The sequence below is a fragment of the Mycobacterium sp. NGS63 genome, from assembly GCF_059812295.1.
In genome coordinates this window covers 57,133-113,302 of sequence record NZ_JCALCJ010000010.1, presented here as the reverse complement: position 1 = coordinate 113,302, position 56,170 = coordinate 57,133, and the positions used below count along the sequence as shown (strand labels likewise).

The following is a 56,170-nucleotide window of genomic DNA, read 5'->3' as shown; positions in this document are numbered from 1 at the left end:
GCGGCTGTGCTTGAGCACGGCACCTCCGGCGACCACGCCCAGCCGCTCGCCGCCCAGGCCGAACCGCTCCACCAGCCCGTCCAGGGCCGCGGTGAGCATGTCCTGGTTGGACGCGTCGGCATAGGCGCCGTCGGACCTCGCGAACGGGATGCGATTGCCACCCAGCACGGCGACGCGCCGGCGGGTCTCTGAACTTGCAGGGGCCACTGTCTTCTCCGGGGGTATCAGTTTTGGGCAGGCCGTTACAGGCCATACTACTCACGGTTCTTACTCCGAAGTAAGTTCGTCCCCGATACGGTTGCGTTATCACCCGGAAAAGACAACGGAAGGCAGTCCAGTGGCCCCCAAGCGCTCGTCCGACCTGTTCTCACAGGTCGTCAACTCCGGCCCCGGATCGTTTCTGGCCAAACAACTTGGCATTCCCCAACCCGAGCCGCTGCGCCGCTACTCTCCCGGCGAACCCCCACTGACCGGCTCCCTGTTGATCGGGGGTGAGGGCAGGGTGGTCGAGCCGCTGCGCGCGGCGCTGGACAAGGACTACGACGTGGTGGGCGCCAACCTCGGCGGCCGCTGGGCCGACCGGTTCGGCGGCCTGGTGTTCGACGCCACCGGCATCACCGCGCCGCCCGGGCTCAAGGACCTGCACGAGTTCTTCACGCCGGTGATGCGCAACCTGGGCCACAACGCGCGCGTCGTGGTCGTCGGCACCACCCCCGACGCCGCCGCCGGCAGCGACGAGCGGATCGCGCAGCGCGCGCTGGAGGGCTTCACCCGCTCGCTGGGCAAGGAACTGCGCAACGGCTCCACCGTGCAGCTGGTGTACCTGTCGCCGGACGCCAAACCCGCCGCGACGGGTCTGGAATCCACGCTGCGGTTCATCCTGTCGGCCAAGTCGGCCTACGTCGACGGCCAGGTCTTCTACGTCGGGGAGGCCGACTCCACGCCCCCGGCCGACTGGGACCGGCCACTGGACGGCAAGGTCGCCATCGTGACCGGCGCCGCCCGCGGCATCGGCGCGACCATCGCCGAGGTGTTCGCCCGCGACGGCGCCCGCGTCGTCGCGATCGACGTGGAGTCGGCCGCCGAGGCCCTGGCCGAAACCGCCAGCCGGGTCGGGGGCACCGCATTGTGGCTGGACGTCACCGCCCAAGACGCCGTCGACAAGATCACCGAACACCTCGGCGACCACTACGCCGGGCACGCCGACGTGTTGGTCAACAACGCCGGCATCACCCGCGACAAGCTGTTGGCCAACATGGACGACGCCCGCTGGGACGCCGTGCTGGCGGTCAATCTGCTTGCGCCGCAACGGCTTACCGAAGGGCTGATCGGCAACGGCAGCATCGGCGAAGGGGGCCGGGTGATCGGCCTGTCGTCGATGGCCGGCATCGCGGGCAACCGCGGGCAGACCAACTACGCCACCACCAAGGCCGGGATGATCGGCCTCACCCAGGCTTTGGCGCCCAAGCTCTACGACAAGGGCATCACCATCAACGCCGTGGCACCGGGATTCATCGAAACCCAGATGACCGCCGCCATCCCGCTGGCCACCCGCGAGGTGGGCCGCCGGATGAACTCGCTGCTGCAGGGCGGCCAGCCGGTCGACGTCGCCGAGGCCATCGCCTACTTCGCCAGCCCGGCCTCGAACGCGGTGACGGGCAACGTCATTCGCGTGTGCGGCCAGGCCATGCTGGGGGCGTGACGACCATGAACCAGCCAAGCGGCCTCAAGAACATGCTGCGCGCGGCGGCCGGGGCGCTGCCGCTGGTGCCGCGCTCCGACCAGCTGCCCAGCCGCGCGGTGACCGTCGAGGAACTGCCCATCGACCAGGCGAACGTCGCCGAGTACGCCGGGGTCACCGGCCTGCGCTACGGCAACCATGTGCCGCTCACCTATCCGTTCGCGCTGACCTTTCCCGCGATGATGTCGCTGGTGACCGGCTTCGACTTCCCGTTCGCCGCAATGGGATCGGTGCACATCGAGAACCGCATCACGCAGTACCGCCCGATCGCGGTGACCGACACCGTGGGCGTCCGGGTGCACGCCGAGAACCTTCGCGAACACCGCAAGGGGCTGCTGGTGGACCTCGTGACCGACGTCACCGTCGGCAGTGACACCGCATGGCACCAGGTCACCACCTTCTTACACCAGCAACGCACCAGCCTGTCCGACGAGCCCAAACCGCCGCCGCAAAAGCAGCCAAAGCTGCCGCCGCCCAGCACCGTGCTGCGGGTCAGCGCCGGCCGGATCCGCCGCTACGCCGTCGTCGGCGGCGACCACAACCCGATCCACACCAACCCGGTCGCGGCCAAGCTGTTCGGCTTCCCGACGGTCATCGCGCACGGAATGTTCAGCGCGGCAGCGGTATTGGCGAACATCGAGGCCCGCCTGCCCGACCAGGTGCAGTACGCGGTGCGGTTCGCCAAGCCGCTGGTGCTGCCCGCCACCGCGGGCCTGTACATCGACGAGGGTGACGACGGCGGCTGGGATCTCGCGTTGCGCCACATCGCCAAGGGCTATCCGCATCTGACCGCCACCGTGCGGGCACTCTAGCTCTCGTGGGTCGGGCCGGGAGGCCTGCGGCCCAGCGCCAGCACCTTCAATCCGTATGCGCCGCAGGCGGTCAGCAGGAAGACGAGAAACAGCCACAGCGGCGGATGGGCGAGCTCCCAGACGAAGATCGCGGCCCAGATCGGTGAGCCCTGGGTGACCGCGAGCACCCCGGCGGCCCCGGCCAGCGACACCGCCGGGGTGTGCAGGTGTGTCCCGGTCGCCCAGTTGATCGCCAGCACCAGCGCCGTACCGGCCGCCGCGCCGGTGGCCAGCGACGGGGTCAGCATTCCGCCCGCCCCGCCGGCGCGCAGGAACAGGGCCGTCAACAGCGGCTTCAGCAGCAGGATCGCGACGGCCGCGGACAGCGTCATGCCGCTGGCCAGGCTGACGGTCAGGATGCTGCGCCCGTTGCCGGGCAGCTCCGGCCACCAATGCGAGCAGACGCCCATCACCAGGCCCGCGGCGGCCAGCGCCGGGATCAGCACCCAGGTCCGCCGCACCGGGGCCGGCCGCGCCGCCGCCATGAGCCGGTTGAACGCCAATCCGACCGCCAGGGCCACCGGTGCCAGCATCAGCCCGTGCGCGGTCACCAGATACGACGACTCGGCGCTGGGCCATGCCAGGTTCGGCTGGTCGTGCGTGACGGTCGAGCAGATCGCCACGGCCAGGCTGGACGTGAGCAGCGCCGCCCCCACCGCGCGCGGCCGCCACGTGTTCAGCAGGATCCGCGCGGAGAACAGCGCCCCGGCCAGCGGAACGGCGTAGACGGCGCCCAGGCCGGCCCCCGCCGCGCACGCCAGCAGGACCCGGCGGTCGTCGCCGGACAGGCGCCTCAACCAGGCGGTGCCGAAATCGCCCAGGGCAGCGGCGAATTGGCGCGGTGCGCCCTCCCGGCCGAGCGACGCGCCGGAGCCGACCAGCAGCACCTGCAACACGGCGTCGACGCTCCACGCCAGCCGAGGGATCCGATCACGACGCTCGATGGTCCGCGCCAGCGGCGGCACGTCGCCCCGGCGCCGCAACAGCCACCAGCCCAACCCCGCCAGCGCGCCGCCGACGACGGGCCCCAGGACGCGGCGGACCGGGCTGGTGGCGGTGATCCCGGAGAGCAACGTGCCGAAACCGTAGTGGTAGGTGGCGTGTTCGACGAAGCGCAGGACCGCCGTCGTCGCCAAGCCGGCGAACCCGGCCAGCAGCCCGACGATGACTACGGCGCAGAAGAACTCGACGTTGCGGCTTGGCGGCCGGCCGGTGTTAACCGGCGACCGCGCTGGGTCCACCGGCCTCGGGCAGCGACGCGGCGGCCTCGCGGTCCTCCGGGGTGCCCTTGAGGCCGTGCCAGAACAGGTCGATCATCAGCTCGGCCGCCTCGTCGACGTCGATGTCGCCGGTGGTCAGCCGGGTGGCCATCGCCTCGCCCGCGCCCACCAGCGCCACGGCCATCATCTCGTACTCGGAGTCGGTCCGCGGGGTCCGGCTGCCGGCCCGCATCAGCCCGGCGACCAGTTCGATGATCTGCTCGCGTCCCTCCCGCACCGTCTGGGCGAACGTCTGAGAGCTGGTGGCCTGGGTGTACATCACGATCCACGACGCGCGGTTGGCGTCGATGTAGCGCATGAACGACCCGATGGCGTTGCGCAGCAGGTCGTTGGCGCCCTGGTTGAAGTCGATGTCGGCGCGCACATTGTCGATGAACCGGCTCAGCTCGCGGTTCAGGCAGGCGCCGAACAGGTCCTCCTTGGAGCCGTAGTACAGGTAGAGCATCGGCTTGGAGATCTGCGCCTCGGCGGCGATGGCGTCCATCGAGGTCTCGTGGTAGCCGTTGACCGAGAACATCTGCACGGCGGCGTCCAGCATCTGCTGTTCGCGGACAGCACGCGGTAGCCGCTTGGTGCCACCCGCCATCGTCTTGCCTCTCTAGCTCGTCTATCTGACTACAGGGTAACGATGATGCGCGGCCTTAGTGGCCACATGCGCGATTGACACCCTTCATCGTCGCCACCCGCACGACCGACTCGTCGACCGCGGCCATCGTCAGGTCCCCGCCCGTGACCGCTTTCTCCAGGCGGTCCAGGACGGCGGGCACCTCGTCGGTGGTGACCCACAGCGCGACGTCGGTGCCGGCCTGCAAGGTGCGCAGCACCGCCTCCGGCACGCCGTAGCGATCCGAGATCGCCGCCATGCTGGACACGTCGTCGCTGAATACCGGGCCGTTGAAGGGCGGGGCGCCGTAGCCGGTGCCGGTCCGCAGCAGCTGGACCGCGGCCCGGCTCAGGCTGGCCGGGTCGCCGCCGGTCAGTCCGGGAACCTGCAGGTGACCCACCATCACCGCGACCGGCGCCGCGGTGACCAGCGTCCGGTACGGGACCAGGTCGACCTTCTGCAGGTCGCTCAGCGGCGGGGTGACCACGCCGCCGGTGTGCGAGTCGCCGGAGCCGTGCCCGTGGCCGGGGAAATGCTTGAGGACCGGCAGCAGGCCGGCGTCGCGCAGGCCCTGCGCATACGCGCCGGCGTAGGCGGTGACGGTGGCGGGATCGGCGCCGAACGACCGGTCCCCGATCACGCTGTCGTCGGGGGCGTCGGTGACGTCGACGACGGGCGCGAAGTCGATGGTGATGCCCAGGTCGCGCATCTTCTTGCCGCGGTCGGCCGCCATGTCGCGCACCTGTTGGGGCGTCTGCTGCTGCGCCAGCCGCCGGGCCGAGGGGGCCGTCCCGATCAGCGACTTGAGCCGCGACACCCGGCCGCCTTCCTCGTCGACGCTGACGGCCAGCGGCAGCGGGCCCGCGCTGCGCTCGAGGTCGGCCAGCGGGCCTTTGAAGATCGACAGGTCCGTCCAGCCGCCGATGAAGATGCCGCCGACGTGATCGCGGTCGACGACGGCGCGGGCGTCGTCGGCGTCTTTGACCCCGACCATCAGCAGCTGGGCCAGCTTGTCGCGGGTGGACAGCTTGGCCGGGACGCCCGCCGGGTCGGCGCACACCGGCGGCGCGGCCGCCGGCTTGCCGGACGTGGCCGGCGAGGCGCCGGGCCGCGCGGCGTGGTGGCCGCAGCCGGCAACCAGCGCCGAGACGGCGGCGAGGACGGCCAGGGCGCGCGGGAAAGCCATCGGGACATGTTGTCACGGCGGGCGTTTCGTCCCGGGCTCCAGGGGGCATCAGCCAACGATGGCGGGGATCTCGTGGGCCGCCGTGGCGGGCGTCGCGGTGGGAATGTCGATCGGTGCCGCGGCGGTCGGCGTCACGGTGGCGGTCGAGGGTGAGCCCGCTGCGCCGGCGCACCGCCCGCCGGCCCCGCGCACCCTGCCGGCGCCGTACCTGGTGAACTACGGCGACCGGTGTTTCCACGGGCATTGCCTGCCTTGGTAGGGCCGACTGCTAGGTTGGCGCTAGGTCGAAAGGAGCCCCCGATGAACCGGATCATTGCGCCCGCCGCCGCGAGCGTGGTGGTTGGTCTGCTGCTGGGCGCTGCCGCGATCTTCGGGATCACCTTGATGGTGCAGCAGGACACGAAGCCGCCACTTCCCGGGGGCGATCCGCAGTCGTCAGTGCTCAACCGGGTCGAGTACGGCAACCGTAGCTAGCCGGGCGGGCTTCCGGGCCGACGCGCCGGCCTGCTCGCCTGCAGCGCCACTGTCACGCCGGTGGTTGTGGGTGGTCGGCGCCGCCGCGCTGGCGCTGGCCTTCGCGCAGTCCCCCGGCCAGGTCTCCCCCGACACCAAACTCGACCTCACCGCCAACCCGCTGCGCTTTTTGGCCCGCGCGACGAACCTGTGGAACAGCGAACTGCCGTTCGGGCAGGCGCAGAACCAGGCCTACGGCTACCTGTTTCCGCACGGCACCTTCTTCCTGGTCGGGCACGCGCTGGGCGTGCCGGGGTGGATCACCCAGCGGCTGTGGTGGGCGCTGCTGCTCGCCGTGGGCTTCTGGGGGTTGCTGCGGGTGGCCGAAACGCTGGGGATCGGCAGCCCGGCGTCCCGGGTGATCGGCGCGTCGGCGTTCGCGCTGTCGCCGCGGGTGCTGACCACGCTCGGGTCGATCTCGTCGGAGACGCTGCCGATGATGTTGGCGCCGTGGGTGTTGCTGCCGACGATCCTGGCGTTACGGGGGGCTTCGGGCAGGAGCGTGCGCGCCCTGGCCGCCCGGGCCGGTCTCGCCGTGGCGCTGATGGGCGCGGTCAACGCCATTGCGACGCTGGCCGGCTGCCTGCCCGCGGTGATCTGGTGGGCGTGCCACCGGCCCAACCGGTTGTGGTGGCGCTACACGGCGTGGTGGCTGTTGTCCCTGGTGTTGGCCACGCTGTGGTGGGTGGTGGCGCTGGTGTGCCTGCGCCACGTCAGCCCGCCCTTCTTGGACTTCATCGAATCCTCCGGCGTGACGACGCAGTGGTCGTCGCTGACCGAGATCCTGCGCGGCACCGACGCGTGGACCCCCTATGTGGCGCCGACGGCCACCGCCGGCGCGCCGCTGGTGACCGGGCCGGCGGCCATCCTGGGCACCTGCCTGGTCGCGGCGGCCGGGCTGGCCGGGCTGGCCGGCTCGGGGATGCCGGCGCGCGGGCGGCTGGTGACGATGCTGCTGGTCGGCGTGGTGTTGATGGCCGCGGGCTACAGCGGCGGCCTCGGCTCGCCGGTGGCGCATGCGGTCCAGGCGTTCCTGGACGCCGCCGGCGCGCCGGTGCGCAACGTGCACAAGCTGGGCTCGGTGATCCGGATACCGCTGGCGCTGGGCATCGCGGCGCTGCTGGGCCGCGTGCCGATGACGCTTCGTGCGGTCGCCCACCTGGAGCGCGACAGGCGGGTCGCGGTGACGGTCGTGGTCCTGGCGGCGCTGGCGGTCAGCACGTCGCTGGCGTGGACCGGCCGGCTCGCCCCGCCGGGCGCGTTCGGCGCGATCCCGGGGTACTGGCACGAAACCGCCGACTGGCTCACCGAGCACAACACCGGAACGCCCACGGCCGGAAGGGTTCTCGTGGTCCCGGGCGCCCCGTTCGCCACCCAGGTGTGGGGCACCAGCCACGACGAGCCGCTGCAGGTGCTGGGCAGCAGCCCGTGGGGGGTGCGCGACTCGATCCCGTTGACCCCGCCGCAGACCATCCGTGCGCTCGACTCGGTGCAGCGCCTGTTCGCCGCCGGCCAGCCGTCGGTCGGGATGGCCGATACCCTTGCCCGCCAAGGCGTCTCGTATGTCGTGCTGCGCAACGACCTGGACCCCGAAACGTCGCGCTCCGCGCGCCCGATCCTGGTGCACCGCGCGATCGAGGGCTCGCCGCGGCTGCAGAAGGTGGCGCAGTTCGGTGCGCCGGTGGGACCCGGCACACTGGCGGGTTTCGTCGCCGACGGCGGGCTGCGGCCGCGGTATCCCGCGGTGGAGATCTACCGGGTCGCGTCTTCCGGCGATCCCGGCGCGCCGTACTTCGTCGACGCCGACCGGCTCGCCCGGGTCGACGGCGGGCCGGAGGTGCTGCTGCGGCTCGACGAGCGGCGGCGGCTGCTGGGCCAGGCGCCGCTGGGGCCGGTGCTGATGACGGCCGATGCGCGCGGCGCCGGGCTGGCGGCCCCGCTCGTCACCGTCACCGACACCCCGGTGGCCCGCGAGACCGACTACGGCCGCGTCGACCAGCATTCGTCGGCCATCCGCGCCGCCGGCGACGCCCGGCATACCTACAACCGGGTGCCCGACTACCCGGTCCCGGGCGCCGACACGGTGTTCGGCGGCTGGAACGGGGGCCGGATCACGGTGTCGAGCTCCTCGTCGGACTCCACCGCGATGCCCGACGTCGCACCGGCGGCGTCTCCGGCCGCCGCGATCGACGGCGACTCGGGGACCGCGTGGGTGTCCAACGCGCTGCAGGCCGCCGTCGGTCAGTGGCTGCGCGTGGATTTCGATCATCCGATCAGCAACGGCTCCCTCACCATCACGCCCAGCGCGACCACCGTCGGCGCCCAGGTGCGCCGCATCCTGATCGAGACCGCCAACGGCAGCACCACCCTGCGCTTCGACGAGCCGGGCAAGCCGCTCGCGGTGGCGCTGCCCTACGGCGAAACCCCGTGGGTGCGCATCACCGCCGCCGGCACCGACGACGGGTCCCCCGGGGTGCAGTTCGGCGTCACCGACCTGTCGATCACCCAGTACGACGCGTCCGGGTTCGCCCACCCCGTCAACCTGCGGCACACCGCGCACGTGCCCGGGCCGCCGCCCGGCTCGGCGGTCGCGGCCTGGGATCTCGGCTCGGAACTGCTGGGCCGGCCGGGCTGCGCGCCCGGGCCCGACACCGTGCGGTGCGCGGGGTCGATGGCGCTGGCGCCCGAGGAACCGGTCAACTTCAGCCGCACCCTGACCGTGCCGTCCCCGGTGTCGGTGACGCCGACGGTATGGGTGCGCCCCCGGCAGGGGCCCAAGCTGGCCGACCTGGTCGCCGAGCCGAATACCACCCGGGCCCACGGTGATTCCGACGTCGTCGACATCCTCGGCTCGGCGTACGCGGCCACCGACGGCGACCCGGCCACCGCCTGGACGGCGCCGCAGCACGTCGTGCAGCACAAGTCCCCGCCGACGCTGACCCTGACGCTGCCGCGGGCCACCGAGGTCACCGGGGTGCGCGTGGTGCCCAGTCGGTGGGCGTTGCCGGCGCACCCGACGGTGGTGGCCGTCAACCTGGGCGACGGCCCGCAGGTGCGGGCGGTGAAAAAGGGTGAGCCGCAGACGCTTTCACTCAAACCGCGGGTCACCGACACCGTCAGCATCAGCCTGCTCGACTGGGAAGACATCATCGACCGCAACGCCCTGGGTTTCGACCAGCTCAAGCCGCCGGGGCTGGCCGAGGTCGCGGCGCTCGGCGCCGACGGCAACCCGATCGCGTCCGCCGACGCCGGCCGCAACCGATCGCGGGAGATCACCGTCGGTTGCGACGGTGATGTGCGCGGACCGGTCATCGCGGTCGCGGGCCGGTTCGTGCACACCTCCATCCGCACCACCGTGGGCGCGCTGCTGGACGGCGAACCCGTCGCCGCGCTGCCGTGCGAGCGCGACCCGATCGCGTTGCCGGCGGGCAGCCAGGAGCTCTTGATCAGCCCGGGCGGGCAGTTCATCGTCGACGGGGCCCAGCTGTCGACCCCGGCCGGCGCCCAGGTCCCCAACGCCGATCCCGTTGCCGCCCAGACCGGGGCGTGGGGTCCGAGCCGCCGCGAGGTGCGGGCGCCCGCGTCGTCGACCCCCCGGGTGCTGGTCATCCCCGAGAGCATTAACCCCGGGTGGGTGGCCCGCACCGGCACCGGGGCCCGTTTGACGCCGGTGGCCGTCAACGGGTGGCAGCAGGGCTGGGTCGTGCCGGCGGGCGATCCGGGGACCATCATCCTGACCTTCGCCGACAACTCCCTGTACCGCGCGGGCTTGGCGGTGGGGCTGGCGTTGCTGCCGCTGCTGGCGTTGCTTGCGTTGTGGCGCACGCGGCGCGGGGGTGGCGACGACGTACCGGCCCGACCGTGGGCGCCGGGCCGCTGGGCCGCGGTCGGCGTGCTGGCGGCCGGGGCGGTCGTCGCCGGCGCGACGGGCGTCGTCGTCGTCGGCGCCGCCCTGGGAATGCGGTATGCGCTGCGTCGTCGCGGGCGGGGCGACGCACTGCTCGTCGCGCTGAGTGCGGGCGGGCTGATCCTGGCCGGGGCAGTGCTGTCCCGGCACCCGTGGCGGTCGGTCGACGGTTACGCCGGGCATTCGGCGACCGTGCAGCTGCTGTCGCTGATTTCGCTTGCGGTGCTTGCTTCTTCGGTGGTGATGGCGGCGCGTCCGCGCGACGAATGACGGCCGGGGTGTTGGCTGGCGGGTTTCCTGCTGGTTGACTGGAGACACGGCTCGGTGCCCGAGGAGTTGCGGCCATGGGATGGTTTTCGGCACCCGAATACTGGCTGAGCAGGCTGGTGTTGGAGCGCGGCGTCGCGGCGATCTATGTGTTCGCGTTCGTCGCGGCCGCTCTGCAGTTCCGGGCACTCATCGGCGAGCACGGGATCCTGCCGATACCGCAATACCTGGCCAGGCAGTCGTTTTGGCGGGCGCCGAGCCTGTTTCACCTGCGCTACTCCGATCGGCTGTTCACCGGGGTGTCCTGGCTCGGTGCGGCCCTGTCGGCCGCCATAGTCGCCGGGGCCGCGGACCTGGTGCCGCTATGGGCTTCGATGCCGATCTGGCTGACGCTGTGGGTGCTCTACCTGTCGATCGTCAACGTCGGGCAGACCTGGTACGGGTTCGGCTGGGAATCGCTGCTGCTGGAGGCGGGCTTCCTGATGGTCTTTCTCGGCAACGACGACGTGGCGCCGCCGGTGCTGACGCTGTGGATGGCGCGGTTGCTGCTGTTCCGGGTGGAGTTCGGCGCCGGGCTGATCAAACTGCGCGGCGACCCGTGCTGGCGCGACCTGACGTGCCTGTATTACCACCACGAGACCCAGCCCATGCCGGGGCCGTTCAGCTGGTTCTTCCATCACCTGCCCAAGCCGCTGCACCGCGTCGAGGTGGCGGGCAACCATTTCGCCCAGCTGATCGTGCCGTTCGGGTTGTTCGCCCCGCAGCCGGTGGCCAGCGTGGCGGCGGCGATCGTCGTGGTCACCCAGCTGTGGCTGGTGGCCTCGGGCAATTTCGCCTGGCTCAACTGGGTGACGATCGTGCTGGCGTTCAGCGCTATCGACGATTCCACGCTGCTTTTCGTGCCGTCACATCCGGTGTGGTCGGCGCCGCCGGTGTGGTTCGCGGGGCTGGTGATCGCTTTCGCCGCTTGCGTGTTGGTCATGACCTACTGGCCGGTGCGCAACATGCTCTCGTCGCGCCAGCGAATGAACATGTCGTTCAACCCATTTCATCTGGTGAACACCTACGGTGCGTTCGGCAGCATCGGCCGAGTGCGCCGCGAGGTGGTGATCGAGGGCACCGACGAGATGCGCATCACCCGCGAAACGGTCTGGAAGGAATACGAATTCAAGGGCAAGCCCGGGGGGTTGCGTCGATTGCCGCGACAGTGGGCGCCCTACCACCTGCGCCTGGATTGGCTGATGTGGTTCGCGGCCATCTCGCCCGGCTACGCGCAACCGTGGCTTCGGCCGTTCATGCAGCGGTTGCTGCGCAACGACCGGGCGACCCTGCGACTATTGCGGCACAACCCCTTTCCGGTTTCGCCGCCGCGGTACGTGCGCGCGCAACTCTACGAGTACCGGTTCACCACCCTTGCCGAGTTACGGCGCGACCGCGCCTGGTGGCATCGCGAGCTGGTGGGCGGGTACGTGTTCCCCATGTGGCAGAGCGACGTCCCGGCGGCGGGGGGGTTGCTGTGAGCCGCGCAGCCTAGAACGGCGGCGGCTCGTCGTCGTCGTCGGTGCCGGGTGGGACGGGGTCAAAGTAGCTGGGCCATGCGACCCGGCGGGCTTGGCGGGCTTGGCGGTTGTGGTTGCGTTCGGTGGCCACCCGGGTGGCGCGGTCTTGGGCGCGGGTGCGCCGCCGGCGCGGCATCATCGCGGTGCGCTCGGCGCAATAGTCCTGCGGCGGCAGGTCGACTTCGGGGGCGGGCATCCCACCGGCGGCGCGGCACAGGCTGGGGAACAGCAGCGCACTGCCCGGGGTGGTGACGTAGGTGTGCCCGGACGGGGCGGTCACGATCAACGTCCCATCGGCCAGCTGCTTTTCGGTCCAGCCCAGGAACGTCTTGATCAAGTGGTGCAGCGGGCAGTAGCACTTGAGGTTGGCGGCATGGGTGGGCCCGCCCTGGGCGTAGGGGATCGTGTGGTCGAGCTCGCAGTCGACGGCGGGGCGGTCGCAGCCGGGAAAGCGGCACGTCAAATCCCGGCACCGCACGAAATCGGCCAACGCCTTCGAGGGCACGTAGCCCTTCTCCGGCGGGGCGTCGCACGGGTGAAACAACGGCATCAGCTTGGCCGACTTGGCCAGCTCGGCCACCACCTCGGGCGGGATCAACCCATCAGCACCCCACTCCGAACCCGGGGTGTCGCCGCTGCCCTCGACGGTGGCCGGATCGGCGATCACGTGGATGGCCACCGGGCTGGCCGCGCGGCGGGTGCCGGCGGCGCAATCGGTGCGCCCGCAGCGACATCCCAGCCGATCCGCCCCGGCCGCCAACGCGCCCAGCGCATCAGCGCGGCGCTGCTCACGGCTGCGCGGGTCATGCGCGCACACCGTGGCGGCCAAGGCGTCCAGGCGCTGGTCCAAGGCGTGGGCATCCACGCTGAACAGGCTGCCCGAAATGTCGGCCAGACCATCGCCGACATCGCCGATCCACACCTGGCGATCAACCTGGCGCTCAGCGCGGCGGCGCACCGCATCGCGGTCGGCCTTGGCCACGATCTTGTCTACCTGCCCGGCCAGCCGGCCCTGCGTCATCGACGGCCAGCGCGCCACATTGGCCGCCAACTGCGCATCGACCTTGGCCAGCACGTCGGGGTCGACGATCAGATCGGTGCGATATACCAGGGTTTGAAACATCCGGTAGTCGATGTCGCCGGCCCGAAACACATCGGCGGCCTTCGGCAGGCGCTCGCGCATCGCCCGCGCATAATGCAACCGGCTGCCCGCCAGCCCCTGACTGATCCGCAACGCCGCGGCCACCTCGGCGGCCACCGCCGCCATCGTGTCGATCGCCCAACTCTCGTCCTCGCCACAGCGCGAAAGCCGATACCCGAACAACTCCCCGATCGCCGCCAACTGCGCAGCAGCCTCCCGGTTCTCCGCCCGCGCCGCCGCCGCGATCCGATTGACCAACGCCGACGACTCCGCCGTCGTCGACGGATAACGGCGCTCGATCATCTCGTCCATCCGCGCGATCGCCTCAGCGCGCGACTCCGAACCCGACGTATCGAACATACGTTCGAGTATAGCAGGCGCCGGCGACCCATGGGCCCGCAGGCAGGTTCGTCAGCTGTAGAGGCCCGATTGGCCCGTGCCCTTGTGGAAGCCGCCGGAGTTGGAGGAGCCCTGGTTGTAGATGCCCGAGTCCTGGAATCCCGAGTTGTTGAAGCCGACGCTGCTGCCGTCGCCGGTGGCGTTGCCGCCGGAGTTTCCGAAGCCGGTGTTCTGGAAGCCGTAGTTGAGGTAACCGACGTTGCCCATGCCGGTGTTCGCGATGCCCACGTTGCCGGTCTTGCCGCTGGTGTTGTAGAAGCCGGCGGTGGTCCCCTTACCCACGCCACCACCGCCGCCTCCTCCGCCACCCCCACCTCCGCCGCCGCCGCTCAGGTTGTTGAACGCGCCGGAGGTGTGGCCGCCGTTGCTGGCGTTGAAGAAGCCCGAGCTGCTCGAGCCGGTGTTGCCGTAGCCGGAGTTGACGGCGTTGACGTTGGTGGCGCTGCCGAAGCCGGTGTTGACGTTGCCCGCGTTGAGGCCGCCGGTGTTGGTGTCGCCGGCGTTGCCGAAGCCCGTATTCACGTTGCCGGAGTTGAAGAACCCGGTGTTGCCGCCGAACCCGGCGCCGGAGTTGTAGCTGCCGAAGTTGAGGCCGGCACCGGAGTTGAAGGCACCGACGTTCTGCCCGGCTCCGGAATTGAAGCTGCCCGCGTTGTGGCCGAGGCCCGAGTTGAATAACCCGAAGTTGCTGCCGGCGCCGGAGTTGAACATGCCCATGTTGAGGGTGCTGGAGTTGCCGAGGCCGGTGTTGATGTTTCCGGCGTTGAAGGCGCCGGTGTTGGTATTGCCGGAGTTTCCGAAGCCGAAGTTGCCGACGCCGGAATTGCCGAAGCCGGTGTTGTGGCTCCCGGAGTTGAAGAACCCGATGTTGTTGGTGCCTGAGTTCCCGAAGCCGATGTTGCCGCTGCCCGAGTTCAGCCCGCCCCAGTGGAACTGGCCGGTCGTCCGGTCGAAGTAGAGGTTCCCGACGCCCACCTTGTTGTCGCCGGTGAGACCGAAGCCGACGTCGCCGTTGCCGGTGTTGCCCGCACCGACGTTCGCGTTGCCGACGTTGCCGCTGCCGAAGTTGCCGCTGCCGATGTTGCCGTTGCCGAAGTTGCCGGCGCCGGTGTTTCCCGAACCGACGTTGGAGTCGCCTCTGTTGCCGCCGCCGAAGTTCATGTTGCCGGCGTTGCCGGAACCCAGGTTGAGGTTGCCGGTGTTGCCCGACCCCAGGTTTTGGTTGCCGGTGTTGCCCGAGCCCAGGTTTTGGCTGCCGGTGTTGCCCGAGCCCAAGTTCGTCGCACCGGTATTGCCGCTACCGAGGTTGGTGTCGCCGTGATTCCCCGACCCGACGTTGTTGTTGCCCGTGTTGCCCATGCCCGCATTGCCGTCGCCGTGGTTACCGGAGCCGAGGTTGAGGCTGCCGTTGTTGCCGACACCGAGGTTGATGCCCAGCGCCTGGGCCGCCGCGGCCGGCAGTTGCTGCCACGACGACAGCTGTGCGGCCACCGCCGACGCCCCCGCGTGGTAGTCCACCATCGCCGACACGTCCTGAGCCCACATCGCCTCGTACTCGGACTCCGCGGTCGCGATCGCCGGCGCGTTCTGCCCGAAGAGATTCGACATCACCAGCGACACCAGCCGGGAACGGTTGGCCGACACCAGCATCGGGTGGACCGTCGCGGAAAACGCGGCCTCGTAGGTTGCCGTCATCGCGCGCGCCGACGCGGCCGCCGTCTCGGCGCGCGCCGCGGCGGCACCCAGCCACGCGGTGTACGGGGTGGCGGCGTTCGCCATCGCCGTGGCCGCCGCGCCTTGCCACCCCTGCCCGACGAGTCCCGAGGTCACCGAACCGAATGACGCTGCCGCCGAGCCCAATTCACCGGCCAGCCCGTCCCAGGCCACCGCCGCGGCCGCCATCGGCCCGGGGCCCGCGCCCGCGTGCATCAGGGCCGAATTGATCTCGGGGGCCCATACGAAAAAGCTCACTGACACGATCCTTCACATTTGGAGGCGGCCACGGTGGCCGCCTGGTGATCACCGCTCATCCGTCCAACTGCCCGGCATCATCGGCAGTTCGGGTCCCCCGCCGAACGCGCCGCCTGACATCGTGGCCAGCCCCGCCGGCCGCGTCCCACTCTCGCGCAGGGTCCCGGCGAAGCCCATTGCCCCCGCGCCGCTTTCGGATTCGTCATCGGCCTCGAGATACTCGTAGCGGTATCCCCGGTCGATGACCGTCTTTTGCCGCCGCGCGGCCCGCGTCTGCTCCCGGCGCGCCGCGGCCTCCGCGTCCGTCGCCGCCGCGGCCGTGTCCGGGGCCGGTTCCGCGGCACGGATGCGGGCCCCCAGCGTGGGCCCGAAGCCGGGCCCGGGACCACCCACGAGGTACGCGAATGCCTCGGCGCCTACCGGCGGCACTGTCACCGCGACCGGGGCGGCCGCGGCCGGGACGGCTGGGGCGGGCGCGGCCGCCGGCGTCGGCGCGGGGGCCGGCGCCAGGGCGGGCGCGGCCAGGAACGCGACCGGCGGCAACTGCGGCGACACCGCGGGGGCGGGAACCACCGGGGCGGGCGCGGCGGGCTGGCCCACCGCCGCCAGGGCCGAAAAACCGGCCAGGCCGCCCAGGTTGGCGACGGCGAGGTTGAGGACGGCCGGCAGCAGCAGCGGCGCGATCTGGACGATGAAGCGCAGCGTGCGCAGCGTCCAGTTGACGACCCGAAAGGTCTGCCAGGCAACGAAATACGAGAGCAGGGCGGGAAGCTGGTACGGATTGGTCAGGACTTGAGGCAGGCTGGTTTGCAGGTAGGCCGCAGCTTGCTCATTGCCGCTGATGAAGTTGGGCAGGTTCTGCAGGTATTCTAGGGCGCTCCAATTGGGTTGGCCCTGGCCGGGAAACCGCTCGCCGTCGGCGCCGAAGATCATCGCCCAGATCTCGGCCGGCGTCGGCAACTGGAATCCGCCGCCGCCACCACCTCCCCCTCCTCCGCCGCCACCGCCACCGCCACCGCCACCGGCCGCCGCGGTTTCGGTGGTGGCCTGGTAGATGCTCATCGTCGTGGCGGCCTGCGTCCACATCCGCGCGTAGTCGGCCTCGTTGACCGCGATCGGAATGGTGTTGACGCCAAAGAAGTTCGTGGCGACCAACACGGCATGGATCGCGTGGTTGGCGGCCAGCTCGGCCAGCGTCGGCATCGCCGCCAGCGCGGCCGAATACGCCCCAGCCACGACCTCGTGCCGCGCGGCCGCCTCGGTGCTGACGGCGCCGGCCAGCTCCAGCCACTGCAAATAGGGCCCATGGGCGGCGACGTAGACCGCCGCCGTGGGTCCCTCCCACACCTGTTGCGCCCCGGCCAGCACCGCCCCGAGTTCGGTTGCGGCGGAATGGTATTCGATGCTCAGCCCGGTCCACGTCTGCGCGGCCGCCAGCAGCGGGCCCGGCCCCGGGCCGGAGCTCAGCAGCGCCGAATGCACCTCCGGCGGGAACGCCATCCAGACCGGCGCGAGCATGATCAGCCGTCGGCGACGAGGTATGTCGAGGCGGCCGCCGCGTCGCCGACGGCGTAGCCGGCGCCGGCCTGTTCGACTCCCACGCGCGCCCGGCCCAGCACCTCGACGCCCCGGGCCGCCGCCGTCTCGTGTTGGCCGCCCTCCGCACTGAGCTGCAGCGCCGCCTGCACCGAGACCGGGTCGGCCCCGGGTGGGAGCACCGCCGAGATCACCGGGGCCGCAGCCGCATGCGCGGCGGCCAGTCGGGCGGTGATCGCCTGCACCGCGGCGCCGGTCGCGGCCAGGCCCTCGGGAACGACTCGCAAACTCATCGCCCGCACCCCTTGTCCGTCGCGCAGGCGATCGCCCAGCCCAGCAGTCCCGCGACCAGCCCGAAACCCAAGTGGAACAATGCTTTTTCGGTCATCCATGCGGAGAACAGGCTCTCGCCCGAGTCGAGCAGCGCGACGAGGTGAATCGGCGCGGCGGCGAGCACCACCAGCCACCGATGCGCCCGCGCCGCGGGCGTCGCGGCCACCGCGTGCAGCAAGACGGCGGCGGCCACGTAGCGCACGCTGCCGCCCGCGCCGGACAGGTGCAGCGCGAGGGTCGCCACCGTCGAGGCCGCGCCCACCGCAACCACCGTCGCGCGCCGGTGGGTGACCAAGGCGACCGCCACCAACAGGCTGAGCCAGATCAAGCCCCGGTGCCCGGGCAGGCTCATCGGGATGCGGACGTCCGCGTACGCCACGATCGCCACCGCCGCCAGCGCGGGAAAAACGACCTCACGAGGGAAAACGCGGTTGACCGGACGGGCGAGGACCGAAGGCATCACCTGCGGAACATTACCCGCATCGCCGCCTTGTATGAGGAGGTTTTCCCGCACTAATTTGTGTACATGCGGTCCAGAAACCACCGGTTGCTCGGCGCGGTTTTGGCCTCGGCGGTGGTCGGCGGCGGGGTCGCGTCGTGTGCGGGCCCGGCGACGGACGGCGCGGGGCCGCTCGTCGTGCGACAGGGCGGGCGTGTCCTCGGCCAATTCACGTTGCCGCAATTGCGTGACCTCCCTCAGGTGCAGATCGCCACACCGCAATCGCGCGGCGCCCAGGTGCAGCGGGGACCCACCGTGCGCTCGGTCCTGCAATCCGCACATGCCGGCGGAGTCGACCGGCTGCGCGTGGAGGGCCGCGACCCCGCGCAAACGCTGACGGCCGCCGAGCTCACCGACCAGGTCATCCTGAACGTGACCAAGCGAAACACGCTCAAGCTCACCGGAACCCAGCTCGGCACCGACCGCTGGGTGCGCGACGTCACGACGCTGGTCGTCAACCCATGACCGAAAAGCGGGCGCTGGACGGCGTGGACCTGCTGATCGGCATCGACGACACCGACGACCTGCGCAGCCCCGGCACGGGCCGCCGCGCGCGGGCGCTGCTGGTCGAGCTCGCCGAGGCCGGCCTGGGCGCCGCGGCCGGGGCCACCCGCCACCAGCTCCTCGTCGACGACCGAATCCCCTACACGTCACATAATTCCAGCGCGTGCCTGGCCTGGCGCAGCGCCGGCGGAGACCCGCGGGCCGTGCTCGACCAGGTCATCGAGCTGTGCGCGCGATACCTCGAGCGCGTCTGCCCGCCCGACGCCGACCCGGGCCTCGTCGTCGTTATCCCGGCTGACCTGGACGGCGCGACCCCGGCGCTGGTGGATTTCGGCCGTCGCGCCAAGCGAGAGGTGTTGCGCACCAACGAGGCCCGGGAGCTCGCGGCATCGCTCGGCGTGCACCTGTCCGGGCACGGCGGCACCCAGGACGGGGTGCTGGGCGCGCTGGCCGCGGTGGGGCTGCACCTGTCGGGCAACGACGGCCTGTTCATCACGCTGCCGGGCCTGTATGAGCTGCCGGGCGAGGCCACCCTCGACGAGCTACGCGGGCTCATCCCCCTCGATCACGCCCGCGATGGCGAGCACCGCCAGCCGGGACCCGGCGAGCGCATCGCGCTGGGCGAGTGGGTGCACCCCGTGTGGCTCGACGGTCAAACCGTCCTGCTGCTCGATCCGCCCATCGACGGCCCGGACGGTCGGCGCGTGTGGCGCACCGCGCCGCGCTCGATCGTCAAGCAGCACTGACGGGCGCGGCTACTTTTGGTAGGACACCGCTCCGGTGCCGGCGAGCTTTCCGCCCTCGACGATCAGGTACTCGGGGCGAATCGGCTTGCCGGCGAACCAGCATTCCAGGATTTCGCGGGTACCGGCGGCGTAGCGGGCTTGGGCCGAAAGCGTGGTGCCCGAAACATGCGGGGTCATCGCGTTACTGGGCATGGTGCGCCACGGGTGGTCGGCGGGAGGTGGTTGCGGATACCACACGTCGCCGGCGTAACCCGCGAGCTGGCCGCTGCGGAGCGCGGCCGCGATGGCCTCGGGGACGGTTTCTTCGGCGCGGGCAGTGTTGACGATGTAGGAGCCCCGCCGCATCGTGCTCAGCAGCCTCTCGTCGAACATCCGGCGGGTCGCGTCGTACAGCGGCGAGTGGACGGAGACCACGTCGACCGCGCGCACCAGTGACTCGACGTCGGGATGGAACCTGACGTTCAACTCCTTTTCGACGTCCGGCGACAGCCGACGCGTGTCCGTGTAGTGCAGGTTGACGTCGAACGGCGCCAGGCGGCGCAAGACGGCGCGGCCGATCCGGCCCGCGGCGATCACTCCGACGTCCATGCCCTCCAGGTCGTAGGCACGCTCCACGCAATCCGCGATGTTCCACCCGCCCTCGGCGGCCCACCGGTGTGACGGGACGAAATTGCGTACCAGCGTCAGGATCTGCATCACCGCGTGCTCGGCAACGCTGATGCTGTTGCTATAGGTCACCTCGGCGACAGTGATGCCGCGCTCTTTGGCCGCCTCGAGATCCACATGATCCGAGCCGATGCCCGCGGTCAGCGCCAGCTTGAGTTTGGGAGCCTTGGCGATGCGCTCCTTGGTCAGGTATGCCGGCCAAAACGGCTGGGAGATCACGATATCGGTGTCGGGAAGCTCGCGTTCGAACTCGGAGTCCGGGCCCTCCTTGTCCGACGTCACCACCAGTTCGTGTCCGCCGTCTGCGAAGAACTCACGCAATCCCAGCGCGCCCGAGACACAGCCGAGCAGCTCGCCTGGAGTGAAGTCGATCCCCGACGGGCTGGGGACGGTGCTTCCGTCGGGATAGTTGTGGATCGTCGGGACGCCATCACGGGCGTACTTCGGCGGGTACCCGTCGACGGGGTCGGGGTAGAGCACCATCACACACTTGGCCATCGGTTCCTCCTCGCTAGGCTCCTTCCAGTGTTGGCCGGCCGCGCGGGCGGCGTCCAAGATGCAGTTCCGACCGGGCGATAGGCCCGGCCGATCAGGCCTGGTCGAGGCGGTCAGCGGCCTCGTGCGCGGCCTGCACCAGCGCCCGGGCAATCACCGATCCCGGCTCCGCAGCGCTGGTGACGAGCGCCATCGGGGCGGTGACGGTCGGGTCGTGCAGCCGCAGCACGGCGACTCCGGCGGGCACCCCGAGGGCCCGAATCCACGTCTGGGGGACGATGCTGGCCCACCGTCCCGCCCCCACATGCGCTAAAAGCGTTGCAATGGAGTCGGTTTCAAGTTGGGGCTGCACGGTGAGACCCCGGGCGGTCAGCGCGTCGTCGATGATCCGGCGGCCGCGCATTCCCTCGGTCAGCAGACACAGCGGCAACTCCAGCGCCTCCGCCCAACTCATGGTGTCCGATTGGCCGGTGAGCAGCTCACCGCCGACGATGAGCGCCTGTTGTTCTTGATACAGGGGGATGACCAGCAGATCGCGGGTGTCCTGTCGATCCGGATAAAGTATCCCCGCATCCAGCTCGAATTGTCCGATGCGTTCGACGATCTCGGCCGATCGCAGGTTCGTCTCCAGCTGAACGCGCACCAACGGGTGCGCCGCGCAGAACGGATCCGTAAGCAGCGCAACGGTAGTGGCGGCGGCCGGCACCACCCCCAGCCGCAGCTCGCCGGTGAGGCCGGTCTGCAGCGCGGTGACTTCGTGGATGAGCGCGTCGTGGTCGGCCAGGATGCGCCGCGCCCAGTGCACCAGCCGCTCACCCTCGGGGGTCAGGCCCTCGAATTTCTTGCCGCGCCGCACCAGCGGCACCTTCAGCTCGTGTTCGAGCTTGCGGATGGCCTCCGACAACGCCGGCTGCGACACGTAACAGGCGCTGGCGGCGCGGGCGAAGTGACGCTCCCGGGCCAGCGCCACGAAGTACTCGAGCTGCCGGAACTGCACGGGTTTATTCGACCACGTCCGCGCCATGATGGATGAAACGACGTACGACGCACGAAGGAGGCGCAGGGTGCCGAAGCACTTCGAGGTCGGAGACCACGTCAGGTGGAATTCGGAAGCGGGTCACGTCAGCGGGGTCATCGTCAAGAAGCACACCAGTGACACCGAGTACAAAGGCCACAAGCGGCATTGCACGAAAGACGACCCGCAATACGAGATCAGGAGCGACAAGACCGACCACGTCGCGATGCACAAGGGCGACGCCCTGGAGAAGATCGACTGACGGGGCTACTCGCCGCCCCCGACCACCAGGCGGGGCCGTAGCCGCGGCGGCGCGATATCGACCCCGGCGGCGAGGTCGTCGATCAGCGCATCGGCGTACTCCACCAACCCGGCGGCGTCGATCGCGTGCGGTGCCGGCCGGTCGGCGTGGGCGAGATGGTCGCGAGCGCGGCGTAGCAGCGCCGTCGCACCCGTGGCGTTGCCCCGCTGGGCGTGGGTGATCCCTACCGCGAGCTGTGTCAGGCCTTGCCAGAGCGCCTTCTCGTCGGCCGGACCGTTCTTCCACGCGGCCTCGAGCACCTCGTGAGCGTTGAACGCGAGGCCTCGATCCAGCAAACGCTGGGCATAGGCGAGGGTTTCGGCCGGCGCCAGCACCAGGTCATCCGGAACCCGAGGAACCCCTGCGCTCCCCGCCGGCAGGGGCCGCCCCAGGGCGTCGCGCGGTCGGGCGCTCCGCGGCCGGCCCGATTCGTCGCGATCACGCTGCGTCATCTCGGAATTACAAGGTCTCGTCCAGCTCGCCGAGCCGATCGGTCAGCCGCAGGTTCTCCGAGTAGTCCACCGGGCAGCTGATCAGCGAGACGCCGTCGTCGTCGAGCGCGGCCTTCAGCGTGGGCAATAGCTCCTCGGCGCTGTTGATCCGATATCCCTTGGCGCCGAAGCTTTCCGCGTAGCCCACGATGTCTGGGTTGGAGAACTTCACGTAGTAGTGCTCGCCGAGTTCGAGGTCCATCTTCCACTCGATGAGGCCGTAGCCGCCGTCCTCCCAGATCAGCACCACCAGCGGGATCCGCTCCCGCACGGCGGTCTCGATTTCCTGGGAGTTCATCAGGAACGCGCCGTCGCCGACGACGGCCAGCACCCGGGCCTCGGGGCGCGCCAGCTTGACGCCGAGCGCCCCGGGTAGCGCAAAACTCATGGTGGACAAGCCGTTTGAGATCAGGCAGGTGTTGCGCTCGTAGGTCGGATACAGCCGGGCCATCCACATCTTGGTGGCCCCGGTGTCGACCAGGACGACGTCGCTGCGGCCCAGCGCCTCGCGGGTGTCGGCGACCACCCGCGCCGGGGCCAGCGGGAAACGCGAATCCTGTTGTCCCCGGGCGAATTCCTCGGCCAGCAGGCCGCAGCCGGGAACCTCCGGCTCGGCCGCGAAGGCCTGGCCCTCGAGCGCGTCGGTGAGCGCGTCGAGCGAGGCGCTGATGTCGCCGACGATGCCGACGTCGACCGAGTAGTGCGCGTCGACCTCGGCGGGGAACCGGTGGATGTGAATGATCTTCTTGTCGGCCTGCGGGTTGATCCGGATGGGGTCGAACTCCTGCAACTCGTAGCCGACCGCGATCACCACGTCGGCGTGGTCGAACCCGAAGTTGACGTAGTCGTGCCGCATGAACCCCAGCGTGCCGATGCTGTTGGCGTGGTCGTCCGGCATGACGCCCTTGCCGTGGAACGTGTTGGCCACCGGGATGCCGAACTCGTCGGAGAACCGCACCAGCGCCGCCGTCGCGTCGCCGCGGGCGGCGCCGTGGCCGGCCAGCACCACCGGCCGCCGCGCGTCGCGCAGGATATCCACGGCCCGCGCGACCTGGCGGGCCGCGGGCGCCTCGGCGCGGACGACGTTGCGCGGCAACGGCGCAAGGTCGTAGTCGGTGTCATCTGCATCTATGTGTTCCGGCACCGCCAGATAGACCGCGGCCGGGCGTTCGCTCTCGGCGAGCTTGAACGCCTTGCGGAACATCTCGGGGATGGCGCGCGGGGTGGGGACGCCGGCGGCCCACCGCGTGATCGGGGCGAACATCGACACCAGGTCGACGTACTGGTGCGATTCCTTGTATTCGCGGTCCTGCCCCACCTGCGCGGAGATCGCGACCATCGGGGTGCTGTTGGTGGTGGCGTCGGCGACGCCGAGCTGCATGTTGATGGCGCCGGGGCCCAGGGTGGCCGACACCACCGCCGCCCGGCCCGTGACGCGCCCGTACATCTCGGCCATGAACGCCGCCGCCTGCTCGTGGCGGGTGAGCACGTAGCGGATGTCGGAGGAGGCCAGCGCCTGCACGAAGCGGATGTTCTCCTCGCCGGGCAACCCGAAGACCACGGCAACGCCCTCGTTTTCCAGGCACTTGACCATCAGCTCGGCGGCTTTGCTCATCCTCGCACCTCCTTCTCGCCACAGTAGTGGCAGGCTGGACAGCGGACGTTCCACAACAAACCGAAGGATTCACCGTGCCCATCGCCACGATCAACCCGGCCACCGGCGAGACAGTCAAGACCTTCACCCCCGCCACCGACGACGAGGTCCAGGCGGCGATCGCCCGCGCCTACGAGCGCTTCCTCGACTACCGCCACTCCACCACCTACGCCCAGCGCGCGCAGTGGGCCAACGCGACGGCCGACCTGCTCGAGGCCGAGGCGGAGGAGACCGCCGCCCTGATGACCCTGGAGATGGGCAAGACGCTGGCCTCGGCCAAGGCCGAGGCGATCAAGTGCGCCAAGGGTTTTCGCTACTACGCCGAGAACGCCGAGCAGCTGCTGGCCGACGAGCCCGCCGATGCCGGCAAGGTGGGCGCGGCCAAGGCCTACACCCGCTACCAGCCGCTCGGGGTGGTGCTGGCGGTGATGCCGTGGAACTTCCCGCTGTGGCAGGCCGTGCGGTTCGCCGCGCCGGCGCTGATGGCCGGCAACGTCGGCATCCTCAAGCACGCGTCGAACGTGCCGCAGTGCGCGCTGTACCTCGCCGACGTCATCGCCCGCGGCGGCTTCCCCGAGGGCTGCTTCCAGACGCTGCTGGTGCCGTCCAGCGCCGTAGAGACCATCCTGCGCGACCCTCGCGTCGCGGCGGCCACCCTGACCGGCAGTGAGCCGGCCGGCCAGTCGGTGGCCGCCATCGCCGGCGACGAGATCAAACCCACCGTGCTCGAACTCGGCGGCAGCGACCCGTTCATCGTGATGCCGTCGGCGAACCTGGACGAGGCGGTCAAGACCGCGGTGACCGCCCGGGTGCAGAACAACGGCCAGTCCTGCATCGCGGCCAAGCGGTTCATCGCCCACGCCGACATCTACGACGCGTTCGTCGAGAAGTTCGTCGAGCGGGTCAAGGCGCTCAAGGTCGGCGACCCGACCGATCCCGACACCGACGTGGGCCCGCTGGCCACCGAGTCGGGCCGCGACGAAGTCGCCAAGCAGGTGGAGGACGCCGCCGCGGCCGGCGCGGTGATCCGTTGCGGCGGTGAGCGTCTCGACCGGCCGGGGTGGTACTACCCGCCGACGGTCGTCACCGACATCACCAAGGACATGGCCCTGTACTCCGAAGAGGTGTTCGGCCCGGTCGCCTCGGTGTACAAAGCCGCCGACATCGACGAGGCCATAGAGATCGCCAACGCCACGACCTTCGGGCTGGGGTCCAACGCCTGGACCGACGACGAGGCCGAGCAGCAACGCTTCATCGACGGCATCGAGGCCGGGCAGGTCTTCATCAACGGGATGACCGTCTCCTACCCCGAACTGCCGTTCGGCGGCGTGAAGCGCTCCGGCTACGGCCGCGAACTCGCCGGCCTCGGCATCCGCGAGTTCTGCAACGCCAAGACGGTCTGGATCGGGTCGTCCGACCAGGGCGACTCCGGCGGCGGCAAGAAGGTCGAGTGACGCGCTAAGCCGACGCGGTCGCCAGCGCCTTCTCGTCCTCGTCGGCGAAGGTGTCCTCCAGCTGCACCGGCGAGTAGTCGAGGTCGATCTCTTCGACCGGGCGCCCGCGTGCGCTGTTGATGGTGCCGAAGCGCCGCATCCCCTTGTCGGCGGCGTACTGCATGAACTCGTCGACAGAGAGGCCGAAGGGCATCGGGTCGTACAGGGAGAAGCCCTCCTCGATGAGGCGCAGCCCCAGCGGCATCAGTTCGTTCATCCGCCCCTCGAACACGCCCCAATTGGCGTCGTCGGCGGCGACGTGACGCCGGCAGGTGAAGGTGCCCCACGCCATGTGGCGCCGCTCGTCGTCGCCGATGCGCCGCACCAGTTCCTGCATGCCGGGCAGGATGCCGCGTTCCACGCAGATCTTGTGCCAGCCGAAGTAGCCGGTCAGCGCGAGCATGCCCTCGACCATGTGGTTGTAGGTGACCGACGCACGGACCTGGGCGGCCGGTGACGGATCGTCGGTCAACGCGTTGAGGCAGTTCGGCAACTCCTCGCAGAAGATCGTGCGGTAGGTGGGGATGTCGTCGAGGTAGGCGTGCAGGTCGTCGGTGACGCCGACGGCGTCGAGCCACATCCGGAACACCTGCACGTGCTTGGCTTCCTCGAACGCGAACTGCGTCAGGTACATCTCGTCGCCCAGCCGCCCCTCGGCGCGCATCGCGGCCATGAACGGCTGGATGTCCTCGGTCACCGCCTCCTCACCGGCGATGAACTCGGCGCACAGGCGGGTCGCGTAGTGGCGTTCGTCGTCGGTCAGCCGCTCCCAGTCCGCGCGATCGCGGGAGAAGTCGATGTCGGCCGGGTTCCAGAACTTCGCGTTGCCGCCGGCAAAAAGCTTGAGCGGCAAGCTGTCCCAGTTGAGTCCGCCCTTGACCATCGAACCCATACTCGTCCGTGTCATGGTGACCTCCTTCAGATCATTTCGGGGCTGGGTTGGCGGCCGGCCTCGGCCGGTTGCGGCACGCGGGCGAACGCCGCCTTCAACGCCGCGACGAGCCGGCGCACGGCCAGCGCCGGCTGTTCCGGCGTGGGCTCGTCGAGGCCCAGGATCGGGTCCAGGCCGCGCATGTAGGGAGCGAGCGCCAGGTGCGGGAAGATCAACAGCAACAGCGACAGCAGCACGTCGGTGTCCGCGTCGTGGCGCAGATCTCCGCGCGTCTGCGCGGCGTGCACCAGCGGACGCAGCACCTCCAGATAGTGCCGGTGGATGACGTTGCGCACGCTGACGCGGGCCTCGGTGTCGACCTCGAGGGTCGCCGCGGCGTGCAGCGCGCGTTCGTGCGGGTGTTCGGCGTAGTAGGCCACCCAGCCGTCGAGCAGGTCGGTGAGGTGGTCGAAGAAGGGGCGGGTCGGGTCGAGCTCGACGATCAGGTCCTCCATGTAGGCGCGCACCCGCTGGCTGCCGATGTCGGCGATGAAGGCGTACAGGTCGCGCTTGTCCGCGAAGTACTGGAAGAGGCTGCCCTTGGCCACCCCGGCCCGGCGGGCGATGACGTTGAGGCTGCCGCCGGAAAACCCGTGCGCGCCGAACTCGGCCTCCGCCGCTTCGATCACCGCCGCACGGCGCGCGGGATCCACTCTCGCCCAGGTCACTGTCGGCATTGGCGGCCTCCCTCGCGTCGATGACCACTGGTCATTCTACTGTGAGCTGCGTCATAGTCAATGCGTTTGCCGGGGCTCGAGTGTGCGTCTAGCCGCACCCCCGTAGCCGAGCGTGCGGACAAGCGCACGCTCGGCACGGATCAAGGATCACGGGCGCATCGAATACGCGCCGTTGAGCGGCAGCACGCGCTCCTTCCAGATCTGGTCGTCGCGCGCGCGGTCGTGGACCGGGCGCCGGATCATCCGCATCGCCAGGCGGGCCTGCTCGTCCGTCGTCGACGGCTTGTCGCCGAGTTCCACTGCGTAGCTGTTGAAGTCGCGCACCAGCACGGCGAAGATCGCGTCGATCAACGCCTCGTCCACGTCCGACAGCAGCGCCTCCTCCAGGATGAGCTGCGCGTAGGGCACCGTCGCGAACAGCTGACCCACCGCGAACGCGAAGTCAATGTCCTTCTGCTGCACCGCATCCGGGGTGGCGCTGGCCAGCATCTCGGTGAGCACGTCGATCTGCTCGCGCAGCAGCGCGACGTTAGGCAGGTGCCCGAGGCCCGCGAACGGCGCGCGCCAGTCGTGAAACCGCACCTTGCCCAGCCCCCCGGTGGGCCCCTGGGCGAACAGGAACGTGTCGTCGGCGGCGTCGTCGCGGCGGTCGATCACGGGCAGCTCGGCGGTCGGCGCGAACAGGAAGTTGGGCATGAACTTGCCCAGCAGCCCGATGTTGATGTGCACCGTGCCCTCCAGCCGGGGCAGCAGGCCGATCTCGCGGGTGACGGCCTCGAAGAAGGTGTCCTTCTCGACGCCCTTGGCGGCGATGACATCCCACAGCGCAATGACGACCCGCTCGCCCTCGCTGGTGATCTTCGCCTTGGTGAGCGGGCTGTAGAGCAGGTAGCGGCGGTCGGCCGCCGAGGCGCTGCGCATGTAGTCGCAGGCCCGGGTGGCGACCAGCTTCATCGCGGCCAGGCGCACGTAGGCGTCGGTGAGCAGCCGACGCACGTGGGAGAAGTCGGTGACCAGCGTCCCGTACAGCGAGCGGTTGGCCGCGTGGGTGACCGCCTCGTACATGGCGTGGGTGCACATGCCGATCGCGCCCCAGCCCAGGTTGTACTTGCAGACGTTGACGGTGTTGAGGGCGGCGTGGAAGGCGCCGGGGCCGCGGTGCAACAGGTCGGCCTCGGTGACCGGGTAGTCACGCAGCGCGTAGTTGGCGACGAAGTTCTGCGAGTTCACCACGTTCTTGATCAGCTCGTAGCGGTCGTGGCGCGAGTCGGCGGCGAAGAAGACGTACTCGTCAGAGCCGCCGATCTTGCCGAACGTGGACACCATCCGCGCCACGTTGGCGTTGCCGATGTAGTACTTCTCGCCGTTGGCGACCCAGCCGTGTTCGGCGGGCGTCAGGATCATGTCGGTCTGGTAGACGTCGGCGCCGTGGGTCTGCTCGGAAAGGCCGAAGCCGAACACCTCGCCGGCCTCCAGCTGCGCGGCGGCCTTGCGCTTGGCGTCCTCGTTGTCGCTCATCCAAATCGGGCCCAGGCCCAGGGCGGTGACCTGGAACGGGTACCAGTAGCTCAGCCCGTAGAAGCCCACGATCTCGGCGAACTCGCTGATCCGGTAGGTGTCCCAGCGGCAATCGCTCGCCCCGTACTCCGCGGGCGTGAGCAGGGAGGCGAAGATGCGCTCGCGCCCGACATGGTCCAGGAAGTCGGAGTACCACACCCGGTTGTGGTCCTCAGCCTTCAGCCGGGCCTTGCCGCGGGACTCGAAGAAGTCCACCGTCGCGGCCATGATCTCGCCCGAGCGGCGATCGGGGTAGCGGCGTTGCAAGCGGTTGGGATTGAGCAACATGGGGGCAACGTAGCGCAAAGGGCCCTGTCGGTGAACCGCCATTCGACCTAGCATCGAGGCCGTGTCAGAACTCAATACCGCCCGCGGCCCCATCGACACCGGCGACCTCGGCGTGACCCTCATGCACGAGCACGTGTTCATCATGACCACCGAGATCGCCCTGAACTATCCCGAAGCCTGGGGCGACGAGGAAAAGCGGGTGGCCGACGCGATCGACCGGCTCAACGAGCTCAAGTCGCGCGGCGTGGACACCATCGTCGACCTCACCGTGATCGGGCTGGGCCGCTACATCCCGCGCATCGCGCGCGTCGCCGCGGCCACCGAGCTGAATATCGTTGTGGCGACCGGGCTTTACACCTACAACGACGTCCCGTTCCGGTTCCACTACGAGGGCCCGGGCGGGCTGCTGGACGGCCCGGAGATCATGACCGAGATGTTCGTGCGCGACATCGAGCAGGGCATCGCCGACACCGGCATCAAGGCCGGCATTCTCAAGTGCGCCACCGACGAGCCGGGCATCACCCCGGGCGTCGAGCGGGTGCTGCGCGCCGTCGCCCAGGCGCACAAGCGCACCGGGGTCCCGATCTCCACCCACACCCACGCCGGGCTGCGCCGCGGGCTGGAGCAGCAGCGCATATTCGAGGAGGAGGGCGTCGACCTGAGCCGCGTGGTGATCGGGCATTCCGGCGATTCCACGGACGTCGGCTACCTCGAGGAGCTGATCTCCGCCGGCTCGTACCTCGGCATGGACCGGTTCGGCATCGACGTGATACTTCCGTTCGAGGAACGGGTCGGCATCGTGGCGACGATGTGCGAGCGCGGGCACGCCGACAAGATGGTGCTCTCGCACGACGCCAACTGCTACTTCGACGCGCTGCCCGAAGACTTGGTGCCGCAGATCGCGCCGAACTGGCACTACCTGCACATCCACAACGACGTGATCCCCGCCCTCAAGGAGCGCGGCGTCACCGACGAGCAGTTGCACACCATGCTCGTCGACAACCCGCGGCGGATCTTCGAGCGTCAGGGCGCTTATGAGTGAGCCGGTCCCGCCGATCGGCACCCAGATCTCCCAGCTTGCCCAACTCGCTCCCGACGAGCCCGCCGTCACCTGCGACGGGCTGACCCTCACCCGCGCCGAGTTCGATGCGTCGACCAACCGGCTGGCCCGCGCCTACGCCGAGCGCGGCGTCCAGGTGGGCGACTACGTGACGATGGTGCTGCCCAATTCCGTGGAGTGGATTCAGGCGGCGGTGGCGTGCTGGAAGCTGGGCGCGGTGCCGCAGCCGCTGTCGGCGCGGCTGCCGGACGCGGAGCTGCAAGGGCTGCTGGAGCTGCGGCCACCGGCGCTGCTGGTCGGTCGCGACCATTCCGAAATGCCAAGTGTGCCAGCGGGTTTCGTGCCCGACCCGGCGACCTCGGACGCCGCGCTGCCCGAGGCCGTCTCGCCGGTGTGGAAGGCGATGGGGTCCGGCGGCAGCACCGGCCGGCCCAAGCTCATCGAGTCCGGTGGCGACAGCCGGATCCCGGCCGCCATCGGCTATCCGCTGGGCGCGCAGGAGGGCGACACCACCCTGGTGCCGATCCCGCTGTCCCACAACACCGGCTTCACCACCGCGACGATCGCGCTGCTGATGCGCCATCACCTGGTGGTGATGAGCCGCTTCGACCCGCAGCAGTTCCTCCGGCTGATCACCGATCATCGCGTGACGTTCCTGACGACGGTGCCGACGATCATGCAGCGGGCGCTGCCCGTCTACCACGGCGATCCCGGGTCCTACGACCTGTCGTCGCTGCGCCGCTTCTGGCACATGGGGGCGCCCTGCCCGCCGGCCATCAAGCAGGCGTGGATCGACCTGCTGGGCCCGGAGAAGGTCTGGGAACTCTACGGCGGCACCGAATTACAGGCGCTGACGTTCATCTCCGGCGACCAGTGGCTGACGCATCGCGGGTCGGTCGGCGTCGTGGTCGCCGGGGAGATGAAGGTGCTCGACGACGACGGCACCGAGTGCCCGCCCGGGGTGGTCGGCGAGATCTACATGCGCCCCGCGCCCGGCAGCGCGCCGACCTACCGCTACGTCGGCGTCACCGCGAAGAGCCGCGACGGCTGGGACTCGCTGGGCGATCTGGGCTACTTCGACGCCGACGGGTTCCTGTACCTGTCGGACCGCCGGGTCGACATGTTCACCGTCGGCGGCCGCAACGTCTACCCCGCCGAGATCGAGAACGCGCTGTCGGCGCACCCGGAGGTGATGTCCTGCCTGGTCGTCGGCGTACCGCACGAGGACCTCGGCCAGGTGCCCTACGCGCTGGTGCACGCCGCCGACGGGTCGGCACTGGACGCCGAGGGCGTGAACGCGTTTCTGCGCGAACGCATCTCGGGCTACAAGGTGCCGCACACGGTGGAATTCGTCGACTCGCCGCTGCGCGACGACGCCGGCAAGGCGCGGCGATCGGCGGTCCGCGACGAGATCATGGCGCGATTGCGTCCGCCTCAACGTCTGTGACCCGCTCTTGGGGCGGTTCGTGGCGGTTCTCCCAGCGGCGCAACGCTTCCCGGCAGGGGGATTCGACCAAGCCGTAGCTGACCGCGGCGATCGCCCAGCCGAAGATCAGCGTGAACACCAGCACCTGCGGCATGCGGCCGGTGAACGGGAATATCCCGAGCACCGGGAACACCATCGCCAACGCGGCCAGGTGCCACACGAACAGTCCGTAGGACCAGCGCCCCAGCGTCACCATGGCGGTGGTGCCCAGCACCCGGTGCGGGGTGTCGGGGCGGTCCAGCACCAGCGGGGCGACCAACGCGAACGCCACCACCGAGCCCGCCGCCGTCTTGACCGCGAACTGCGCGGCGGTGCCGGGCACCAGGCCCTCCGGGCCGGCCAGCGGCGACGCCGCCACCAGGTAGGCCGCCACGGCCACCGCGGCCATCACCACCCGGCGGCGGGCCAGCCGGTGCGGCAGGCCGATCCCGCTGTGCACCCATTCGGCCAGCAGCATGCCGGCGGCGAACCACGAGAAGAAGGCCGGCGGCCAGTTGAGCGGATTGATGCCCGATCCCGAGTGCACCGGCACCCAGCCCCAGGCCCAGCTGAGCGCCGCCAGCGCGGCGATCGCGGGCACCCGGGCGCCGACCGGAAGCCGGCGGGCCAGCAACGCCAGCACCGGCAACGCCAGGTAGAAGGTGACCTCGACGGACAGGCTCCACATCTGGGTCAGCCCGCCGGTCAGGGTGAGCGGCACATAGATCTGGGTGAGCGTCAGGTTGGCCAGCCACACCATCGGGCTCGCGTGATCCGCGTCGGGCAGCAGGGTCAGGATCACCACCACCGCCACCACGTAGGCGGGCATGATGCGGACCACCCGCGAGCGCAGGTAGTGACCGGTGCGCGGGCGCGAGCCCACCCCCCGCGCGGCCGCCGCGTGCCCGCGCCACAGCAGGAACCCCGACAGCGCGAAGAAAACGGCCACCGCGAGGTCGAAGCGGCCGAACAGCCGGCCCGCGCCGCCGCTGGAATGTCCCGTCTGAAACGCGACGTGGGTGACCACCACGCCCATGGCCGCGCACGCGCGCATGCCCTCGACGGCGGGCAGGAAGCTGCGGATCCCGCCCACCCGCTGGCCATCCGTCACGTTCAACAGTGTGCCCTCGTGTGGTATCGGACGGATTGGGTATCCGGCGCGGGGCGCGTCATTTCGGCGGGCCTCGTAAGCCGGGGCCTTAAATTCTGCTGTTAGGGTCGAACGGGCTTGCCACGCTGCTTGGTCAGGTTCCAGCGGCCACGAGGGATCCACGAGGAGGGCACAGCCACGTGAACCGAGCAGTCATGTTGCGGTTTGCCGCATGCGCGATCATCGGACTCGGGGCCGCCCTGCTGATCGCCGCGCTGCTGCTGTCGACATACACCAGCAGCAGGATCACCAAGGTGCCGCTGAACATCGACGCGACGCTGGTCAGCGACGGCACCGCCATGCAGGCCCTCGACTCGGCGTCGTTGGCCACCGACCACCTCGTGGTCAACCAGAACGTGCCACTGGTGTCCCAGCGGCAGATCAGCGTCGAATCCCCCGCCAACGCCGACGTCGTCACCCTGCAGGCCGGCACGTCGGTCCGGCGCACCGACAAGCAAAAAGACAGCGGGCTGTTGCTGGCGATCGTCGACACCGTCACCCTCAACCGCAAGACGGCGATGGCCGTCTCCGACGACACCCACCCCGGCGGCTCGCTGCAGAAGCCGCGCGCGTACAACGACGAGAACCCGCCCACCGCCCAGCCACTGCGCCACGACGGGCTGTCCTACCGGTTCCCCTTCCACACCGAGAAGAAGACCTACCCCTACTTCGACCCCATCGCGCAGAAGCCGTTTGACGTCAACTACGACACCGAGGAGGACGTCAACGGCCTGACCACGTACCGCTTCACGCAGAACGTCGGCTACAACGCCGACGGCAAGCTGGTGGCCCCGGTCGCGTACCAGTCGCTGCTGGCCGGCCAGGAGGACGCCAAGCAGACCACGTCGGCGGGGATGTGGGGGGTCCAGGGCGGCGATCCGGCCGAGCAGATCACCATGACCCGCTACTACGCCGCGCAGCGGACCTTCTGGGTGGACCCGGTGTCGGGCACCATCGTCAAGGAGACCGAGCACGCCAACCACTACTTCGCCCGCGACCCGCTCAAGCCGGAGATGACGCTGGTCGAGTACAAGGTCAAGACCAACGAAGACACCGTCGAGTCGCAGGTCAACGCGGCCCGTGACGAGCGCGACCGCCTGGCGCTGTGGTCGCGGGTGCTGCCCATTACGTTCACGGCGGTCGGCCTGATCGCGCTGATCGGCGGAGCGGTGCTCGCCTCCTTCAGCCTGCGCACCGAGAGCGCGCTGACCGACCCGGGGCTGGACCGCACCGACCAGGAATTCTTCGGCCGCAGCGGCCTCGAGGAACCGGTGCCCGGCGCCGAGGCCGAGACCGAGAAGCTGCCCACGCAGCGTCCCGCCCCGCGCGATGATCCGGCCGCGCCCGCCCCCGACGCACCCACGCTGGGCGCCGGCGAGCCGGTGGAACCCCCCGAGCCCGGGCCGCCCGCCGCGGGACCGCCGGAGTCACCCGGCCCGCCCGAACGGCCCTAGCTGCCTCGGATGCGCTGGACCCGGCCGGGGTACGCGCTGCTGCTGGCGCTCCTGGTGGTCGGGCCGCTCCTGGCGCCCGGGTATCTGCTGCTGCGCGACGCGGTGTCGACGCCGCGCTCGTATCTGTCCGATGCCGCCCTGGGCCTGACGGCGGCGCCGCGGGCGACGCCCCAGGACTTCGCGGTGGCGCTCGCCTCGCACGTGCTCGACGGCGGCGTCGTGGTGAAGGCGCTGCTGGTGGCGGGGCTGTGGCTGGCGGGGTGGGGCGCGGCCCGGCTGGTCGCCGTCGCGCTGCCCGACGCGGGCACGCCCGGCGAGTTCGTCGCGTGCACCCTGGCGATCTGGAATCCCTATGTCGCCGAACGACTTCTGCAGGGGCACTGGAGCCTGCTGGTCGGCTACGGCTGCCTGCCCTGGGTCGCGGCCGCGGTGCTGCGGCTGCGCGCGGGATCCGGCTCGTTTTCCGGGTTGGTGTTCTGGATCGCGTTGGCCGGGCTGACCCCGACCGGTCTGCTGCTGGCGGCGGCGGCGGGGCTGGTGTGCGTCACGGCCCCGGGTGCGGGGCGCTCGCGCGTGTGGTGCGCAGCGGTGACGCTGGGCGCCGCGCTGGTGGCCGCGGCGCCCTGGCTGACCGCGGCGCTGCTGGGCTCGTCGTTGCGCGCGGGCGCGGCGCTCGGGGTGGGCGCGTTCGCGCCGCGCGCCGAGCCCGGCCTGGGCACGCTGGCCAGCCTGGCCAGCCTGGGCGGCATCTGGAACGGCGAGGCCGTACCGGCTTCGCGGGCAACGCTTTTCGCGGTGTCGTCCGCCGTGGTGCTGCTCGGGGTGGTGGCCGCCGGGCTGCCGGTGGTGGCGCGCCGCCGCCCGGCGGTGCCGCTGCTCGTGCTGGCCGCGGTGTCCGTGCTGGCGCCGGCCCTGTTGGCGACCGGCCCGGGGCTGCACGCGCTGCGCGCGCTGGTGGACGCCGCGCCCGGGTTCGGGGTGCTGCGCGACGGGCAGAAGTGGGTGGCGCTGGCGGTGCCCGGATACACGCTGGCGGGCCCCGGCGCCGTCGTGACGCTGCGGCGCTGGGTGCGGGCCCCGGCGGCGGCGCTGGTCTGCTGCCTCGCGCTGCTCCTGGCGCTGCCGGACCTGGCGTGGGGGGTGTGGGGCAAGGTCACGCCGGTGCGCTACCCGGCGGGGTGGTCGGCGGTGGCGGCGGCGATCAACGGCGACCCGCGCACGGTCGCGGTGCTGCCGGCCGGCACCATGCGGCTGTTTGGTTGGGCGGGCCCGTCGCCGGTGCTCGACCCGCTGCCGCGCTGGGTGCGCGCCGACGTGCTGACCACCGGCGACCTGGCCGTCTCCGGGGTCGTCGTGCCCGGGGAGGGCGATCACGCCCGCGCCGTGCAGGGCCTGCTGCTGGCGGGGGCCGACCCGGCGACGCTGGCCCGGGCCGGCGTGGGCTGGCTCGTCGTCGAATCCGACAGCGCCGGCGACACAGGCGCCGCCGCCCGCACGCTCGACGCGCTGACGCCGGTCCACCGCGACGGCCGGCTGACGCTTTACCGGCTCGGGGGCGACAGCCCCGGTGTCGCCGGGGCGCGGCGCACCGCCACGCTGATCGCGCACCTCGCGTGGCTGGCGATGCTGGTCGTGGGGGCTGTCGGCGCTCTGGCTGCTAAACGACGCCGCTGACGAACTCGCCGGTTTGGACCGCCTGCAGCACGCCGCGCATCGCGTCGGCGCTCTGGGTCCAGGAGAACTCGCCGCTGCGCGTCTGCGCCTTCGCGCCGAGCTGATCGCGCAGCACCGGGTCCGCGAGCAGTTCTTCGAGGCGGTCCTCCAGTTCGGCGCGGCTGTCCACCAAGATCCCGGTCACCCCGTCGACGATGGAGTCGGACAGCCCGCCCGAGGAGCGGTAGCCGATGGTGGGCACCCGATGCTGGGCCGCCTCGACCACCGCCAGGCCCCAGCCCTCCTTGCGCGACGGCAGCACGTGCACCCAGGAGCCTTGCAGCACATGGTGTTTGGTCACGTGGTCGACGTGGCCGTGGAAGGTCACCGCGCCGGACATGCCGAGCCGTTGCGCGTGGTCGACGAGCCGCCGGCGCCACCAGCCGTCGCCGACGATGTCGAGGTGCAGACCGGCCATGTTGGGGTTTCTTTGCCGCAGCGCGGCGACGGCTTCCAGCGCGTCCTCGATCTGCTTGTGCGGCACCAGCCGCGAGAGCACCACGACCCTCGGCACGGCCGAGCGCGGACCGGACAGCGACCGCGCGGGCGCCTCGTCGAGGCCGTTGCGCACCACCGCGATCTGTTCGTTGGCCACGCCGAGCGCGACGAGGTCGCGCGCCGACGGCAGCGACACCGTCACGTACTGGTTGCGCCGGTTGAGCCGCGGCGACAACCACGACTCCACGAACCAGCCGATCCGGCCGAGCACCGGCCCGGCCACCGGCCATTGCTCGCGGTGGCAGTGGTGGACCAGCACGGCCACCCGCCGGCCGTACACCAGCCGGGCCAAGAACGGCAGGCCGTTCTGGGTGTCGACGACCACGTCGGGGCGCACCGCGCGCAGCGGCCCCAGACCGATGCGCGCCGCGCCCATGGCCAGCAGCGCCCACACGTAGACGGAGTACCGGCCGCCGGCGCGGTGGATGCGCACGCCGTCGACGACTTCGCGGCGCGGCGCGCGCGGATAGCGGGCGGTGCGCAGCGTGACGGCGATCCCCGAGGCGGCCAGCTGCGCGCCGACGCGCTGCAAGTAGGTTTCGCTGCCGCCGCCCTGCGGGTGCCCGGTGTCGCGCCAGCACAGCAGCAGGACCGAGCGGAGAGCAGACATTACCGGTCAGCCTACCGGCGGGGAAACTCGCCGGTGCTGCGTAGGGTTGGCCGGTGGCCATGACTGACGTTTTCGCGCGGCGGGCGACGTTGCGCCGGTCGCTGCGGCTGCTGGCGGCCTTTCGCTACGAGCGCTCCGACCCGGCCCGCTTCTATACCGAACTCGCCGCCGACACCGCGGCGATGGTCGGCGACCTGTGGCGCGCAACCCACGGCGCGCCGCCGGCCGGCCGCACGCTGCTCGACGTCGGCGGCGGCCCCGGATATTTCGCGGCGGCGTTCGGCGATGCCGGCCTGCGGTACGTCGGCGTGGAACCGGATCCCGACGAGATGCACGCGGCGGAACCGGCTTTCGCGCGCTCATCCGCGCAATTCGTCCGGGCGTCGGGCATGGCGCTGCCGTTCGCCGACGACTCGGTGGACATCTGCCTGTCCTCCAACGTGGCCGAACACGTCCCGCGGCCCTGGCAGCTCGGCGGCGAGATGCTGCGGGTGACCCGGCCCGGTGGGCTGGTCGTGCTCTCCTACACCGTGTGGCTGGGCCCGTTCGGCGGTCACGAGATGGGCCTGACCCACTACCTCGGCGGCGCCCGGGCCGCCGCGCGCTACTCCCGCAAGCACGGCCACCCGGCCAAAAACAACTACGGGTCGTCGTTATTCGCGGTGTCGGTCGCCGACGGGCTGAGCTGGGCGACGAGCACGGGCGCCGCGGTGGCCGCATTTCCTCGCTACCACCCCCGATGGGCGTGGTGGCTGACCTCGGCGCGGGGGCTGCGCGAGTTCGCGGTGAGCAATCTGGTGCTGGTGCTCTCGCCCCGAGAATGAAACATGTTCTCGTTTTGCTTCGGCTTGGGTAGGGTGGCGCGCATGGGTGACGTTACGACCGAATACGACAAGCTTTTCATCGGCGGCAAGTGGACCGAACCGTCGACCGACGAGGTCATCGAGGTGCACTGCCCGGCGACCGGCGAGTACGTCGGCAGGGTGCCGATGGCCGCCGCCGCCGACGTCGACGCCGCGGTCGCCGCGGCGCGCGCCGCGTTCGACAGCGGGCCGTGGCCCGCGACGCCGCCCAAGGAGCGCGCGGCCGTCATCGCCAAGGCCAACCAGCTGCTCGACGAGCGCAAGGAGCTGTTCGCCAAGCTGCTCGCCGACGAGACCGGCCAGCCGCCGATGACCATCGAGACGATGCACTGGATGGGCTCGATGGGGGCGATGAGCTTCTTCGCCGGCCCCGCCGTCGACCAGGTCAAGTGGCGGGAGATCCGCAACGGCTCCTACGGGCAGACCATCGTGCACCGCGAGCCGATCGGCGTAGTGGGCGCGATCATCGCATGGAACGTGCCGCTGTTCTTGGCGGTCAACAAGCTGGGCCCGGCGCTGCTGGCCGGCTGCACGGTGGTGCTCAAGCCGGCCGCCGAAACCCCGTTGACGGCAAACGCTTTGGCGGAGGTGTTCGCCGATGCGGGCCTGCCCGAGGGGGTGCTGTCGGTGGTGCCCGGTGGGATCGAGACCGGGCAGGCGCTGACCTCCAACCGCGACGTCGACCTGTTCACCTTCACCGGCAGCTCGGGCGTCGGCAAGGAGATCGGCCGGCGCGCCGCGGAGATGCTCAAGCCGTGCACGCTGGAGCTCGGCGGGAAATCGGCGGCCATCGTCCTCGAGGACGTCGACCTGGCCGCCGCGGTCCCGATGATGGTGTTCGCCGGGATCATGAACACCGGGCAGGCCTGTGTGGGCCAGACCCGCATCCTGGCGCCGCGGTCGCGGTACGACGAAATCGTCGACGCGGTAAGCGCTTTCGTGCAGGCACTGCCGGTCGGACCGCCGTCGGACCCGGCCGCCCAGATCGGGTCGCTGATCAGCGAGAAGCAGCGCGCCCGGGTCGAGGGCTACATCGCCAAGGGCATCGAGGAGGGCGCCCGGCTGGTGTGCGGCGGCGGGCGCCCCGAGGGTCTGGACAACGGGTTCTTCGTGCAGCCAACGGTATTCGCCGACGTCGACAACAAGATGACCATCGCCCAGGAGGAGATCTTCGGGCCGGTGCTGTCCATCATCCCCTACGACACCGAGGAGGACGCGATCAAGATCGCCAACGACTCGGTGTATGGCCTGGCCGGCAGCGTGTGGACCTCCGACGTGCCGAAGGGCATCGAGATCTCGGAGAAGATCCGCACCGGCACGTACGCGATCAACTGGTACGCCTTCGACCCGTGCTGTCCGTTCGGCGGCTACAAGAACTCCGGCATCGGCCGCGAGAACGGCCCGGAGGGCGTGGAGCACTTCACCCAGCACAAGAGCGTGCTGATGCCGATGGGCTACACGGTCGAGTAGCTTTTAGCCCGCGCCGAAGACCCCGCCGAGCGTGACGACATGGCGGGGTTTTCGCGTTTTTTCCGCCCTGACTGCACGTTCGGCGTTACGGCGGTGGCCGGACAGATTATGCAATACGGCATATAAACCGGTCCGCCACGCCCGTGCTGATCGCGATCGCTGTGCCCTCCGCACGCCGTTTGCCGTGCTGTGCGGGTTGCTTAGGGAATAAAAGTTGCTTACTGGACTGCTGTCTTATATGCTTCTCAGCATAATCATGGGCCTAACACAGGCCGGGAGAGAATAATGTGGATCATCGAGCTCAACGTCGCCGGCTACCAGTTCACTCGGCAGATGCCCGACTTCAAGCGGCGGCCGTTCCGGTTCAGCCGTAATATGCACTGGCCCATAGTGCGGCACTCGCACGCTGCATGACGCCAGCCACGGGAGGTACGACAGTGCCGACTCGCACCGACGCCAAGGCGGCCACCCCGCGAACGAAACGCTGCGACACCCGCACGAAGATGCTGGTCAGCGCCGCCGAGGTGATGCGCGAGCGCGGTGCGGCCGGGGTGACCATCGACGAGGTGCTCGCCCGCAGCGGCGCACCCCGCGGCTCGGTGTACTACCACTTTCCCGAGGGGCGCAATCAGATTCTCGCCGAGGCGTTGCGGTATTCGGGCGACTCCATCACCACGATGATCGACGACGCCGCCGGGTGGGGCGCCCGGGCGCTGCTGCGCGAGTTCGTCGAGTTCTGGGTGCGCGTGCTGACCGAGGGTGACTTCGCCGCCGGATGTCCGGTGGTCGCCGCGGCGATCGGGTCCGACGACGCCGACCCCAAGCTGTCCGCCGAGGCCGGCGGGATCCTGGGCCGCTGGTGCACCGCGCTGACGCGGGCGTTCGCCAACGACGGCTTCGACGACGCCGACGCCGCGTCGCTGGCGGTGATGGCAATCGCCGCGCTGGAAGGCGCCGTCGTGCTGTCCCGCTCGACCCGCAGCACCGGCCCGTTGCGCCAGGTGGGCGAGCAGCTCGAATTCCTGATCAAGGCAAGGGAATTCGTCATTCGCAACGGAATTCCCGGCTAGTCCGGCAAAACCGTGTGGCGCGGCGAACGTCGCGATACCATTTGCTCCGCAAACGCTGCTCGACAATCGCTTGGTCCCGGCGAGCGAGCCCGATTTCGCCGGAGGTACCGAGATGTCGTTCATGATCGCACAACCCGACCTGGTGTCCGTCGCCGCCACGGATCTGGCGAGGATCGGGTCGACGCTCACCCAGGCGAACTCCGCGGCGGCGACCCAAACCACGCGGGTGCTGGCCGCGGGCGCCGACGAAGTGTCGGCGGCGGTGGCTGCGTTCTTCGCCGCGCACGGCCAGGGGTATCAGACGCTCAGCGCCCAGGTGGCGTCCTTCCACGACCAATTCGTCCAGGCCCTGAACGCGGGCGCGGGCGCCTATGCCGGCGCCGAGGCGGCCAACGCCGCGGCGGTGGCCAACCCGTGGCAGGCCCTGCAGCAGGAAGTGCTCAACGCGGTCAACACGCCCACCGAGCTGCTGTTGGGCCGACCGCTGATCGGCAACGGCGTCGACGGACTGCCCGGGACCGGGCAGAACGGCGGCGCTGGCGGGCTGTTGTGGGGCAACGGCGGCAATGGCGGGTCGGGCACACCCGCAACCAATTTCGGCCCCGGCGGGCCCGGCGGTAACGGCGGGGCCGCCGGGCTGTGGGGCAACGGCGGCGCGGGCGGCGCCGGCGGGCCCGCGGTCGGCTCCCAGTCCGCCGGCAACGGCGGCGCCGGAGGCGCCGGCGGGATGCTGTTCGGCAACGGCGGCCCCGGCGGGCCGGGCGGGTTTGCCCTCACCCCCACCACGGGAGGCACCGGCGGCAGGGGCGGGGACGCCGTCGGGCTGTTCGGCAGCGGGGGCGCCGGCGGCGACGGCGGCTCCGGCCAGCTCGGCGATTTGCAGAACAGCATCGCCGGCGCCGGCGGCCAGGGCGGCCATGGCGGCCTGCTGCACGGCGACGGCGGCCGCGGCGGCAATGCCGGATTCGCCACCCGCGGCAACGTGGGTGGCAACGGCGGTGCCGGTGGGATGTTCAGCGGCAGCGGCGGCGACGGCGGCAACGGCTCGGGCGGCAAGGTCGGCGGCGGCGGCGGGTCCGCGGGTCTGATCGGCGACGGCGGCGCCGGCGGCACCGGCGGCGCCGCCGATAACTCGATTGCCTTCGAAGCGGGCGGCGCCGGCGGCGCCGGGGGCGCCGGCGGCACCCTGTTGGGCAACGGCGGTCACGGCGGCGCGGGCGGCCAATCCGCCTACAGCGCCGGCGGTGCCGGCGGCGCCGGCGGCAACGCGATCGGGCTGTACGGCGACGGCGGGGCCGGCGGGCAGGGCGGCCAGGGCTTCGGCAACGGCGGCGCCGGCGGCCGCGGCGGCAACGCCGGCCTCACCGGCGGTGGCGGCCGCGGCGGCGACGCCGGGTTCGGCAGCAACCCCTTCGGCGGATCGGTGGGCGGCAACGGGGGCAACGCGCAGTTGATCGGCAACGGCGGGGCCGGCGGCACCGGATTCGGCCCCAGCTCAAGCCAATTCGGCGGGATCGGCGGCACCGGCGGGCTGCTGCTCGGCGTGCCCGGGGCCGACGGGGGGCAGGGGTTCTAGGCGGCGGTCAGTCGCTGGCCGGCAGCGGCTTGACCTCTTTGAGTGACAGCTTGGTCGCGCCGACGCTCAGGCTGCCGGCGCCGGGCTTGGTGACCAGCACCTCGGCGCCGGTCTCGTCGACGTAGCGCTTGCCCATCACCGTGCCGTCGGAGAACGCCGGGTCCAGATCGCCGGAGCGCTCGCCGCCGATCGGCACCATCGGGGCGCCGCCGCAACGCAGATCGTCGAGGCTGTCGGCGCTGCGAACCACGATGACCTGGGTGTCGCACACCTGGCTGGCGAGGCGGGTTCCGTTCTTGATCATGCACTCAATCCCTTTAGCGTTTCGATGATTTCCCGGCGAAGCACTTTGCCCGTCGGCGTCGTCGGCAGCTCGTCGCGAAACACTACCCGGTCGGGGGTGCGCGAGCCGCGCAAACTCTTTCGGACATGCTCGCGCAGTTCCTCGGGGTCGGGATCGGTCCCGTCGGCCGGCACCACCACGGCCACGATCGCCTGGCCCCACTGGGGATCCTCCACGCCGACCACGGCGACGTCGCGGACTCCGGCGTGCTCGATGAGCACCTCCTCCAGCTCGGCGGGCGCGATGTTCTCGCCGCCGCGGATGATGGTGTCGTCGCTGCGCCCGCCGATGAACAGGTAGCCCTCGTCGTCGAGCGTCGCGATGTCTTTGGTTGGGAACCAACCGTTTTCGTCGAGCACCGAGCCGATCCCGGTGTAGCGGCCGGAGACCTGCTCACCACGCACGAACAACTCGCCCGTCTCGCCGGGACCGAGCACCCTGCCCTCGTCGTCGCGGATCTGCAGCTCGACGCCGGGGACGGGGCGCCCGACCGATCCCAGCCGCTTGGCCACGTGCGGCGCTGGCGCGGCCTGCGCCTCGCGGTGATCGTCGGGCGTCAGCACCGCGATGGTCGAGCTCGTCTCGGTCAGGCCGTAGGCGTTGACGAAGCCGACCTGCGGCAGCAGTTCGAGCGCCCGTCGCACCAGCGGCAGCCCCACCTTCGAGCCGCCGTAGGCCAGGTTGCGCAGCGACGGCAGCTCGATCGCCGCCCCGTCGCCGCTCTGCAGCGCGGTGACGATGCGGTCCAGCATGGTCGGCACCACCGTCGCGGTGGTCACCCGCTCGGCGTTGACCAGCCGCACCCATTCCTGGGCGTCGAAGTTGGGCAGGTACACCATCTTTCGGCCCGCATACAGGTTCGACAGCGCGGCGCCCACCCCGGCGATGTGATAGGGCGGCACGCAGATCAGCGCGGCGTCGCTCTCGTCCGCCGACTCGAACTCCACCGTCCCGGTGACGTAGCTGGTCAGGTTGTTGTGCGAGAGCTCGACGGCCTTGGGCTGCGACGTGGTGCCCGACGTGAACAACACGATCGCGACGGACTCCGGGTCGGGGAATTCGCTCGCGGGCTCGGCGTCGCGCGCCGCCGTCAGGAACTCGTCGGAGACCATGACCCGATCCGGCGCGTCCCCCAGCATGTCGCGGTAGCGGGCGTCGACGATCACCAGCGGTTCGGGCAGCCGCTCGATCAGCCCCTGCAGCCCGTCGGCGGAGAGCCGGTAGTTGAGCGGGGTGAACGGCAGACCGGCGCGCGCGGAGGCGAAGATCAGCGCCGGCAGCAGCGCGCCGCCGGTGCCGACGTAGGCCACGTGCTTGGCGCCCGACGCCGCGATGACGCCGGCGCCGCCGTCGGCCAGGTCGCTGAGCTGCTGCGTCGTCAGCCGCAGCTCGCCGTCGACGACGGCCGTGCGATCGGGGTTGCTCGACGCGGCCATCTCGAGCAGCAGTGAAATGCTCATCCCTGATCTTCCTGGAACCCAGCCCGTTACAAATCTCGTCCGTAGTGTAACCCGCTCAGGTGCCGGTCCAGCGCGCCGGCCGCTTCTCGGCGAACGCGATCGCGCCCTCCTTGGCGTCGTTGGACGAGAACACCGGCATCAGGATCTTGCCCTGCTCGGCGAACATCGTGTCGGGGCTCCAGCTGCGGGATTCCACGATGATGCGTTTGGTGGCGGCGACGGCCAGCGGCCCGTTGGCGGTGATCTTCTCCGCCAGCTCGATCGCGGCGTCCAGCGCGCCGCCGGGTTCGGCGAGCACGTTGACCATGCCCAGGGCGTGCGCCCGCTCGGCGCTGAAGTTCTCGCCCGTCAGCGCCAGCTCCATGGCGATGGCGGGCGGGATGCGCTCGGGCAGCCGCAGCAGTCCCCCGCCGCCGGCCACCAGGCCGCGCTTGACCTCGGGGATGCCGAAGGCCGAGTCCTTCGACGCCACGATGAGGTCGGTGGCCAGCGCCAGCTCCGTCCCGCCGGCCAGGGCGAAGCCTTCGACCGCCGCGATCAGCGGCTTGGCCGGCGGCCGCTCGGTGAAGCCCATGCCGCGGCCCTCGACGATGGGAACCTCGCCGCGGGCGAACGCCTTGAGGTCCATGCCCGCGCAGAACGAGCCGCCCGCGCCGGTCAGGATGCCCACCGACAGGCCCGGGTCGCCGTCGAGCCGGTCCATCGCGTCGGCCAGCCCCTGGGCCACCGCGGCGTTGACCGCGTTCTTGGCCTTCGGCCGGTTGATGGTGATGATCAGAATGCGGTCCCGTTGCTCGACGAGAACTTCGGGTTCGTTGGCGTCTTCGCTCCCATTGCTCATAGGACCAGATGGTAACGGCCGACCAGAATGGCATTAGCACCAGCCGAGAGTGCCGTTACCGTAATTGCCCGCCGCGACCGGTCAGGCCGGCGCCATGGCGGTCTCGACGACGGTCAGGTCCTCGGAAAGCCCTGCGGCCCTGCGTATTTCGATGAAATCGGAGACCATCGCCTCGGTCACCTCGTGCGGGTCCTTGAGGGTGGCGCCGTCGGACAGCACCGAGATGTTGAGCTGGTCGACGTAGCTCCACACGGTGATGTTGAGGCCGCTGCCCGCGGTCAGGGGCCCCACCGAGTAGATCTCGGTGACCAGCGCCCCGCCCACCCGGCCGCGCTCGCGGGGGCCGGGCACGTTGGAGATGTTCAGGTTCAGGATCTTGTTGTGCCCGTCGCGGCCGGACGCCCAGCGGAAGAAGGCCTCCGTTCCCGCGGGTGGCATGTAGGCCGCCCATCGGCTGACCAGCTCCGGGCCCATCAGCTGGTTGCTCTCCTTGGCGGCGATCGCGTTCTCGTGGCAGCACCGCACGCGTTCCAGCGGGTCGTCGGAGTCGGTGGGCAGACCCACCAGCACCCCGGTGAAGCGGTTGCCGGAGATTCGTTCGGGGGAGAAGTCGAAACTCATCGGCACCGACGCCAGCAGCGGTTCGGCCTGGCCGTCGTAGCGCAGCAGCAGCGTGCGCAGGGCGCCGCTCGACATGGCCAGCACCATGTCGTTGATGGTCGCCCCGAGCCGCTTGCCGGTCTCCTTGACGTCGGCCAGCGCCAGCGTGGCGGTGGCGAACCTGCGCTCCGGGGTGATCATGTGGTTCATGAAGGTGGGCGGCGGCGTGAACGGCCGGGTCAGCTCCGGGGAGAGCTTGCGCGCGCTGCGGCGCACCCGGCCCAGCCCCTGCGCGGTGTAGCGGATCGTGCCGGGAATGCGCCCGATGTGGCGCAGGTGGTCGGCGAAGGCCGAGCCCATCAGCTGCCGGCGGGTGGGCGCGGGGTCGCACAGGTAGGGGGCGTCCTCGGGCCCGGCCTGCAGGTCCATGCCGCGGGCCATCAGGTTGGCCGAGGCGACGCCGTCGGCCAGCGCGTGGTGGATCTTGGCGACCACCGCGATCCGGTGATTGGCCAGGCCCTCGATGAAGTACATCTCCCAGAGCGGGCGTGCGCGGTCCAGCGGGGTGCTGGCGATCCGCCCGATCGCCTCGTCCAGTTCGCGCCGGCCGCCGGGCGCGGGCAGCCGCCACGGGCGGATGTGGTACTCGAGGTCGAGGTCGCAGTGTTCGCGCCACATCGGGTGGTGGAACTTGAACGGGATCTCGACGAGCTGATAGCAGAACGGCTCGAGCTTGTTCAGCCGGCCGCCGATCACCTGGCGGAACGCGTCGATGCCGAAGTCGCGCCGGTCCTCCGCCAGTTCGATGACGGCGGCCTTGATGGTGTGCATGTGCACGTTGGGGGCCTCGCTGTACAGCAGTACCGCGTCCCAGCCGCTAAGCCTTTTCACCGCTGCGCCTTACCCATAGAGGGACCATACTCAGCGGCGCGAGCTCAGATAACCTCTTTCGCGCCGATCTGCGATTTGGTCCGGTAGACCTGGTTGAGGAACAGCGACGCGGCGTGCGCGGCCGCGCCGGCGCGCTCGCCGTCGACCAGGTCGTAGCCGTGCCCCGCGCCGGGCAGCTCCAGGTAGCCGACCGTCGAATGCGACACGGCCCGCAACCGGTCGACGAAGCCGCGCGCCTGCTCGACCGGGATGACGCTGTCCTTGCTGCCGTGAATCACCAAGAACGGCGGCGCATTCCGGTGCACCCGCGCGATCGGGGACGCGTCGCGGAAGACCTGGGGGTGACGGGCGATCGATTTCTTGACCACCACCCGCTCCAGGAAGTCGACGAACCGGGCGCGCTCGGGCGTGGAACGGTCCTCCCAGTCGTAGCGGCCGTAGATGCCGACCACCGCATCCACCGACGTGTCGGCGCCCTCGGGCAGCTCGGCGCGGTGCGCCGGGTCGTCGGGGGTCAACCCGGCCAGCGCGGACAGGTGCCCGCCGGCCGAACAGCCCGCCACCGCAACGAAATTGCGGTCGCCGCCGAACTTGTCGACGTTGGCGCGGGCCCACGCGATGGCGGTCTTGACGTCGGTGATGTGGCGCGGCCAGCGGTGGTGCGGCGCGACGCGGTAGTCGATCGCCAGGCACACCCAGCCCTGCTCGGCCAGCCGGGACATCAGCGCGGATCCCTGCCCCATGCAGCGGCCGTGCACCCAGGCGCCGCCCGGGACGAAAATGAGCACCGGCGCCGGTTGCGCGGGCAGGTCCTTGCGCCGCCAGACATCGAGCACCTGCGCGGGGTTGTCGCCGTAGTGCACGCCGCGGCGGTAGAGGTAGCGGCGCTGGCGCAGCGCATCCCAGATCGGCGGGGTCCGTTCGGCGACGGGCCAGTCGGCGTCGAGGTCGGCCGCGGACACGACGCCGCGCAGCGCGGCGAGGGAGGCCTCCCGGGTTCCTTCCCGATCCTGGCGGCGGGTGTCGTTGACGCCGGGGGTCAGCCAGTCCTTGGTCATCGCGGACAGGGCCACCGGCGCGTGCCGCGCACCCCAGACGCCCATCGCGGTCAGCGCGCCGAGCGGCTCGAGGCTCTTTCCGAAGACCGGTAGCGAAGCGCCGACCTCGCTCAGGGCCAGCATGTAGTCGGCGGGGCCGGCCCGCAGCAACCATCTCACGCACGGCGTCATGCGGGGTCGCCTCGCAGTCATGTACGGGACTGTACCCCCGGAGGGATGGGCAAAACTGACGATTGCGTTAGTGGCGATCGGCTTCGTAGCAGGTGTTCGGAAGCGTGGTTTGCTATGTCTCGCCTATTTCGTGATTGGGCGGCTTTGGCCGTTTGCCTTGCGGCTGACGCGCGGCGTGGCGATGGGCCACGGCGAGTCGCGCGGCGTAGCAGATAGCGCTCACCGCGAACATCGCCGCGGCGAGCAGCAGCCACCTGCCCAGAAACGGCTGCTGGGTCTGCCCGGTGGCGGCCTGGTACGTCGGGGCGCCCTGCCGGATGATGCCCGGCAGAAAGAGCAACAGCGTCAGCCCGGCCCCGAGGGCGGGCACCCGAATGTGGTTGCGGGCGCTCACTTTTAGCCGGGACAGCATCCGGTCGGCCAGCGCGTAGAGCGGGAAGAGCACCAGGTCGTGGGCGATCACCGCGGCGGCCAACCAGACGGCGATCGACTGCCACCAGGTGCCGAAGTTCCACAGCGTCGCCGGCCCGAAGGTGGCCAGCAGGTAGCCCAACAGCGCGAAACCAGACAGCATCGTCAGCAGGTGCAGCGGGCGCGAGCCGTAGATCGCCGCGAAACGCGTTGAGAACGACGGCATCTCAGCTGGCCTCGAATTCGATGGACGACACCCATTTGGTGTTGTGCACGCCGGGTAGTGCCGGGACGATGATGCGAGCCGGGTACCCGTGATCCAGCGGCAGGTCGGCGCCGTTGACCCGCAGCGCCAACAACGCGTCGGGGTCGTGAATCTGGTTGGCCTGCAGCGTCGCCGCGCCGAACGCCCCGCCCCGCTGCAGCGACGCCACCCGCGCCACCCGCGGCGCCGGCACCCCCGCCAGCCGGGCCAGCTCGGCCAACCGGACCCCGCTCCAGCTCTGCACGGTCGACCACCCCTCGACGCACGCGATCGGCAGCCGCGCGCCGGCCTGCGGCAGACCGGCCAGCGCCGCGCGGTCCAACACCACCTCCGTCGGCCCGCCGCGCAGGGTCAAACGCCAACTCGCGCCGACTGTTTCGGGTGCGATGCCCGCGGCGGCGGCGGTCTTGTTGACCGGGAAGTCGCCCCGGCCCCTGCCCCGGGGTAGCAGCAGGGCGGCTTCGCGCGCCGCGCCGCCGAGCGTCTGACCCACGGTCAGCGCGGCGACGAGCAGCACGCCCGAACCGACCAGCGCCAGCGCGCCGCGCCGGCTCATGGTCGGCTCGGCCGGATCGGCGGCCACCAGGCCGTCGGGATCGGGCGGCTGCGGACGGGTGTCGGTCCGGTTGGTGCGCAACACTTCTCGCAACGGCAGCGACCGCAGCCCGGCGACCATGCGCGGAAGCTTGAGCGCGATGTGCATCAAGAAGCCGGCGATGAACACCCAGGCCCCGAAGTAGTGGGCGGTGTAGAAGCTGAACCCGAAGACGTAGTCGTACTGGATGTTCAGCACCCCGGTGACGATTTCGAAGAGCACCCCACCGACCAGCGCCAGCAACGACAATCGCTCCAGCAACTGGGCGACCGAGCGGGCCGGGGGAAACACGAACAGCCGCGGGATCACCGACCACAGCTTGGCCAGCACCACCGGCACGATCACCAGGTCCAGGCCCACGTGCACGCCTTGGGTCAGCCGGTATAACCACGACGGGCGGACCGGCCAGGTGAAGGCGGGCAGGCGCAACCAGCCGACGTCGGCGGGGATGGCCTGGCCGAGTTGCGGTCCGTAGGCGATGTAGGACAGCAGCCCGGTGAGGGCCACGATCGGCAGCGCGGCCAGCAACACCAGCGCGAACACCGACGTCAGCCAGGGGCCGCGCAGGGGGCTGCGAAATTTCATCGGCGGCTCACAAGGCCGCGAGGCTCGCAATCACCCGGCCGCAGATCAGCCACACGCCGGTCAGCGTCAGGCCCACCTGCGCGGCCAGCGCCGCGGCGCTGTCCACCCCAACCGACGCCCAGCGGAACCAGGGCCCCACGTCGCCGGCGGTCTCCAGCCGTACCCAGCGGGCGTGCACGCCGATGACCTCCGTGTCGAACTCGGCGATGCAGCGCCCCCCGCTGACCAGCAGCTCGGCGGCGCGCCCCAGGATCCGCCGGGGGTCGCCGCCCAGGCCGACGTTGCCGTCGACCAGCAGAACCGTCTGCCAGAGGCCGGTGCCGGGCAGCGGCTCGAACACGTCGCCCAGCAGCGCCGGCGCACCGCCGCGGCCCGCCAGGCGGATGGCCGTCGCCGACCGGTCGATGCCGAGCGCGGGTATCCCCCGCCGGGTCAGCCTGGCGACCAACCGTCCTGGCCCACAGCCGAGCTCGATCGTCGGTCCGGTGCACATCCCGGTGACGGCGTCGTCGAAGGCATCGTCGGAAGCGTCGCGTGGGTCGGGACATCGATCGCCCAGCCACCGGTGGGCCGGCAGGGGCCGAAGCTCGCCGTCGTCGTGGCGGACCCAACATCTCTCGCCTTTCAGCGCCCGATCGTAGAGATGCCCCAGCATGTCACGCCTCTCGCATCGGTCGGGGATGTTGGCCCGCACGCTGATGTCCACGGGATTGACCAGCATTTCGATCAACCCGATCGATACCCCGATCGGCGATCGGCTAACCCCGCCCGGGCCCGGGCCGCACCGGATGGATACTGGCCCGATGCCGAACGACACCGTCCACCCCGACCTGCGCCGCACCGCCCGCCTCGCCCCGCGGCATTTGATCGGGCCCCGGAGCCTGCCGGTGCTGCGGGCCCTCAGCGCGGTCGGCGAGAAGCGCAACCGCGACCGCGACGCACCCGGCGTCGAGGTGATCACCCTGGAGTCGGGGGCCGGCGTGCGGCTGTTCCGGCCCGCCGGCGTGGCCGAGCCCGGCCCCGCGCTGGTGTGGATTCACGGCGGCGGCTACGTGATGGGCACCGCCCGCCAGGACGACCGGCTGTGCCGCCGGTTCAGCTCGAGGCTGGGAGTGACGGTCGCGTCGGTGGAATACCGCCTGGCGCCCGAACATCCGTATCCCGTGCCGCTGGAGGACTGCTACTCGGTGCTCACCTGGCTGACCGGTTTGCCCGCGGTGGATCGTGACCGGGTGGCGATCGGCGGCGCCAGCGCCGGCGGCGGCCTGGCGGCGGCGCTGGCGCTGCTGGCCCGGGACCGCGGCGAGGTCAGCCCGGTGTTCCAGGTGCTGGCGTACCCGATGCTGGACGACCGTAGCTCGGCCGCCGCCGCCGACCCGAACCACCGGTTGTGGAGCACCCGCAGCAACCGGTTCGGGTGGGCGGCCTACCTCGGCGGCGCCGACCCGCGGGTCGCCGTTCCGGGCCGCCGCGACGACCTGGGCGGGCTGCCGCCGGCCTGGATCGGTGTCGGGACGCACGACCTGTTCCACGACGAGGACCTGGCCTACGCCCGGCGGCTGACCGAGGCCGGGGTGCCGTGCCAGGTGGAGGTGATTCCGGGCGCCTTTCACGGCTTCGACGCGGTGGCCCCCAAAGCCCGAGTGTCACAGGGGTTTTTCGACAGCCAATGCGACGGCTTGCGCGCCGCGCTGGGTCACATCGCGAAGTAGACGAGCTCGCCGCCGATGACGGTGGCCGCCACCATGCCGGCGTCCAGCTCGGCCAGCGCCGTCGCCGGTGGCTCCGTCAGCACGCAGAGGTCCCCCGGCTGCCCGATTGCGACGGTCCGCGGGCGCGCCGGGTCATCCGGCCATCCCAAAAACATCGTCAAAGCCTTTGCCGCCGAGACGCATTCGCGCTTGCCGAGGACGGCGCCGCTGGGCGTGGTGCGGTAGACCGCGGCGCGCATCGCCGTCCACGGGTCGCCGTGGCCGAACGGCATGTCGGTGGACAGCGCCACCGGCACCGCCGCGTCCAGCAGCGAGGCGACCCGCCACAGCTCGCCGTGCTCCGCGGCGGGGACGTCGGCGAGGTACTGGTCGCCGCGCTCGGCGACGAAGTTGGGCTGGGTCACCACCGTGGCCCCGAGCTCGGCGAGGTCGCCGACGTTGTCGTCGGGCACCACGGCGGCGTGTTCGATGCGGTCCCGCGGGTGGCTGCCGGCCGCGCGCAGGGCCGCGATGGTCACCACGAGCTGGGCCGCGGTCACGCAGTGCACCGCGACCGGGCGGCCGTCGCCGTGCTGGCCGGCGATCCAGGCCGTCAGGGCGTCCAGGTCGAGGCGGTCGTCGTGCAGGATCTTCTTGCCCGGCGCCAAAAAGCTTGGCCGCGGCCGGAACTCGCCGCGGCGGTGGGCCACCATGAGCGACACCATGTCGTCGGCGCCGAGATCGGGGGTGGCGTCGGTGACGCCGGTGACGCCGGTCGCGGTGATGCAGCGGCCGAGTTCGGCCAGGTCGGTCTCGCGCTGCTGCAGGGCGTCCGACCAGCCGCGGTCGGCGCTGCGCAGCCGCCCGTCGGGGTGCTCGGCCAGGCCGACGCGGCCCAGCGCCTCGGAGTTGAGCATCCACAACGCACCGCTGCGGTGCTGGATGCGCACCGGGACGTTGCGCACGACGGCGTCGAGGGCGGTGCGGTCCAGCTCCCCGGCCACCGACTCGTGATAGCCGACGGCGCGGATCCACCCGTCGGGCCCCGGGGTGGCGTTCGAGAGTAGTTGGGCCAGTTGGTCTTTGGTGGTGACGCCGGGCGGGCCGACGAAGAACGAGTTCAGCGCCGACGCCGCCGAACGCAGGTGCACGTGGTGGTCGTGCAGCCCCGGCAGCACCGCCCCGCCGCCGGCGTAGAGCACACCCTCCCCGGGCCTGGCCACCAGATCGTCACCCACCTCCTCGATCTGGGCGCCGACCCGGATGTCCACCGTCCGGCCGTCCAACAGGGCGGCGCGGTGAATCAGCACGGCAGGCAACTCCTTTCGGAGACCAGCCGGCGCACCGCGTCGTTGTCGGCGCCCAGGCCGGGGGCCGGCCGCGAGGGCGACGGCGCCCGCGGCGGCCTCGCCGCGATGCCCGAGACCGGCGCCACCGTCGGCAGCGCCGCGTAGCTCGCGGCGACGGCCGCCATCGACAGGTGGATCAGTTCGCCGCCGCCGCGCCCGAGCGAGCCGGCCACGGCCAGGGCCGCCTCCAGCCCCGTCAGCGGGTCGGCGATGGCGTCGCCGCAGAACACCGGCCCCGTACCGACAAGCCCGCCGGCCACGGCGGCGTCGTCCCCGAACGCCGGCCTGGGGTCGTCGTGGCCGGTGATTTGCAGCCAGACCCGGCCCGCCCGGGGCGCGATGTCGCGCGGTCCCAGGCCGCGCCGCGGTAGCGCGGCGGGGCGCGACCCCTCGATCACGACGTCGGCGACCGCGAGCAGCTCGCGCACCGCGCCGGCCCGTTCGTCGAAATCCACGCAGTAGGAAAGCTTTTGCCCGTTGATCCAGTCGACGAAGGCGGGGTCGCCGCCCCGGGTGCCGTCCGGCCGGCGTGGGCTTTCGACCTTGACGACCCGGGCCCCGGCGCGGGCCAAAAGCTGCCCGCACAGCGGCCCGGCCCACATCGATGACAGGTCGGCCACCAGCAGGCCGGCCGGCTCGCGCGCGGACGCGGTCGGGCCGAGCCGGTCGATCCGCGGCGGGCGGGGCGCGGCCTCGCCGAGGCCCGCCGCCGGGATGTCCAGCAGGACCGCGCGCTCGACGATCGCGGGCACCGAACGCGTTGCCGCCCACCGCTGCAGCGCCGGCCAGGGGTCGGCGGGGACGTCGTCGGCCTCCAGCAGCGCGGGGACGGCGGCGACGTCGTCGGGGCGCGAGAGCGTGATCGCGCACCAGCTGTCGGAGGCCGCCAGCAACCGGGTGGCGCCGCCGGCCGACACCCGGCCGCCCCGCGCCAGGGCGAGCAACCCGGCCCGCCCGGCCAGCAGCTCGGCCGCGTCGACGGCGATGCCCAGCGCGCGCCCGGCGGCCGCGGCCACCTCGTCGGCGCGGGCCAGCACGTTGGCGCGGGAGAAGTCGGGCGGGCCGTCGGGCGGCCCGGTCAGATACGCCAGCCCGCTGCTACCCCACTTCGACACGGCCGAGCTCACGCCCACCATTGTGCGCGTGGCTAGAACTGCAGCGCGCTGAACCGCCAGTCCAGCACCGGCCGGTCGGGCTGGCCATCGAATTCGCCGGCCGCGTAGACCACCGACCGCAGCCCCAGCACGCCCCCGCGGTCGCTCGCCCGGGCCGTCTCCACGTGCAACTCGCTGTACACGGTGTCGCCCTCGTGCACCGGGCCGGTGTGATCGCAGGACTCCCACCCCAGCACCGTCACCAGGTTCGGCAACAGCCGGCTGGCCTGCGCGAGCGCCAGCCCGATGGTGTGGCCGCCGTAGACGAGCCGGCGCCCGCTGACGCGCGAATCATGGTGCACCGCAGCGATGTTCAGCGTGAGCCGCGCGAGCTCGGGTGCGCTGGTGACCACGTCCCCGGTGCTGCGCAGCACCGCGCCGGCCAGGCCTGGGTCGAAATGCGGCCCCGGCACCTTGTTTCGGAACGCGTCGGCGTCCCAGTGCTCGGTGGGATCGTGGGCCGGGCCGGGCACGTCGGCGCCGATCGCCGACAGGTCGTCGCCGGGCGCCCCGTCGGGATCCCAGTCCGGGCCGGCCGGCAGCATGGCGCACCGGTAGAAGTCGAGCACCAACCGGTCGGCCTGGTCGATGGTGATCATCCGCAGCGCCGCCAGTCCCGTCGGCGCCCGCCCCGGCTTGGGCGAATTCGCCCGCAGCCCAACCACTTCGGTGCGGGTGTACAGGGAGTCGCCGATGACCGGGAAGCGGTGAAACGTCAGGCCGCGGTAGAACAGGTTGGCCCTGACCCGCTGGGTGGCCAGCGTCGACTGCCCGATCGCCACGTCGCACACCAGGGCGGGATGGGCCAGCGGACCCGGCGCCCCGGTCACCGCGGCACACAGGTCGGCGTCCAGGGACAGCCGCAGCCGATCGCCCACGATGGCCTGGTGCCCGGCGGCCATTCCGGCCGACAGCGTCATCGCCGGTGCCCAGTCGAAGACCTGCCCGGTCGACAGGTCGTCGAAGTAAGGGCCGCCCTCGCGTACGCGCGCAAAAGTCACGGGGCCAATATGGCACACGTGAACGAAGAAGAAGACATGCTGATCGCCACGGTGCGGGCCTTCATCGACCGCGACGTCAAGCCCGCCGTGCGCGAGATCGAGCACGCCAACGCCTACCCCGAGGCGTGGATCGACCAGATGAAGCGGATCGGCATCTACGGGCTGGCCGTTCCCGAGGAGTACGGCGGGTCGCCGGTGTCGATGCCCTGCTACGTGCGCGTCACCGAGGAGTTGGCCCGCGGCTGGATGAGCCTGGCGGGCGCCATGGGCGGGCACACCGTGGTGGCCAAGCTGCTGGCACTGTTCGGCACCGAGGAGCAGAAGCGGGCCTACCTGCCGTCGATGGCCACGGGCGAGGTGCGCGCGACGATGGCGCTGACGGAGCCCGGCGGCGGTTCGGACCTGCAGAGCATGACGACGACCGCCGCACCAGACGGCGACAGTTTGGTGATCAACGGTTCCAAGACGTGGATTTCCAACGCGCGCCGCTCGGGATTGATTGCGCTGCTGTGCAAGACGGACCCCAACGCCACGCCGCGGCACAAGGGCATCTCGATCGTGCTCGTCGAACACGGCCCGGGGCTGACGGTCTCGCGGGACCTGCCCAAGCTGGGCTACAAGGGCGTCGAGTCCTGCGAGCTGTCCTTCGACGACTTCCGCGTCCCGGCGTCGGCCGTGCTGGGCGGCCGGGTGGGCGAAGGCTTCGCGCAGATGATGAAGGGCCTCGAGACGGGCCGCATCCAGGTGGCCGCGCGGGCGCTGGGGGTGGCGACGGCGGCGCTCGAGGACGCGTTGACCTACGCCCGGCAGCGGGAGAGCTTCGGGAAGCCGATCTGGAAACATCAGTCCGTCGGTAACTACCTGGCCGACATGGCGACCAAGCTCACCGCCGCGCGTCAGCTCACCCGGTATGCCGCCGAGCGCTACGACAGCGGCGAGCGCTGCGACATGGAGGCCGGGATGGCCAAGCTGTTCGCCTCCGAGACCGCGATGGAGATCGCGCTGAACGCCGTGCGCATCCATGGCGGCTACGGCTACTCCACCGAGTACGACGTCGAACGCTACTTCCGCGACGCGCCGCTGATGATCGTCGGCGAGGGCACAAACGAGATCCAGCGCAACGTGATCGCCGAGCAGCTGGTCGCCCGGGGCGGCGTGTAGCCGCGAATAGCCCGCCCGGCGCCGGTGTCCTGCTGTATATTTGCCGGACCCCATGGGAACCACGGAAGGGCGGTGGCCATGAGTTATCCCCCAGGGCCGTACGAGGGTTCCCCCGAATGGCAACAACCCCAGCCACCGGCCTGGCAGCAACCGCCGCCCGGCTACCCGCCCCCGCAGCCGGGTTATCCGGCCCCGCAGCCGGGTTGGCCGCCGCCCGACGAGCCGGACAACTACCTCGTCTGGGCGATCCTGGTCACGGTCCTGTGCTGCCTGCCGTTCGGGATCGTCTCGATCGTCTACTCCACGAAGGTCTCCGGGCTGTGGGTCCAAGGGCGCTACGGCGAGGCGCAGGCCGCGGCCGACAACGCCAAGAAATGGGCCATCATCGGCGCGGTCGTCGGCGTGGCCGCCTATGTCATCGGCGTCATCCTGTGGTTCGCGATGTTCGCGGCGATCGTCTCGAGCATCCCGTCCACGACGAGCACCACGTTCTCGGGCTACTGAGTATCCGGTTGGGCGCCAACGTAAGTCGCGTCCACCAGCCCCCACGCCCGCGCGGTGTCGGCGCCGATCGTGCGCCCGGACAGCACCAGGTACGCGGTGCGCCACCGCCCGATCCGGCGGGTGACGCTCACGGTGCCGCCGGCGCCGGGGATCAGCCCGAGGCCCAGCTCCGGTAGTCCGAACACCGAATCCTCGTGTGCCACAACCCATCCGCAGAACGCCGCCATCTCGAGCCCGCTGCCCAGCACCCTGCCGTGCACCTCGGCGCGGCACGACCTTCCAAGCCTTGACGTCAGCGCGTCGAGCGCCAGGGCGGGGCTGTGGCGGGTGCGGGCGAGGTGCGCGCTCGCCGGGTCGGCGAAGGTGCCGAACTCCGCGAGGTCGCCGCCGCTGCAGAACGACGGGCCGTTGCCGCTCAACACGATCGCAGTCACCGACGGGTCCAGCTGCGCGACGGCCAACGCCTCGAGTAGCGCGGCCCGCGCATCGGTGGAGAACGCGTTGTGCCGTTGCGGGCGGTTGAATTCGATGCGCAGCGTGTCGCCGTCGCGCCGGG

51 protein-coding genes (2 of these 51 running past the window's edge) are annotated in these 56,170 nt (G+C 70.9%); 21 read left to right on the top strand and 30 right to left on the bottom strand.

The window, feature by feature from the left end:
* Positions 1 to 207, bottom strand: partial view of an acetyl-CoA C-acetyltransferase gene (locus AC5Y4Z_RS22965; RefSeq protein ID WP_499967211.1) — the 5' end (the start) only. The gene continues 1,107 nt to the left of window position 1, outside the view; only the first 207 of its 1,314 coding nucleotides appear in the window; it begins with the start codon at positions 205 to 207; its stop codon lies beyond the left edge, outside the window.
* Between the two features lie 130 nt (positions 208 to 337).
* On the opposite strand from AC5Y4Z_RS22965, the gene AC5Y4Z_RS22960 reads away from it, so the two are divergent.
* Together AC5Y4Z_RS22960 and AC5Y4Z_RS22955 are read left to right on the top strand one after the other, a co-directional pair.
* On the top strand, positions 338 to 1,702 hold the full coding sequence (locus AC5Y4Z_RS22960) for a 3-oxoacyl-ACP reductase (RefSeq protein ID WP_499967210.1): 1,365 nt from the start codon (positions 338 to 340) through the stop codon (positions 1,700 to 1,702).
* Positions 1,703 to 1,707: 5 nt separating this feature from the next.
* Positions 1,708 to 2,553: a MaoC/PaaZ C-terminal domain-containing protein gene (locus AC5Y4Z_RS22955; protein ID WP_499967312.1), complete on the top strand. Its 846-nt coding sequence runs from the start codon at positions 1,708 to 1,710 to the stop codon at positions 2,551 to 2,553.
* Here AC5Y4Z_RS22955 and AC5Y4Z_RS22950 read toward each other — a convergent pair.
* From AC5Y4Z_RS22950 to AC5Y4Z_RS22940, 3 genes are read right to left on the bottom strand one after another with little or no spacing between them, the layout of a single operon-like run.
* Complete coding sequence (locus AC5Y4Z_RS22950) at positions 2,550 to 3,833, bottom strand: chloride channel protein (protein ID WP_499967209.1); 1,284 nt, start codon at positions 3,831 to 3,833, stop codon at positions 2,550 to 2,552. The two genes, AC5Y4Z_RS22955 and AC5Y4Z_RS22950, sit on opposite strands and share 4 nt — an antisense overlap.
* Complete coding sequence (locus AC5Y4Z_RS22945) at positions 3,808 to 4,458, bottom strand: TetR/AcrR family transcriptional regulator (RefSeq protein WP_499967208.1); 651 nt, start codon at positions 4,456 to 4,458, stop codon at positions 3,808 to 3,810. Before AC5Y4Z_RS22945 ends, AC5Y4Z_RS22950 begins: the two co-directional genes overlap by 26 nt.
* Before the next feature lie 55 nt (positions 4,459 to 4,513).
* Positions 4,514 to 5,662: a glycoside hydrolase family 3 N-terminal domain-containing protein gene (locus AC5Y4Z_RS22940; RefSeq protein ID WP_499967207.1), complete on the bottom strand. Its 1,149-nt coding sequence runs from the start codon at positions 5,660 to 5,662 to the stop codon at positions 4,514 to 4,516.
* Between the two features lie 58 nt (positions 5,663 to 5,720).
* Between AC5Y4Z_RS22940 and AC5Y4Z_RS22935 the strand changes: the two genes are divergently transcribed.
* From AC5Y4Z_RS22935 to AC5Y4Z_RS22920, 4 genes are all read left to right on the top strand, one after another.
* Positions 5,721 to 5,921, top strand: a complete 201-nt coding sequence (locus AC5Y4Z_RS22935) for a DUF2613 family protein (protein WP_499967206.1) — start codon at positions 5,721 to 5,723, stop codon at positions 5,919 to 5,921.
* 41 nt (positions 5,922 to 5,962) lie between these two features.
* Complete coding sequence (locus AC5Y4Z_RS22930) at positions 5,963 to 6,136, top strand: DUF2613 domain-containing protein (protein WP_065443914.1); 174 nt, start codon at positions 5,963 to 5,965, stop codon at positions 6,134 to 6,136.
* A gap of 49 nt (positions 6,137 to 6,185) precedes the next feature.
* Entirely contained in the window at positions 6,186 to 10,352 is a 4,167-nt protein-coding gene (locus AC5Y4Z_RS22925) for an alpha-(1->3)-arabinofuranosyltransferase domain-containing protein (protein WP_499967311.1), read from the top strand.
* A gap of 74 nt (positions 10,353 to 10,426) precedes the next feature.
* A complete protein-coding gene (locus tag AC5Y4Z_RS22920) occupies positions 10,427 to 11,869 on the top strand; it encodes a lipase maturation factor family protein (protein WP_499967205.1) in 1,443 nt (480 codons plus the stop codon).
* A gap of 10 nt (positions 11,870 to 11,879) precedes the next feature.
* On the opposite strand, the gene AC5Y4Z_RS22915 is transcribed toward AC5Y4Z_RS22920, so the two are convergent.
* The 5 genes from AC5Y4Z_RS22915 to AC5Y4Z_RS22895 are packed head-to-tail and all read right to left on the bottom strand — an operon-like array spanning position 11,880 to position 17,748.
* On the bottom strand, positions 11,880 to 13,409 hold the full coding sequence (locus tag AC5Y4Z_RS22915; RefSeq protein WP_499967204.1) for an HNH endonuclease signature motif containing protein: 1,530 nt from the start codon (positions 13,407 to 13,409) through the stop codon (positions 11,880 to 11,882).
* Positions 13,410 to 13,460: 51 nt separating this feature from the next.
* Positions 13,461 to 15,419 carry a PPE family protein gene (locus AC5Y4Z_RS22910; protein WP_499967203.1) on the bottom strand — a complete coding sequence of 653 codons (1,959 nt, stop codon included), beginning with the start codon at positions 15,417 to 15,419 and terminating at the stop codon, positions 13,461 to 13,463.
* Between the two features lie 48 nt (positions 15,420 to 15,467).
* On the bottom strand, positions 15,468 to 16,937 hold the full coding sequence (locus AC5Y4Z_RS22905; RefSeq protein WP_499967202.1) for a PPE family protein: 1,470 nt from the start codon (positions 16,935 to 16,937) through the stop codon (positions 15,468 to 15,470).
* 2 nt (positions 16,938 to 16,939) lie between these two features.
* The gene (locus tag AC5Y4Z_RS22900) at positions 16,940 to 17,248 is read right to left on the bottom strand and encodes a PE family protein (RefSeq protein ID WP_499967201.1); all 309 of its coding nucleotides are present in this window, start codon (positions 17,246 to 17,248) and stop codon (positions 16,940 to 16,942) included.
* The gene (locus AC5Y4Z_RS22895) at positions 17,245 to 17,748 is read right to left on the bottom strand and encodes a hypothetical protein (RefSeq protein ID WP_499967310.1); all 504 of its coding nucleotides are present in this window, start codon (positions 17,746 to 17,748) and stop codon (positions 17,245 to 17,247) included. The genes AC5Y4Z_RS22900 and AC5Y4Z_RS22895 overlap by 4 nt, the downstream gene beginning before the upstream one ends.
* 66 nt (positions 17,749 to 17,814) lie before the next feature.
* On the opposite strand from AC5Y4Z_RS22895, the gene AC5Y4Z_RS22890 reads away from it, so the two are divergent.
* On the top strand, positions 17,815 to 18,252 hold the full coding sequence (locus AC5Y4Z_RS22890; RefSeq protein WP_499967200.1) for a hypothetical protein: 438 nt from the start codon (positions 17,815 to 17,817) through the stop codon (positions 18,250 to 18,252).
* The gene (locus AC5Y4Z_RS22885; RefSeq protein WP_499967199.1) at positions 18,249 to 19,037 is read left to right on the top strand and encodes a hypothetical protein; all 789 of its coding nucleotides are present in this window, start codon (positions 18,249 to 18,251) and stop codon (positions 19,035 to 19,037) included. The genes AC5Y4Z_RS22890 and AC5Y4Z_RS22885 overlap by 4 nt, the downstream gene beginning before the upstream one ends.
* 9 nt (positions 19,038 to 19,046) lie before the next feature.
* On the opposite strand, the gene AC5Y4Z_RS22880 is transcribed toward AC5Y4Z_RS22885, so the two are convergent.
* Positions 19,047 to 20,201 (bottom strand): NAD-dependent formate dehydrogenase, encoded by a 1,155-nt coding sequence (locus AC5Y4Z_RS22880; protein WP_499967198.1) that lies wholly within the window; start codon positions 20,199 to 20,201, stop codon positions 19,047 to 19,049.
* 91 nt (positions 20,202 to 20,292) lie between these two features.
* Positions 20,293 to 21,195 carry a LysR family transcriptional regulator gene (locus AC5Y4Z_RS22875; protein WP_499967197.1) on the bottom strand — a complete coding sequence of 301 codons (903 nt, stop codon included), beginning with the start codon at positions 21,193 to 21,195 and terminating at the stop codon, positions 20,293 to 20,295.
* 67 nt (positions 21,196 to 21,262) lie between these two features.
* Between AC5Y4Z_RS22875 and AC5Y4Z_RS22870 the strand changes: the two genes are divergently transcribed.
* Positions 21,263 to 21,475: a hypervirulence associated TUDOR domain-containing protein gene (locus AC5Y4Z_RS22870; protein WP_499967196.1), complete on the top strand. Its 213-nt coding sequence runs from the start codon at positions 21,263 to 21,265 to the stop codon at positions 21,473 to 21,475.
* 5 nt (positions 21,476 to 21,480) lie between these two features.
* On the opposite strand, the gene AC5Y4Z_RS22865 is transcribed toward AC5Y4Z_RS22870, so the two are convergent.
* Together AC5Y4Z_RS22865 and AC5Y4Z_RS22860 are read right to left on the bottom strand one after the other, a co-directional pair.
* Entirely contained in the window at positions 21,481 to 21,966 is a 486-nt protein-coding gene (locus AC5Y4Z_RS22865; RefSeq protein ID WP_499967195.1) for a DUF309 domain-containing protein, read from the bottom strand.
* A 7-nt stretch (positions 21,967 to 21,973) separates the two neighbouring features.
* Positions 21,974 to 23,620 (bottom strand): acetolactate synthase large subunit, encoded by a 1,647-nt coding sequence (locus AC5Y4Z_RS22860; RefSeq protein ID WP_499967194.1) that lies wholly within the window; start codon positions 23,618 to 23,620, stop codon positions 21,974 to 21,976.
* Between the two features lie 74 nt (positions 23,621 to 23,694).
* On the opposite strand from AC5Y4Z_RS22860, the gene AC5Y4Z_RS22855 reads away from it, so the two are divergent.
* Positions 23,695 to 25,113 carry an NADP-dependent succinic semialdehyde dehydrogenase gene (locus tag AC5Y4Z_RS22855; protein ID WP_499967193.1) on the top strand — a complete coding sequence of 473 codons (1,419 nt, stop codon included), beginning with the start codon at positions 23,695 to 23,697 and terminating at the stop codon, positions 25,111 to 25,113.
* A 4-nt stretch (positions 25,114 to 25,117) separates the two neighbouring features.
* Here AC5Y4Z_RS22855 and AC5Y4Z_RS22850 read toward each other — a convergent pair whose 3' ends face one another.
* From AC5Y4Z_RS22850 to AC5Y4Z_RS22840, 3 genes are all read right to left on the bottom strand, one after another.
* Positions 25,118 to 26,059, bottom strand: coding sequence for a R2-like ligand-binding oxidase (locus AC5Y4Z_RS22850; protein ID WP_499967192.1), 942 nt, complete (start codon positions 26,057 to 26,059; stop codon positions 25,118 to 25,120).
* An 11-nt stretch (positions 26,060 to 26,070) separates the two neighbouring features.
* Complete coding sequence (locus tag AC5Y4Z_RS22845; RefSeq protein WP_499967191.1) at positions 26,071 to 26,760, bottom strand: TetR/AcrR family transcriptional regulator; 690 nt, start codon at positions 26,758 to 26,760, stop codon at positions 26,071 to 26,073.
* 147 nt (positions 26,761 to 26,907) lie between these two features.
* Positions 26,908 to 28,605 (bottom strand): acyl-CoA dehydrogenase family protein, encoded by a 1,698-nt coding sequence (locus tag AC5Y4Z_RS22840; RefSeq protein WP_499967190.1) that lies wholly within the window; start codon positions 28,603 to 28,605, stop codon positions 26,908 to 26,910.
* A 61-nt stretch (positions 28,606 to 28,666) separates the two neighbouring features.
* Here AC5Y4Z_RS22840 and AC5Y4Z_RS22835 point away from each other — a divergent pair, with 61 nt between their 5' ends.
* The gene (locus AC5Y4Z_RS22835) at positions 28,667 to 29,647 is read left to right on the top strand and encodes a phosphotriesterase family protein (RefSeq protein WP_499967189.1); all 981 of its coding nucleotides are present in this window, start codon (positions 28,667 to 28,669) and stop codon (positions 29,645 to 29,647) included.
* Positions 29,640 to 31,112: an AMP-binding protein gene (locus AC5Y4Z_RS22830; RefSeq protein WP_499967188.1), complete on the top strand. Its 1,473-nt coding sequence runs from the start codon at positions 29,640 to 29,642 to the stop codon at positions 31,110 to 31,112. Before AC5Y4Z_RS22835 ends, AC5Y4Z_RS22830 begins: the two co-directional genes overlap by 8 nt.
* On the opposite strand, the gene AC5Y4Z_RS22825 is transcribed toward AC5Y4Z_RS22830, so the two are convergent.
* The gene (locus AC5Y4Z_RS22825; protein WP_499967187.1) at positions 31,078 to 32,247 is read right to left on the bottom strand and encodes an acyltransferase family protein; all 1,170 of its coding nucleotides are present in this window, start codon (positions 32,245 to 32,247) and stop codon (positions 31,078 to 31,080) included. The genes AC5Y4Z_RS22830 and AC5Y4Z_RS22825 overlap by 35 nt on opposite strands.
* A gap of 173 nt (positions 32,248 to 32,420) precedes the next feature.
* On the opposite strand from AC5Y4Z_RS22825, the gene pgfA reads away from it, so the two are divergent.
* Entirely contained in the window at positions 32,421 to 33,734 is a 1,314-nt protein-coding gene (gene pgfA, locus AC5Y4Z_RS22820) for a cell envelope lipid trafficking protein PgfA (RefSeq protein ID WP_499967186.1), read from the top strand.
* Between the two features lie 9 nt (positions 33,735 to 33,743).
* Positions 33,744 to 35,408, top strand: coding sequence for an MmpA family trehalose lipid delivery protein (locus AC5Y4Z_RS22815; RefSeq protein WP_499967185.1), 1,665 nt, complete (start codon positions 33,744 to 33,746; stop codon positions 35,406 to 35,408).
* On the opposite strand, the gene AC5Y4Z_RS22810 is transcribed toward AC5Y4Z_RS22815, so the two are convergent.
* Positions 35,392 to 36,555 carry a glycosyltransferase family 4 protein gene (locus AC5Y4Z_RS22810; RefSeq protein WP_499967184.1) on the bottom strand — a complete coding sequence of 388 codons (1,164 nt, stop codon included), beginning with the start codon at positions 36,553 to 36,555 and terminating at the stop codon, positions 35,392 to 35,394. The genes AC5Y4Z_RS22815 and AC5Y4Z_RS22810 overlap by 17 nt on opposite strands.
* 53 nt (positions 36,556 to 36,608) lie before the next feature.
* Between AC5Y4Z_RS22810 and AC5Y4Z_RS22805 the strand changes: the two genes are divergently transcribed.
* The 4 genes from AC5Y4Z_RS22805 (at position 36,609) to AC5Y4Z_RS22790 (ending at position 41,534) form a co-directional block, all read left to right on the top strand.
* Entirely contained in the window at positions 36,609 to 37,379 is a 771-nt protein-coding gene (locus AC5Y4Z_RS22805) for a class I SAM-dependent methyltransferase (protein ID WP_499967183.1), read from the top strand.
* Between the two features lie 42 nt (positions 37,380 to 37,421).
* Positions 37,422 to 38,888 (top strand): aldehyde dehydrogenase, encoded by a 1,467-nt coding sequence (locus tag AC5Y4Z_RS22800; RefSeq protein WP_499967182.1) that lies wholly within the window; start codon positions 37,422 to 37,424, stop codon positions 38,886 to 38,888.
* Between the two features lie 503 nt (positions 38,889 to 39,391).
* Positions 39,392 to 39,958, top strand: coding sequence for a TetR/AcrR family transcriptional regulator (locus AC5Y4Z_RS22795; RefSeq protein WP_499967309.1), 567 nt, complete (start codon positions 39,392 to 39,394; stop codon positions 39,956 to 39,958).
* Positions 39,959 to 40,070: 112 nt separating this feature from the next.
* Positions 40,071 to 41,534 (top strand): PE family protein, encoded by a 1,464-nt coding sequence (locus AC5Y4Z_RS22790; RefSeq protein ID WP_499967181.1) that lies wholly within the window; start codon positions 40,071 to 40,073, stop codon positions 41,532 to 41,534.
* 7 nt (positions 41,535 to 41,541) lie between these two features.
* Here AC5Y4Z_RS22790 and AC5Y4Z_RS22785 read toward each other — a convergent pair whose 3' ends face one another.
* The 8 genes from AC5Y4Z_RS22785 to AC5Y4Z_RS22750 form a co-directional block, all read right to left on the bottom strand.
* Entirely contained in the window at positions 41,542 to 41,838 is a 297-nt protein-coding gene (locus AC5Y4Z_RS22785; protein WP_499967180.1) for a hypothetical protein, read from the bottom strand.
* The gene (locus AC5Y4Z_RS22780; protein WP_499967179.1) at positions 41,835 to 43,337 is read right to left on the bottom strand and encodes a class I adenylate-forming enzyme family protein; all 1,503 of its coding nucleotides are present in this window, start codon (positions 43,335 to 43,337) and stop codon (positions 41,835 to 41,837) included. Before AC5Y4Z_RS22780 ends, AC5Y4Z_RS22785 begins: the two co-directional genes overlap by 4 nt.
* Before the next feature lie 55 nt (positions 43,338 to 43,392).
* On the bottom strand, positions 43,393 to 44,178 hold the full coding sequence (locus AC5Y4Z_RS22775; protein ID WP_499967178.1) for a crotonase/enoyl-CoA hydratase family protein: 786 nt from the start codon (positions 44,176 to 44,178) through the stop codon (positions 43,393 to 43,395).
* An 81-nt stretch (positions 44,179 to 44,259) separates the two neighbouring features.
* Positions 44,260 to 45,669, bottom strand: coding sequence for a WS/DGAT/MGAT family O-acyltransferase (locus tag AC5Y4Z_RS22770; protein WP_499967177.1), 1,410 nt, complete (start codon positions 45,667 to 45,669; stop codon positions 44,260 to 44,262).
* Positions 45,670 to 45,713: 44 nt separating this feature from the next.
* Complete coding sequence (locus AC5Y4Z_RS22765; RefSeq protein ID WP_499967176.1) at positions 45,714 to 46,919, bottom strand: alpha/beta hydrolase fold domain-containing protein; 1,206 nt, start codon at positions 46,917 to 46,919, stop codon at positions 45,714 to 45,716.
* Between the two features lie 91 nt (positions 46,920 to 47,010).
* Entirely contained in the window at positions 47,011 to 47,535 is a 525-nt protein-coding gene (locus tag AC5Y4Z_RS22760) for a hypothetical protein (protein WP_499967175.1), read from the bottom strand.
* Between the two features lies 1 nt (position 47,536).
* Complete coding sequence (locus tag AC5Y4Z_RS22755) at positions 47,537 to 48,754, bottom strand: molybdopterin-dependent oxidoreductase (protein WP_499967174.1); 1,218 nt, start codon at positions 48,752 to 48,754, stop codon at positions 47,537 to 47,539.
* Positions 48,755 to 48,761: 7 nt separating this feature from the next.
* Positions 48,762 to 49,409 (bottom strand): class I SAM-dependent methyltransferase, encoded by a 648-nt coding sequence (locus AC5Y4Z_RS22750; RefSeq protein WP_499967308.1) that lies wholly within the window; start codon positions 49,407 to 49,409, stop codon positions 48,762 to 48,764.
* A 148-nt stretch (positions 49,410 to 49,557) separates the two neighbouring features.
* Between AC5Y4Z_RS22750 and AC5Y4Z_RS22745 the strand changes: the two genes are divergently transcribed.
* Complete coding sequence (locus AC5Y4Z_RS22745; RefSeq protein WP_499967173.1) at positions 49,558 to 50,466, top strand: alpha/beta hydrolase; 909 nt, start codon at positions 49,558 to 49,560, stop codon at positions 50,464 to 50,466.
* Here the strand turns inward: AC5Y4Z_RS22745 and AC5Y4Z_RS22740 are convergent.
* The 3 genes from AC5Y4Z_RS22740 to AC5Y4Z_RS22730 are packed head-to-tail and all read right to left on the bottom strand — an operon-like array spanning position 50,451 to position 53,949.
* Entirely contained in the window at positions 50,451 to 51,755 is a 1,305-nt protein-coding gene (locus AC5Y4Z_RS22740) for an amidohydrolase family protein (RefSeq protein WP_499967172.1), read from the bottom strand. The genes AC5Y4Z_RS22745 and AC5Y4Z_RS22740 overlap by 16 nt on opposite strands.
* Positions 51,749 to 52,930: a CoA transferase gene (locus AC5Y4Z_RS22735; protein WP_499967171.1), complete on the bottom strand. Its 1,182-nt coding sequence runs from the start codon at positions 52,928 to 52,930 to the stop codon at positions 51,749 to 51,751. The genes AC5Y4Z_RS22740 and AC5Y4Z_RS22735 overlap by 7 nt, the downstream gene beginning before the upstream one ends.
* Positions 52,931 to 52,941: 11 nt before the next feature.
* Positions 52,942 to 53,949, bottom strand: coding sequence for a MaoC family dehydratase (locus tag AC5Y4Z_RS22730; protein ID WP_499967170.1), 1,008 nt, complete (start codon positions 53,947 to 53,949; stop codon positions 52,942 to 52,944).
* Between the two features lie 18 nt (positions 53,950 to 53,967).
* Here AC5Y4Z_RS22730 and AC5Y4Z_RS22725 point away from each other — a divergent pair, with 18 nt between their 5' ends.
* Positions 53,968 to 55,110 carry an acyl-CoA dehydrogenase family protein gene (locus AC5Y4Z_RS22725; RefSeq protein ID WP_499967169.1) on the top strand — a complete coding sequence of 381 codons (1,143 nt, stop codon included), beginning with the start codon at positions 53,968 to 53,970 and terminating at the stop codon, positions 55,108 to 55,110.
* Positions 55,111 to 55,188: 78 nt separating this feature from the next.
* Complete coding sequence (locus AC5Y4Z_RS22720) at positions 55,189 to 55,614, top strand: CD225/dispanin family protein (RefSeq protein ID WP_499967168.1); 426 nt, start codon at positions 55,189 to 55,191, stop codon at positions 55,612 to 55,614.
* Here AC5Y4Z_RS22720 and AC5Y4Z_RS22715 read toward each other — a convergent pair.
* Positions 55,608 to 56,170, bottom strand: the 3' portion of a protein-coding gene (locus AC5Y4Z_RS22715; protein ID WP_499967307.1) for an enoyl-CoA hydratase/isomerase family protein. It continues 397 nt past the right edge of the window; the window shows 563 of its 960 coding nt (coding positions 398–960); the start codon falls outside the window, past its right edge — the gene reads right to left on this strand; its stop codon occupies positions 55,608 to 55,610. The two genes, AC5Y4Z_RS22720 and AC5Y4Z_RS22715, sit on opposite strands and share 7 nt — an antisense overlap.

Bases quoted from the DNA above. Each gene is read 5' to 3' on its own strand.
- AC5Y4Z_RS22945 (WP_499967208.1), bottom strand. From the start codon at position 4,458: ATGGCGGGTGGCACCAAGCGGCTACCGCGTGCTGTCCGCGAACAGCAG.
- AC5Y4Z_RS22915 (WP_499967204.1), bottom strand. From the start codon at position 13,409: ATGTTCGATACGTCGGGTTCGGAGTCGCGCGCTGAGGCGATCGCGCGG.
- AC5Y4Z_RS22905 (WP_499967202.1), bottom strand. From the start codon at position 16,937: ATGCTCGCGCCGGTCTGGATGGCGTTCCCGCCGGAGGTGCATTCGGCG.
- AC5Y4Z_RS22955 (WP_499967312.1), top strand. From the start codon at position 1,708: ATGAACCAGCCAAGCGGCCTCAAGAACATGCTGCGCGCGGCGGCCGGG.
- AC5Y4Z_RS22760 (WP_499967175.1), bottom strand. From the start codon at position 47,535: ATGCCGTCGTTCTCAACGCGTTTCGCGGCGATCTACGGCTCGCGCCCG.
- AC5Y4Z_RS22920 (WP_499967205.1), top strand. From the start codon at position 10,427: ATGGGATGGTTTTCGGCACCCGAATACTGGCTGAGCAGGCTGGTGTTG.
- AC5Y4Z_RS22735 (WP_499967171.1), bottom strand. From the start codon at position 52,930: ATGGTGGGCGTGAGCTCGGCCGTGTCGAAGTGGGGTAGCAGCGGGCTG.
- AC5Y4Z_RS22750 (WP_499967308.1), bottom strand. From the start codon at position 49,409: ATGCTGGGGCATCTCTACGATCGGGCGCTGAAAGGCGAGAGATGTTGG.
- AC5Y4Z_RS22765 (WP_499967176.1), bottom strand. From the start codon at position 46,919: ATGACTGCGAGGCGACCCCGCATGACGCCGTGCGTGAGATGGTTGCTG.
- AC5Y4Z_RS22810 (WP_499967184.1), bottom strand. From the start codon at position 36,555: ATGTCTGCTCTCCGCTCGGTCCTGCTGCTGTGCTGGCGCGACACCGGG.
- AC5Y4Z_RS22840 (WP_499967190.1), bottom strand. From the start codon at position 28,605: ATGTTGCTCAATCCCAACCGCTTGCAACGCCGCTACCCCGATCGCCGC.
- AC5Y4Z_RS22935 (WP_499967206.1), top strand. From the start codon at position 5,721: ATGGCGGGGATCTCGTGGGCCGCCGTGGCGGGCGTCGCGGTGGGAATG.
- AC5Y4Z_RS22785 (WP_499967180.1), bottom strand. From the start codon at position 41,838: ATGATCAAGAACGGAACCCGCCTCGCCAGCCAGGTGTGCGACACCCAG.
- AC5Y4Z_RS22780 (WP_499967179.1), bottom strand. From the start codon at position 43,337: ATGAGCATTTCACTGCTGCTCGAGATGGCCGCGTCGAGCAACCCCGAT.
- AC5Y4Z_RS22895 (WP_499967310.1), bottom strand. From the start codon at position 17,748: ATGCCTTCGGTCCTCGCCCGTCCGGTCAACCGCGTTTTCCCTCGTGAG.
- AC5Y4Z_RS22930 (WP_065443914.1), top strand. From the start codon at position 5,963: ATGAACCGGATCATTGCGCCCGCCGCCGCGAGCGTGGTGGTTGGTCTG.
- AC5Y4Z_RS22860 (WP_499967194.1), bottom strand. From the start codon at position 23,620: ATGAGCAAAGCCGCCGAGCTGATGGTCAAGTGCCTGGAAAACGAGGGC.
- AC5Y4Z_RS22790 (WP_499967181.1), top strand. From the start codon at position 40,071: ATGTCGTTCATGATCGCACAACCCGACCTGGTGTCCGTCGCCGCCACG.
- AC5Y4Z_RS22795 (WP_499967309.1), top strand. From the start codon at position 39,392: ATGCTGGTCAGCGCCGCCGAGGTGATGCGCGAGCGCGGTGCGGCCGGG.
- AC5Y4Z_RS22850 (WP_499967192.1), bottom strand. From the start codon at position 26,059: ATGACACGGACGAGTATGGGTTCGATGGTCAAGGGCGGACTCAACTGG.
- AC5Y4Z_RS22865 (WP_499967195.1), bottom strand. From the start codon at position 21,966: ATGACGCAGCGTGATCGCGACGAATCGGGCCGGCCGCGGAGCGCCCGA.
- AC5Y4Z_RS22880 (WP_499967198.1), bottom strand. From the start codon at position 20,201: ATGGCCAAGTGTGTGATGGTGCTCTACCCCGACCCCGTCGACGGGTAC.
- AC5Y4Z_RS22775 (WP_499967178.1), bottom strand. From the start codon at position 44,178: ATGAGCAATGGGAGCGAAGACGCCAACGAACCCGAAGTTCTCGTCGAG.
- AC5Y4Z_RS22885 (WP_499967199.1), top strand. From the start codon at position 18,249: ATGACCGAAAAGCGGGCGCTGGACGGCGTGGACCTGCTGATCGGCATC.
- AC5Y4Z_RS22720 (WP_499967168.1), top strand. From the start codon at position 55,189: ATGAGTTATCCCCCAGGGCCGTACGAGGGTTCCCCCGAATGGCAACAA.
- AC5Y4Z_RS22845 (WP_499967191.1), bottom strand. From the start codon at position 26,760: ATGCCGACAGTGACCTGGGCGAGAGTGGATCCCGCGCGCCGTGCGGCG.
- AC5Y4Z_RS22815 (WP_499967185.1), top strand. From the start codon at position 33,744: ATGCGCTGGACCCGGCCGGGGTACGCGCTGCTGCTGGCGCTCCTGGTG.
- AC5Y4Z_RS22755 (WP_499967174.1), bottom strand. From the start codon at position 48,754: ATGAAATTTCGCAGCCCCCTGCGCGGCCCCTGGCTGACGTCGGTGTTC.
- AC5Y4Z_RS22745 (WP_499967173.1), top strand. From the start codon at position 49,558: ATGCCGAACGACACCGTCCACCCCGACCTGCGCCGCACCGCCCGCCTC.
- AC5Y4Z_RS22940 (WP_499967207.1), bottom strand. From the start codon at position 5,662: ATGGCTTTCCCGCGCGCCCTGGCCGTCCTCGCCGCCGTCTCGGCGCTG.
- AC5Y4Z_RS22800 (WP_499967182.1), top strand. From the start codon at position 37,422: ATGGGTGACGTTACGACCGAATACGACAAGCTTTTCATCGGCGGCAAG.
- AC5Y4Z_RS22890 (WP_499967200.1), top strand. From the start codon at position 17,815: ATGCGGTCCAGAAACCACCGGTTGCTCGGCGCGGTTTTGGCCTCGGCG.
- AC5Y4Z_RS22830 (WP_499967188.1), top strand. From the start codon at position 29,640: ATGAGTGAGCCGGTCCCGCCGATCGGCACCCAGATCTCCCAGCTTGCC.
- AC5Y4Z_RS22900 (WP_499967201.1), bottom strand. From the start codon at position 17,248: ATGAGTTTGCGAGTCGTTCCCGAGGGCCTGGCCGCGACCGGCGCCGCG.